Raw genomic sequence first — 56,211 nt, 5'->3', positions numbered from 1 at the left:
TCTCCAGCCGGCGCATCCAGCCCTTCATGCGGTCGATGTAGGCGGTCTCCTCGGCCGCCCTGTCGGCGCTGCCCGCGCGCAGCCGGTTCAGGTCGCCGCCCGCGAAGAAGGTCTTCTTGGCGGAGACGAGCAGGACGCCGGTGATCTCGTGGCGTTCTGCCTCCAGCCGCGGGACGCACGCCTCCAGACCGGCCATGAAGGCGTCGTTCATGGTGTTGACCGAGGAGACGGGGTCGTCCAGGACGAGGGTGACGACGCCGTCTGCGTCGCGTGCGTAGGCGATGGCGGATGCGGTCATGTCGGTGGTTCCCTTTCGTCGCGCGGGGTCAGAGGCGTTCGATGACGGTGGCGATGCCCATCCCGGCGCCGACGCAGAGCGTCGCGAGACCGCGGCGGCCGCCGGTCCGCTCCAGCTCGTCGAGAACGGTGCCGAGGATCATGGCCCCGGTGGCGCCCAGCGGGTGTCCCAGCGCGATGGCCCCGCCGTTGACGTTGACCTTCTCGTCGGGGACCTTCAGGTCGCGCTGCCACTTCATGACGACCGCCGCGAACGCCTCGTTCAGTTCGAACAGGTCGATGTCGTCGGCCTTCAGGCCCGCCGCCGCGAGGACCTTCCTGGTGGCGGGCGTCGGACCGGTGAGCATGATCGTGGGCTCGGCGCCGCTGACGGCCGTCGCCACGATCCGGGCACGCGGGACGAGCCCGAGGCGCTCGCCGATCTCCCGGTTGCCGATCAGCGTGAGCGCGGCGCCGTCGACGATGCCGGAGCTGTTGCCCGCGTGGTGGACGTGCTCGATCCTCTCCAGGTGGTGGTACTTCTGCAGCGCGACCGCGTCGAAACCGGCCGCCGCGCCGACGCCGGCGAAGGCGGCGGGCAGCGCGGAGAGGCTTTCCACCGTGGTGCCGGGCCGGCGGTGCTCGTCGTGGTCGAGCAGCAGGACCCCGTTCAGGTCGCGGACGGGCACGACCGACCTGGCGAAGCGCCCCTCGCGCCAGGCGGTCTCCGCGCGCTCCTGCGAGCGGGCCGCGTAGGCGTCGACGTCCTCGCGCCCGAAGCCCTCCAGGGTCGCGATCAGATCGGCTCCGATGCCCTGGGGCACGAAGTACGCGTCATGGGCGGTGGTGGGGTCCTGCGCGTAGGCGCCGCCGTCCGAGCCCAGGGGCACGCGCGACATCGACTCGACGCCACCCGCCAGGACGAGGGTCTCGTAGCCGGAGGCCACCTTCTGGGCGGCGAGGTTCACCGCCTCCAGACCCGAGGCGCAGAAACGGTTCACCTGAACGCCGGCCACGGTGGGCGGCAGTCCTGCCACCAGCGAGGCGGTACGGGCGATGTCACCGCCCTGCTCACCGACCGGCGACACCACACCGAGCACGATGTCGTCGATCGTCTCCGGGTCGAGCGAGGGATTGCGCTCCCGGAGGGCGTGGATCAGCCCCACGACCAGGTCGACGGGCTTGGTGCCGTGCAGCGCGCCGCCGCGGTTCCTGCCGCGAGGCGTCCGCACGGCGTCGTAGATGTAGGCGTCGGACATGACGCTCCCTTTCCTGGAACGGGAATGGTCCGGACGTGCCCGGACGGCGGGAGGCTCGACGGGGAGGGGACGCCCCGGAGCGGAAGGAGACGGCCCAGGGCCTGTCTGACCATTCCCGTCGGGTCCGGCCCGCCCGGCACGCACGTTCGTCGTACGGTTGAAACGCCCGAGTAGCTCTCCGCTACGAGGGCGCCCCGGCCGCACGCCGATCGCACGCACCGAACGACCCGGTCTGATCCGACGCCCATGGTCAGACAGGCCCTAGAGGCCCAGGTCGCGGCCGACGATCTCTTTCATGATCTCGGTGGTGCCGCCGTAGATGGTGGTGATGCGCGAATCGAGGTAGTCGTGCGCGATGCGGTACTCCAGCATGTAGCCGTAGGCGCCGTGGAGCTGCAGACAGCGTCCGACGATGTTCACGTACTGCTCGGTGGCCCAGAACTTCGCGGCGGCCGCGTCCACCGCGGTGAGCTCGCCCCGGGAGTGCCGGGCGAGCAGGTCGTCCAGGTGGGAGCGGCCCACCCGGGCCGTGGTGACCATCTCCGCGAGCTCGAAGCGGGAGTTCTGGAAGGATCCGATCGACCGGCCGAACGCCTTGCGCTCCTTCACGTACTCCAGGGTCCGCTCCAGCACGCCCTCGACGGACGCCATCGCGTTGGCGGCGATCGAGATCCGCTCCTGGGGGAGGTTGCGCATCAGCGCGGCGAAGCCCGAACCCTCCTCGCCCAGGAGGTTGGCCGCGGGCACCCGCACGTCCCGGAAGAACAACTCGCTGGTGTCCTGCGCGTGCAGACCGACCTTCTCCAGGTTGCGCCCCCGGCCGAAGCCGGGCCGGTCCGCCTCGACGACCAGCAGGCTGATCCCGCGGTGCCGGTCGGGACCGGTGCGCACGGCCGTGACGACGAGGTCGGCGTTCTGGCCGTTGGAGATGAAGACCTTGCTGCCGTTGAGCACGTACGCGTCGCCGTCGCGGACGGCGGTGGTGGAGATGCCGGCCAGGTCGCTGCCGGTTCCGGGCTCGGTCATCGCCACGGCGACGATCAGCTCGCCCGCGGCGATGCCGGGCAGCCACCGGGCCTTCTGCGCGTCGTCGGTCAGATCGGTGAAGTAGGGCACCACGATGTCGTTGGAGAGCGTCACCCCGGCGAGCCCGTCGGACGCGGGGTGACGGGAGAACTCCTCGCCTATCACGGAGTTGAAGCGGTAGTCGGTCACCCCGCCGCCGCCGTACTCCTCGGGGATGTTGAAGCCGAGGATGCCCGCGCGGGCGGCCTCCTCGAAGAGGGCGCGGTCGACCCGCCCCTCGGCGCGCCACCGTTCGGCGTGCGGGGCGGCGTGCTTGTCGGCGAAGGCGCGGGCCGTCTCCCGCAGGAGCTCGTGCTCGTCCTCGTAGAGCGCGCGCCGGGCGGAGATCACGTCGGTCATGGGAACCCCTGTCTCGGATCGTGTGGTGGGGCGGGTGCGGAGCCGCGCTCCGGAGCGGGTCCGGGCGGGGGAGGGGAAAGGGAGGGCGAAGGGGCGAGGGAGGAAGGGGAGGAGGCGGAAGGGTCAGGCCCCCGGCAGGAGGACCGCCTTCAGCGTCAGCCCCGCCCGCTGGTCCGCCACCGCGCGTTCTATGTCGCCGAGGGCGTAGGTGGTCACCAGCCGGTCGAGGGGCAGCAGCCCGGCACGATGGCGCCGGACCAGCTCGGGTATGAGCAGGGCGGGTTCCGCGTCGCCCTCGACGCAGCCGAGCAGCCGCAGCCCGCGCATCGTCAGGGACCGGACGTCGACGGGGACCTCGGCGGGGCCGAGCCCGACGAGCGCGAGCGCCCCGCGCGGCCGGAGCAGGGAGAGCGCGCGGGCGATCGCCTCGGGCCGCCCCGTGGTGTCCAGCGCATGGGTCACCGGGGGGATCGGCTCGTCCAGTGAGGCGACGGCCGCGGCGCCCTGCTCGGTGAGCAGCGCGCGACGCGCCTCCACCGGCTCCGCCACGACGACCTCGACGCCCTCGGAGAGCGCCGTGAGCGCCGCGGCGGCCCCCACGCCGCCGGCGCCGACGACCAGCAGCCGCTCGAAGGGCCGGGGCCGCAGGACGTTCAGCACCGCGCCCGCACCGGTCAGGAAACCGCAGCCCAGAGGGGCGGCGACCTCGGGCGGCAGGCCGTCGACGGGGACGCAGGACCGGGCACCGGCCAGGACCGCTGTGGCGAAGGACGACTGGCCGAAGAAGGAGCCGAACACCGGCTCGCCCTGGACCCGCAGGGTCGGTGAGCCGTCCCGCCGCCGTCCCGAGCCGTTGAGCGCACCCGAGTGGGCGCAGTACCCCGGGAAGCCGGACCGGCACGGGACGCACTTCCCGCAGGAGGCGAAGGAGATCACCACCCGGTCCCCGACCGCGAGCCCTTCCGCGCGGGGGCCCAGGCGCTCCACCGTGCCGCATCCCTCGTGCCCCAGCACGGCCGTCCGGCTCCCCAGCCGCCTCTGGGCGAGGAGGTCCGTGTGGCACACCCCGACGGCCTCGACACGGACGACGACCTCGTCGTCGCGCGGCTCGTCCAGTTCGGCCTCGACGAGTTCGCCGAGTGCGGAGCCGTGGGAGAGCAGGACGGAGACCCTCGTCCCGGTCCCGGCCTGGGCCCCGGCTCCCGCTTCGGACCCGGACCCTGACCCGGCACGGGGCGGGTGGCCGGGAGCGGACGGGGAGTCGGTCGCGTACGGGTCCGGCGGGGCGACCGGGCCGGACCCCGGGGCGTGGAACCGGGTCCGTTCCTTCTCCGTGCTCATGGGGCTCCTCAAGTGCCGACGGACGCGGGGCGAACGTGACAGGCGCCCTGTCCGTTCGCGGGGCTCCGGCAGGGGCGCGGAGTGCGTCGACAGGCCTGGACAGGGCGACGGTTTCCGGGCCGCGCAGAGGTCGCCGACGATCGAGCGCATCGCTATGTTAATCAAGAATCACATCTGAGGGCAAGGTTGCCGTCGAGGCGCATCTCCTGCCGACTCTTTGCCCGATGGGTTGTTGACCTGCTGGGGGAGGTCGGGAAGTGAAGGAGGAATCTCTTGTCGATGCGGTCCCTCCCGATCGGCTCCTCCTCGACCTCGCGAGTGCGGCGAACACCCCCGGCGCCGGGCGCGCCCCCTCGGAAGCTCTCTCGTCGCGACGGGCGCGGGCCCCCGGAGCCTTCGCGACCGATGCCCCCGAGGGGCGTGGAGCGGCCGCCCGCCGCGAGGCCGGCCGGCCCGTTCGTCTGGGGTCGGGGGCGTCCGGAGCGGCACGGGGGCCGAGACGCACCCATGTGATTTGCCGTTAACAAAAATCTTCCTGAGCCGCTACTTTTCCTGCATAGTGGCCGCAGGATCCACCTCCATCCGCTTGGAATCCGAGGAGTGGCATGTCCCCCGCTACGGCTCCCGCATGGTCCTTCCGGCACCACTGGATGGCCCAAGCGGCCACGCACGCCATGATGCGCCCCGACAAGCCCGCCCTGCGCTACGCGGGAGCCACCACGACCTGGGCCCAGCTCTCGGAGCGCTCGCTCCGGCTCGCCGCCGCACTCGCCGACCGGGGCGTACGGGCCGGTGACCGCGTGGTCATGCTCACCCTCAACCACCCCTGGTTCGTGGAGAGCGTCTTCGCGGCGAACAGCCTGGGCGCCGTGGCCGTCCCGCTCAGCTTCCGGCTCGCGCCCCCGGAACTCGGATACGTACTGAACGACTGCGCCCCCACGGCCGCCGTGGTCGACGCCCGGCTCCTCCCGCTGTTCCGGGCGACCCCGGCCGCCGCCTCCGTCACCACGGTGATCGTCATCGGCGAACCGGACGCGCCCGGGGGAGAGGAGGCGAAGGAGGCCGGGTGCGAGACCTCGTACGAGGCCGGGTACGAGGATCTCCTGGCCGCCTACGAGCCGATGGAACTCCCCGACGTCGGCGAGGAGTCCACCGCGCTCATCATGTACACCTCGGGCACCACCGGCCGCCCCAAGGGCGTGATGCTCTCCCACCGCAACATGCAGGTGCAGGCCATCACCTGCATCCGGGCGATGGACATGTCCGACGACTCCGACGTCAGCTTCCTCACGGCCCCGTTCTTCCACATCGCCGGCCTGGGCTCGATCGTCGCCGCCTTCCTCCTCGGCGGCACGGTGGTGATCCACCCGCTCGGCGCCTTCGACCCGGAGGCCGTTCTCGACGCCTACGAACGCGAGGGCGCCACCATCGTCTTCAACGTGCCCCAGCAGTGGGACCTGATCTGCGCCCAGCCCGACATCCACAAGCGGGACCTCAGACTGCGCGTCATCAGCTGGGGCGCGGCCCCGGCCGCCGACACGACCCTGAGGGCCATGGAGCGGAGCTTCCCCGCCGCACTCAACGTCGCGGTCTTCGGCCAGACGGAGACCTCGCCCATCACCTGCGTCCTGCGGGGCGAGGACTCCCTGCGCAAGCTGGGCTCGGTCGGCCGGCCGATTCCGAACGTGCAGTACCGCATCGTCGACGACTCCATGAACGACGTGCCGAACGGTGAGGTCGGAGAGATCGTCTACCGCGGACCGACGGTCACCCAGGGCTACTGGAACAAGCCCGAGGAGACCGAAGACGCCTTCCGCGGCGGCTGGTTCCACTCCGGGGACCTGGTCCGGCGCGACGAGGAGGGGTTCATCTGGGTGGTCGACCGCAAGAAGGACATGATCATCAGCGGCGGGGAGAACATCTACTGCGCCGAACTGGAGAACCTCATCGCCGAGCACCCCTCGGTGCGTGAGGTGGCGGTGGTCGGAAGGTCCGACCGGCGCTGGGGCCAGGTGCCCGTGGCGTTCGTCGCGCTCGCCCCCGGGACGGACCTCTCGCTTCCCGCGCTGCTCGGCTTCCTCGACGGGAGGCTCGCCTCCTTCAAGAGGCCCAAGGACCTCGTGACGCTCGCCCAGTTGCCCCGCAACGCCGGCGGAAAGGTCACCAAGGGAGCCCTGCGCACCCTTGCCGAAGCCCCCCGGCCGGCCGAGGCGCCCTGACGGCCTTCCCGGCCCGCCCGACGGCTGGCGGGCACGGGCGGGCCCGCGCCACGAGAACGAGCCCGTACTCGCGCCTCATCGGGACGGGGCAGGGGGTGGTGCCCTGGACGGCGGGCGATTCGGCGACGCCCGGCACGGGCTCCCCTCGGCGCCCGGCCCGTCGCAGGGGGGGCGACGGTCACCCGGCCGGGCCCCGGCAGAGGTGGATCACGACGCCTTGGGGTCCTGCTCATTCCGGTGCGGGGTGGGGGAGTCCAGGGTCGCGAGTGCTTCCCCCGACAGCCTCAGGGAGCCGGCGGCGACGTTCTGGGCGAGGTGGCCGAGGTCGCCGGTGCCGGGGATGGCCAGGACGTGGGAGCCCTGGTGCAGGGTCCAGGCGAGCCGGACCTGGGCCGCGCTCACGCCGTGGGCGCGGGCGACGGCGTGCACCTCCGGGCTGTGGCCGGTCGTCGCACCGGCGGTGCGACCGGTGCCGGCGATCGAGTAGAACGGCACGAACGCGATGCGCTGTTCACCGCAGAGGCGCAGGAACTCCTTCTGCTCGGGCGACGCGTCGACGCCGTACATGTTCTGGACGCAGACCACCGGCGCGATGGCCCGGGCCTCGGCGAGGTGGTGGGGCAGGACGTTCGACAGGCCCAGGTGACGGATGAGCCCGGCCTCCCGCAGGTCGGCGAGCGCGCCGAAGCGTTCGGCGAGGGAATCGGTGCCGACGACGCGCAGGTTCACCACGTCGAGGTGGTCGCGGCCGAGCTGGCGCAGGTTCTCCTCGACCTGGCCGCGCAGTTGCTCGGGAGTGGCGTGCGGCAGCCACTTGCCCGCGGGATCGCGGCCCGGTCCGACCTTGGTGGCGATGACGAGGTCGTCCGGGTAGGGGGCCAGTGCCCGGTTGATCAGCTCGTTGGCGGAGAGCAGGGGGGAGAAGTAGAACGCGGCGGTGTCGATGTGGTTCACGCCGAGCTCGACCGCGCGGCGCAGCACGCCGATCGCCTGGCCGCGGTCGCGCGGCACGGCGTCAGGGGTGAGGGCCTCGCCGTTCTGCGGCAGGCGCATCGCGCCGAAACCGATCCGGTGGACTGTGCGGTCGCCGAGCTTCCAGGTGCCGGACGCCGCCGCGGTGATCGTCTGGGAGGTCATGCCGGGATGATCTCCGCACGGTAGGCTGACCCGCCATTGATTCACACATCCCTGAATCCATCGAGGAGTGGTCGTCCTGGCGGAGCTGGCGTTCTCGACGAGCGACCTGGCCCAGGTGCGGTTCGCCGTCTCACCGCTGTGGGAGATCGCCCCCAGCTTCCGGCTGCTGAGATCCGCCGGCGCGCACCCGGTCCACCGGCCCTGGGCCGACCAGGCCCGGCCGCGCATGGTGGCCGCCGGGCTGGACCGCGGCTGGCTCCACGAACTGATCCCGCCCACCGGCGGCTACGTCCCCGACTTCCTCAACCCCGCCCCCGCCGGACCGGCACCCACCCCGGCGGCGGAGCGGGACGCGATCCGGGCCTCGCCTCCCGACCGGGTGCGCCGGGACCTCGACCACCTGGCCCGCCACCAGGGGAACCTCGGCCCCCGGCTGCGGGCCCTGCACAACGACCCCCGGCGCCACCTGGCCAAGGTCGCGGAAGAGCTCGAAGCGTACTGGGAGCTGGCCCTGGCCCCCTACTGGGCGCGCGTCCGGGCGGTCCTGGACGCGGACGTCCTCCACCGGGCCCGCCTGGCCGCCGAGCACGGCACGGGCCACCTCCTCGACACCCTGCACACGTCGCTGAGCTGGGACGGCAGCGCACTGCGGATGGCCCGCCGGAAACAGCCGCTGACCCGCACGACGGCAGGAGAGGGACTGCTGCTGATCCCCTCGGCCTTCACCGGACCAGGACTGCGCACGCGCACGACACCGCCCGACCCGCCCCAACTCGCCTATCCGGCGCGCGGCGTCGGCTCGCTGTGGACGGCACGCCCGGCGCACCGGGCCGATGCCCTCTCCGCCGTACTGGGCCGCTCGCGGACCCTGCTGCTGACCGAGCTGGAGTTCCCCGCCTCCACCACCCAGCTGGCCCACCGCACCGGTCTCTCCCCGGCCGCGGTGTCCCAGTGCCTCACCGCGCTCCGCGAGGCGGGCCTGGTCAGCGCCCACCGGGTGGGCCGCTCCGTCCTCTACGCCCGCACCACCGCGGCCGAAACCCTTCTCCGCGCCGCATCCGTCTGACCCCCCGACAGCCGAGAACGGGGCCGTCCCGCGTCCCTTCTAGGTCAGGACCTGTCCTCATCGGCTCCTAGGGTCGTCGTGTCGCCAGGAACCGCACGAGAGGACGAGACCGATGAGGCATACCGCGCCCGAGGGATACACCAGCGTCGCACCGTGGGTGGTCACCGATGACACCGGTGCGCTGCTCGACTTCGTCACCGCCGCCTTCGACGGCGAGGAGATCGCACGGGTCCCGGTCGAGGACGGCACCGTCGGACACGGCGAGATCCGCGTCGGCGACACGGTCGTCCTGGCCTTCGACCGGCGCCCCGACTGGCCGGCGATGCCCTCCCTGCTGCGCATCTACGTCCCGGACGCGGACGCCGCCATGGCCGCTGCCGTCGCCCACGGGGCCCAGGTGGTCACCGAGGCCGCCGACAGCGCGTGGGGCGACCGAGGCGGCCGGGTGCGCGATCCGTTCGGCAACATCTGGTGGGTGGTGAGCCGGGTCGAGGAGGTCGAGCCGGACCTGGCGTGGGAGCGCATGTTCGAGCCGAAGTACGCCGAGGCGATGCGCCTGGCCCAGGAGACGCTGGACGCCGCACTGAGCGGCCGTGCCTCAGGGGTGGCGAGCGCCCCGCGGCGCCCGTCCCCCTGAGCTCTCCGGGCCCGTGGCGCCGGCTGCGAGCGGAACCGCCTGCGAGCGGACGCGTTCGGCCCCGTCGCCTGCGGCCCGGCACCGTGGGCGCCGGCCTCCTCCGCGGAGGACGGGCCACTGGACGGCGGGGTGTTCAGGGAACATGGGGACCATGACCACTGAACACCCCGCCGATCGGGACGGCACCGGACACGACCGGTTCGCCGGCTTCTCGGATCGGGTCTCGAACCTCACCAGCTCCCCGGTCTTCCACGTCCTGTGCGTGCTCCTGGTCCTCGGCACGTTCGCCCTGCACTTCGTGCACCCGCCGCTGTCCTGGCTGATCTTCGCCGGAGACGTCATGGCGTCCCTCAACCTCCTGCTGCTCGCCCTGCTGAAGAACACCGAACAGCGTGACGGCCACGCCGTGCAGCGCAAACTGGACGCGATCGCCGCGGCGCTGCTGGAGCAGCGCGAGGGCGCGAGCCACGAGGCGGCCGACGAGCTGCGACGTGTCATCCGCATGGATGAGGAACAGTGAGACCCGGGGGCGGGAACGCGGCGCGGCACCCGGAGCCGGTCAGGCGTCGGCGATGGGGGAGACGCCCAGCCTGATGTTGTCGATCGCCCAGAACCAGTTGTTGCCCGCGTGGTGGACCCGGAAGCCCACCTTCACCGAGCGCGCGTCGGCCGGCACCGGGAAGGACGAGGTGACGAGGCGGTTCTGCTGGTCCCTGCCGCCGTTGGTGTTCCCCGACGCCGCGCTGGAGTAGTGCAGCACCCGAGAGGTGGCGCCGGTGTCGAAGACCACGGTCACCTCCGCCTCCTGCGGGCTCTCCTGCCGGTAGTGGGAGTCGAAGCCCAGGTACAGCGTCGGAGTTCCCGCCGGGATCGTGACGGCGGGCGTCGTCAGCGTCGAGTCGAAGGTGCCACGGCCGGACGGACTGCCCGTGTCGTCCCAGTCGTCCGGGTCGGCGACGGCGACGATGCCCAGGGAGCGGCCGAACGCCTGGCGTTCCTGGCCGGCCGGGAACCAGAACTGCCGGGACAGGAACGTCCAGCCGTTGAGCTCCGCCGTGCCCTGCGGCATCCCGGCCGCGTTGGTGACCGTCCACCCCTCGGGCGCGGTCCGGGTCCAGCCCAGCACCCCGGGACGGCTCAGATCGGTGGCGGGGGCCAGCCGGTCGGCGAGGGCCTCGAAGTCCTCGGCGAGCAGGTGGCCGGTCATGACGGGTCCCACGCGGCCGGTCAGAACCCCGGTCCGCTCCACCACCACGCCGCTCGCGGTGCGTCCGCCGGCCGTCGCCTTCAGGGTCGCGGAGCTGCGGGCCGCGGATGCGGGCGCGGTGACCTTCCAGACCACCTTCACCGACGTACGGGCCGGTACCGAGGCCGGGGTGCCGGCGGCCGCCTCGGCACGCCACCCGTCCGGCACCTCCAGCCGGACCGACAGGGCGGAGAGCGGAGCGCTCGCCGCGTTGGTGACGGTCGCCGTCACGGACAGCGGCTTCTCCGGGGACAGCGCGCAGCCGTCGGTGTCGGGGGAGCTCGCGGGCGCGCTCAGGGTGAGGCTCACCGCGCGGGCGACCTCCGCCCGGACCCGGGCGTCCGCGACCCGGAGCAGGCCGTCGCTTTCGGCGCGGGCGGCGACGGTGAGGGTGGCGGCGGTGGCGTCCGCCGCGGGGGTGACGGTGAACCGCAGGTACGCCGTTCCGCCGCCGGGCAGGCTGCGCGGTGCCGGCCCGGAGGGCTTCACCGTCCAGCCGGCCGGTGCGAGCAGGGACACCGCCAGGTCCCGCATGCGGTCCGTCTGTTCGTTGCGTACGCGCACCACCACATCGGCGGGGCTGTCCTGCACGAGGGGGGCGGTCAGCGGAGGCAGCGGCTCCGGCAGGGTGAGCGCTGCGCTCAGCGCCGGCGCGGTCCCGAGGGCCGGGTCGGTGCCGCCCTGCCCGTCGCCGGCGGGCCTGCCGGAGATCCGGCGCAGGAAGCGCGGGTCGTCCTCGTCGAGCACCACGATGTCGTACCAGCCGTGCCGGGCGAGCGGTACGGAGACGGTCCGCTGCCCGCCGGGCGCCAGCCGCACGGTCTGGACGCCGTCCTCGCCGCGTCGCGCGTGGGTCGACTCGCCGACCAGGAGCGTCCGGGTGCGCCTCGAAGGGTTGGTGCACACCACGTCCACGCGGCGGGTGCGGGTGTGCTCCACCACGTGCGCCTCGGCTCCGATGCCGGCGCCGCGCAGCTCCCACAGCGCCCAGCCGGGGCCGTGGACCTGGAGGTCGTAGCCGTCGGGGCCGTACGGCAGGCTGCCGGCGGCGCTGTCCCCGCCGGCGACGGTCCAGGCGCGCGGGGCGGTCCCGTCCCCCGGGTACGCGGTGATGACGGCGGTCCGCCGGCCCTCGTTGCCGAGCGCCAGCCGCACCTCGGTGCCGGTGACGGCGGCGCGCAGCGCGAGCCGGTACGGGGAGGGCCGGGTGGGGCGGACGCCGGGCTCCTGGACGGGCAGCTCCTGCGTCGCGGGCGGCACCGGGTTCCAGCGGCCGACCGGCGCCGGGACCGCGCCCGGCCGCTCCACCTCGGGCTGCCGGTGGGCGCGATCGAAGTCGAAGGCGGAGGTCAGGTCGCCGAAGACGCTGCGCCGCCAGGCGCTGATGTTCGGTTCCCGGACCCCGGTCCACTTCTCCAGGAACCTGATCACCGAGGTGTGGTCGAAGAGCTCGGAGTTCACGAAGCCGCCGACCGTCCAGGGGGACACGACGGTCATCGGGACGCGCGGTCCGGGGCCGACGGGGCGGCCGCCCACCCAGTCGTCCCCGTCGCCGCTGTCCGGCCGGGGCGCGGTGGGGGCGGGGACGTGGTCGAAGTAGCCGTCGTTCTCGTCGAAGTTGATGAACAGCGCGGTCTTCGACCACGTCTTCGGGTCCGAGGCGATGGCGTCCAGCAGGTCGTAGACGAGGCCGGCGCTGCCGACGGGCGTGGAGGAGCCGGGGTGCTCGGACAGTGCGGCCGTGGGCACCACCCAGCTGACCTTCGGGAGGGTGCCGGCCTCGATGTCGGCCTTGATCCGGGTGAGCAGGGTGCCCGGCTCGGAGCGGTGGGCGCCGCGCAGGAACAGCCGGCGCTCGTCCTCGGGGAGGGCGTCGACCGCGGTGCGGAACCGGGCCAGGTCGGCCCGCCGTTCGGCGTCGCCCTTCGCCCACAGCTTGTCGTAGAACTCCTCGGTGGTGGCGTGGGGGAACCCGGCGGAGGTGAGGATCTTCCGGCCGATCCGCTTCCACGGCTTGAAGTACTCCACCGCGTTGTCGGTGAAGTTGTCCCACTCCTGGTAGATCTGCCAGGACACCCCGGCGGCCTCCAGCCGCTCCGGATAGGTGGTCCAGTCGTAGCCGGCGTGGCCGTAGGAGTAGGCGGCGTTGGTGACGGCCCGGCCCCCGCCGTCGGGCTCGAACCCGGTGGTGCCGGTCCACAGGTAGTTGCGGTTGGGGTTCGTGGAGCCGAAGACGGAGCAGTGGTAGGCGTCGCAGATGGTGAAGCGGTCGGCGAGTTCGTACTGGAGCGGGATGTCGCGCCGGTCGTAGTGGGCCATGGTGCTCTGGCCCTTGGCCGCGATCCAGTCGTTCCACCAGCCGTTCGCGCGGGCCTGCACCCCGTCGGCGAAACCGTGCGGCAGCGAGCCGAGGTACTGGATGTCGCTCTCGGGCCGTCCGGCGTCGACGGCCGCCTGCCGCGCGGAGAACGGCAGGACGGCGGGCCCGCCGGAGCGGGGCTGCTCGAACACGCTCGTACCGTCGGGCAGGCGCAGCGCTCTGGTGTCACCGAAGCCGCGGACGCCCCGGAGAGTTCCGAAGTAGTTGTCGAAGGAACGGTTCTCCTGCATCAGCACGATGACGTGCTCGATGGCTCGGAGACCACCGCGCGGCATGGGGGCGGCCATGGCGGTCAGGAGGGAGGGAGGCAGGACGGAGAGCGCGGAACCCGCGGCGAGGGTGCCGAGGACCTTACGGCGTGAGAAGTCGGACATGGCGGGGAGGCTATGACGCTGCGCGGAGCCTCGAAAACCCGTCACGCGAGGGGTTCACCGACTGTTCACGGCCGGGACGTGTGCGAAATCCGCAGGTCAGGGCGGTGATCGCGAGGAATGGAGGGGGGTGGTGCAACGCGGACCGCCTGCCCGGCAGCGGCGTCCGGACCGTTCTGCGGCTCCCCGGCCGCGCCGGCCCCCGGAAGCGCCGGACCGACCGCACCGCCGTCTCGGCGGCGACGGCGCACGCCTCGACACCGATGATGGCGAGCGCGTTCCGGACGGGGCTGCGGAGTGAACTCTGCGGGCCGAAGCCCGCGGGCCGCGATCTGAGGGCCGAAGTCTGCGGGCCGAAGTCTGCGGGGCGAAGTCTGCGGCCGAAGGAGGAACGGCCGCCCGGCGCAGATGCCACCAGCTCCGCCAGCGGTCGCCCGCCAGCCGATCATTCGGGCCGCCACCGCGTCCGGTCACGTCGACTGCCGAGTCGTTCGCCCTCGTACCCCCCTCCGGGGGGCGGGGCGCTCGCCCTGACCGCCACCGTCCGGCCGCCGCGGCCAGGTCGCACTGCACCTCGCCCGTCACGGCCGCTCCCGCCACATCCTGGAGAACCGCGACCTCGTCACCGTGGCGGCACAGGAAGAGAACCACCGGTGAGACCCGGCGCGGGCGCGCCCTTCGCATCCCTGCCGGCCACCAGGGACGGCATCACCTCGCCCTCACCCCGATCGGCGGAAACAGACGAGATGTCACCCGGCTCACGCCGCTGGCTGATGCGATTATTCGGACGAGTCGGGGCGCGGACATGTGTCCGCGCCCCGAGAAGTCAGGACGTGGTGCAGGCCGCGCCGTCGAGGGTGAAGGCGGCCGGGGCCGGGTTCGTCGCCCCCTTGGTTCCGATGAAGCCGACGGTGACCGAACCGGACGGAGCGATCGTGGCGGTGTACGAGGCAGGTGCCACCCGGACCGCGCTGCCGGTCTGGGTGGCGGTGCCGCCCCAGGCCTGGGCGACGGTCTGCCCGGCGCCGAAGGAGAAGCCGAGCGTCCAGCCCTGGACGAGGGTGGTGCCGGTGTTCCGCAGGACGATCTCCCCCTGGAAACCGTTCGGCCATTCACCGACGACGCGGTAGCCGACGGCGCAGTTCGCGCCGGGGACGGAGGTGCCTTCGTCGGTGGTGGCATCGACAGGGGCCGAGCGAGCGGAACGGTTGCCCGCCGCGTCCCGGGCGTGGACGGCGAAGGTGTAGGTGGTACCGGCGGCAAGGCCCGTGATGGTCGCACTGAGGGCGGTGGTGGCCGCCACCGGCGTTTCGGTGGCGCCGCTGACCCGTACGACGTCGTAGGCCGTGACTCCGGTGTCGTCGTCGGCCGCCGCCCAGGTCAGGGAGACGGAGTCGGCGGTGACGCCGGTGACGGAGAGCGCGCCGGGGACGGTCGGGGCCTGAGTGTCCTGGGAGCCGCCACCGAAGACCGTCGCCTCCCGCGAGGTCTGGGCGATGCCGTTCGCGCCGTGGAAGATCCGCTTGCCCCAGTCGCTGAGGCGGCTCGGGTCGAAGCCGACGGCGAGGTCGAGGACGGGATCGGTGTTGCCACTCCAGGACCAGGCGAGGTAGCCGAGCCCGAGCTCCTCGGCGGCAGCCATCATGGTGTCCTCGTCGGGGTCGCCCCACTGGTCGGCAGGCCCTCCGAACTCCCCGATGAGAATCGGGAGCCGGGCAGCGGTGAACGCCCCCAGGTAGTTCCGGATCTCCTGCGCGGTGTCGAAGACGCTGTACATGTGGATGGAGAAGATCAGGTTGCCGGTGGTGTCGGCGGCGTACACAGACTGCGCCTCGGCTTTCATGACGCCCTGCCAGTCCTGACCCCAGTTGGGTGCGTCCACCATGATGGTGTGGGCGAAGCCGGCTGCCCGGAGCTTCTTCACGGCGGCTGTGGTGGGGGCGGTCCAGCCGGCCGGGTCTGCGTTGCCCCACGGCTCGTTGCCGATGTTGACGATGACGTAGTCCTCCTGGCCCGCGAGGACGCTCTTCAGACCGATCCAGTAGTCGGCCGCCTGGTCGAGGGTGCCTGCGGCCGCCTCCTCTCCATATCCGGTGGTGTCGTGGACCTCCAGGACGCAGATGAGGCGGTTGGCCCTGCAGTCGGACACGACCGCCTGGACGTCGGCGGGGCTGTTCGCGGACCAGCGATGGCCGTTGGACAGCACGACCCGAACCGTGTTGGCGCCGAGGTCCTTGATGTCGGCGAGCGACTGGGTCTCGCCCGGGTACCAGGTGTGGGCGTGGTTGACGCCCCGCATGATGAAGTCGTTGCCGTTGGCCTCCAGCAGCCTTCCGTCGCTGATGTGGAGTCCTGTCGCCATGGCGTCGGCGGTCTTGGCCCGCGCGTCGGTTGCGCCGAGGAGGACGTACGCGAGAAGGGTCGCCATTCCGGTCACGAGGGTGAGGACGGCATGGGGCAGGGGTGCTGCTCGGGTATTCACGGGGCCTCCGGTCGGTGAGGTTCAACAAGTGCGTGGGAGCGCTCCCATGAAGTCATCGCAGCATCGACCCGTCAAGACCTGAGTAAGTAACTCCGTTGCTCGAATGCTTATTTGATGACTCGTCAACTTCAGTGGGAAGGCATACTTCCGAAATGCCCGGTGAGGGTCCGGCGCCCGGACCATGCCGCCGCCCCGAGGCTCGGGACGAGCACCCCACCCCTTCCCGCGTGGCGGCCGAGCACCTTGCGGCAGGCGACTGCGCCCCTTCATCCGACTCTTGCGAGCTGGACCGCCTGATCGGCCCCTACGAGATCCACCCGTCAGCCGGCCGGCATCGGGTGATGCCGGCCAGTGATCGGGACTCCTTGACGCTCAAGTGCCAGGTCGTGTTCGGAGCGGGGCGGGCGCGATCGACAGGCGAGGGGCCGACGTGACCCTCCTTTGGGGGCCTGGACGTGCGACCCGTCCGTGGAGGAGTCCTCCAGGTCCAGCAGGGCCGCGCAGCACGGCCGGTCGGCGGAGCGGCCCGGATCTGCGCGCAGCGGAGGACGGCGACGAGGCGCGGCCGGCGCCTGCTCCCCGCGTCCGCGGGGACCAGGCGCCGGTGTCTCCGTCAGCCGAGGTGGGAGAAGTAACCCCAGCCACCCTTGCCCACCGTCACCGAGCCGGTTTCCGTGAAGACGGAGCCTCCCGGGTGGAAGGCGAGGTCGAACGTCGATGTGGTGTACCAGAGGTCGGAGAAGCCGTCGGCGTTGCCGTCGCCCGCGGAGAGCCCGAGTACACGGGTGCTCACCGGCAGGTTGCCGACGACCGTGGGGCCGGTGAGGGTTTTCGCGACGCTGTCGTAGCCGTACTGCCTGATGTCCCCGGCGCTGTCACGGGCCCAGATCTCCGCCTTCGTGTCCCCGGTTGTGTCACCGGGAACGAGGATCTCCCTGCTCTGCCAGTCCTCGGCGCTGATCCGGACGGCACCGTACGAGAGCCATCCGCCTTCTCCCGCCACCCGGCCGCGGTGGAGCCACAGCCCCGTGCTGCTCTTGGCCACGAGGTCGGGGCTTCCGTCGCCGTCGACGTCGCCGACCGCGACCGGCGTGGTGTGGGCCCAGCCTGTCTCGGACACCTTCATCACCACGCCGGCCTCGAGGGCGCCGTCGCCCGCGTTCTTGTGCAGGATCAGCTCGTTGCCCTTGCGGGCGACGACGTCTTCGTCGCCGTCGCCGTCCCAGTCCCCGCGGTGGCTGACCACCGCACCGTTCCACTCGGGTCCGCTGCCGATCGTGCGCGGGGAGTCGAACGCACCCCGGCCCCTGCCGGGGTACAGCCGCAGGGTGTCGTCCTTGCGCACCGCGAGCATGTCGGGGCAGAGATCGCCGGTGAGGTCGCCCGGCACAAGGGCGGTGGTCCGCTCCAGTGGCTGGGCCTCGGCCCACAGCAACTTGTGATCCTCCACGGGTGTGAGGTCGATGTCGGCCATCCTCGCCGTGAAGCCCGTGAAGTCCCTACTGCCGAAGAAGGCATGGTCGTACTTGAGCCGGTACTTGACGGGCTCCGCACTCGCCCATGCGGTCGAACGGTTCAGGGTCGCGTCCGCCTCCACGAAGGGGCCCGTGCCGCACAGTCCGGTCCGCATCGGCTTGAGCGCCGAGTGGGCCGGTATGGCGTTGAAGTCGCCGAGCACCAGCGCGGGCGCGCCCGCCGCCCATCGCTCCATGTGGTCGAGCATCACTGGCGTGCCGTTCGACGGAATGCTCGTCGCCAGGTGCGTCCCGCACGCCAGCGTGGTCCGCCCGCCGATCGGGCCCCTGACGCACGCCACCCACCGCTGCTCCGACACCAGGGGCTCATCGGGGTTCACCAGTGCCTGGTGGGTGGAGAAGTCCGCTGCCGCGCCCTTGACGAAGACCGCGTTCCCGAACTTCGTGGAAGTTCCCTCCCAGCGCGCGCACCCCGGGGGCTCCTGCTCGCCCACTCGTACCGAGGTGTAGCCGACGAGCAGCTTTTCCAGCGCCTCGTACTGGCCCGCGCACAGCTCCTGCAGCGCGATCACATCGGCGGTCCCGCCCTCGGAGACCATGCGCGACAGGAACTTCGCCGCCCATTCCTGAGCGGTGTCGACGGTGTTCTGACACGTGGACGCACCGCACGCGTTGTACGTGACCGTGCGCACCGCCTGGGGTGCGAGCGGATCGGCCGCCACCGGCTGCGAGGCTCCGGTCACGGCGCCGGCGAGCAGAGCCAGGCCGACGGCCAACCGGCCCGTGGTGCCGCCGAGTGTTCTGCGTATGTCCTTCAACGGGTCCCCACCCTCGAAATCGAAGATCATTGATTCGGGTCATCGTAAGGTCGGCCGCTGCGGAGGGCGGGTACGAAGCGGTGTGCAAGGCGGAGGTGCGGATCACGGATCCGGTGGGAAGGGCCCCGCGCCCGCGGTCCCCGGCGCACACCTCCGAGGGGGACTGTGCGCACCGCCCGTCCGTGTCCGTCGGGCCGCGGGCAGGCGTTCCGGTTCGGTGCCAGGGGGCACTCGACACGGCGCGGGGCGTTCACCGGCCGGTGAACGCCCCGCGCCGCTGGGGTGCGGTCAGCGGGCCAGGAAGGCGAGGATGCGCCGGTTGACTTCCTCCGGCTTCCCGGTGAGGAGGAAGTGGCCGGCGCCTTCGATCATCGCGCCGTCCGATCCCGGTGGCGGCATGGCGACGATCTCGGCGAGCGTCGCCTCGTCGACCACGGGGTCCTCGGTCCCGTGGAGGTACAGGGTGGGCTGCGGGGGCAGCTTGTCCAGCACGCGGGCCATTTCCCGCCGCGGGGTGCCGAAGGTGGCGGCCGGGAAGTTCTGCCGGTAGGGCTCCAGGCCGAAGGGACTCCCGCTCCGCCGTCGGGGGCTCGCGGTCTCGTCTGCCGGGCAGCCGCTCGCGGGCCGGGGTGGGCGCGACCTCTCAGGGGCACCGCCTGATCGCCGAGGTCGGGGCGGTCCGAACGCCCCTGTCACCGCCCAGCCGGGAACCGTCTGCGCGTGTGCCGAAGGGGGCCATTTGCTGCAGGGCCGCTCGTCACCCGCTGGTGAACGTGCCCCCTGGACCCCCCCTTCGTGACGTCCGGCGCGACGGCGACCCCTCGCCTCTCGGTGTGGCGCGGCGGGCTCAGGCGGCCCCGAGGGAGTCGATCCAGGCGGTCAGGCGGGCGCCCTCGCGTTCCATTACCGCCGGGTCCCGCAGGGCGTTGGCCAGCAGGGACATGCCCTGATAGGCGCCCACCAGGGTAAGGGCAAGGCTTTCGGGATCCGGCTGGTCGAGCTGGCGGAACTGCTCTTCCACCCAGGTCAGCAGCAGCCGTATGACCCTGCCCGCCTCGATGTCCAAGCCGCCCTGGTCGCGTTTTGCCAGCTCCGCGGCGAGAGTGCCGGTCGGGCAGCCGTAGCGGACGGCGAGGTCGCGCTGCCCCACCCAGCCCTCGATCAGGCCCTTGAGGCGTTCGCGGGGGTCGGGGAGCCGATTCAGGCGGCCGATGAGCAGGTTCAGGTGTCGCTCGTGCTCCGAGAGGGCGGCGGAGACGAGTTCGTCCTTGGTCTTGAAGTAGTAGTAGACATTGCCCACGGGCACCTCGGCCGCGCGCGCTATGTCGGCGATGGTGGTGCGCTCGGCGCCTTGCCGGTGGACGATGTCGGCCGCGGCTTCCACGAGTCGCTGCCGCTTCGCGCCGGCAGCTCGGGCGCGGGCAGGCTCCTTGGAGTCAGTCACCCGACTCACTATAGGGCCCCGAGCGGTGCTACTCTCGGCTCAGTTAGTTAGTCGACTGACTAAAAACTCTGACGAGGGGCCTTCTCATGATCGTTGTCACCGGTGCCACCGGAAACGTCGGCCGCACGCTCGTCCGCCTGCTGACCGAACAGGGACACCAGGTGACCGCGGCTTCACGCCACATCGTCCCGTCCGATGTCCCGCCTGGCGTGCACGCCCTCGCCACCGACCTGGCCCGGCCCGCCGCCGACCTGCCCGCCACGGCGGACGCGGTCTTCCTGCTCGTCGGGGGAGAGCTCATGATGACCGGCGACCCCACCGCGGTCGTCGCCCCATTCGCCCGCTACGGCAAGATCGTCCTGCTGTCCTCCCAGGGCGTCGTCACGCGTCCCGACTCCCTGTCCCACGGACGGGCCTTCGCTGCCTACGAGCAGGCCGTCATGGACTCCGGCACCGACTGGACCATCCTGCGGCCTGGTGGTTTCGCCTCCAACGCCTACGCCTGGGCGCCTTCGGTCAAGGCGAGCCGAACCGTCTCCGCCCCCTTCGGCGACGTCGGCCTCCCGGCCGTCGACCCCGACGACATCGCCGCCGTGGCCGCCACCGTCCTGACCCGGCCCGGCCACACCGGAGCCGGCTACGAACTCACCGGCCCCGCCCCCACCAGCCCGCTCCAGCGTGTCGCCGCCATCGCCGCCGCCATCGGCGAGCAGGTCACCTTCGTCGACCAGACCCGGGAAGAAGCCCGCACGCAGATGCTCACCTTCATGCCCGCCCCGGTCGCCGACACCACCCTCGACATCATCGGCACCCCCACCCCGCGCGAGCGGGCCGTCAGCCCCGACGTCGAGAAGATCCTCGGCCGCCCCGCCACCTCGTTCTCCGACTGGGCCAGGCGCAACGCCGCCGCCTTCGCGTGACCGACGGCGCCGGCACGCACCGGCGTCCGCGAGGACGGCCAGGGCGTTCGCGGACACGGGTACGCATCCCAGGTCGAGCAGGCGGCCCGTCGAGCATCGCTCCGATGAGGCATCAGACCGTTCCAGGCGCGGAACGACCTGCGGGGCGCGGCCTGGCCGGCGAGGGCGGCCGCAGCCCCGGAGGCCTCAGCCGAGCGCGGTGATGACGGTGTTCCAGCCGCCGGTTCCCACTTCGGTGGAGGGCCCGTCGGTGGGGTTTCCGGCGGCATCGGTGCTGCCCTGGTAGTAGAGGAGCCGGCCGGTTCCGTCGCCGGTCGTGGCCCACAGGTCGGCGACGCCGTCGCCGTCGGCGTCCGCCGCGGCGCTGAGCAGCGGGCGGGAGCCGGCGGTGTAGCCGTAGCCGTACTGGGTGGGGGCGGCGAACGTGCCGTCGGCAAGTCCGGGGCGAAGCCAGAGTTTGCCGACGTCGGGGCCGTCGTGCTGACGGGTGAGAAGGTCGGGACGCCCATCGTGATCGGCGTCCCCCAGACCGGTGATGTCCTGGTCGGCCCATCCCTCGGAACCGATCTTCACCGGTGGTGCCACGGAGGGGGAGGTGCCGCGGATGCCGTCGTAGCGGTAGAGCCTGTCGTCGTAGGAGACCACCGCGTCGGGTGCGCCGTCGAGGTCGAGGTCTCCCACGGCGGCGACCTGGGCGGTGGCGGGCAGGGGGAGGTGCAGGGTGGTCCATCGGGTGAGGGTGCCGTCGCCCTGGTTCGGGTAGACGCGGAGCTCGTTGCCGACACGGGCGAGGAGGTCTTCGGTGCCGTCGCCGTTCCAGTCGCCCCTGTGGGCGAGGGAGGCGCCGGTCCAACCGCTGTTGCCGATGGTGAGGGGAGCGGCGAGCGCGCCGGTGCCGGTGCCGGGGTAGAGGCGCAGCTTGCCGTCCTTGTCGACGGCGACGAGGTCGGGCTTGCCGTCGCCGGTCATGTCGCCGGGAACAGGGGTCTGGCGCAGTGTGGCGACGACCGGCGCGTGGTCGGACCAGCCGTCGGGCTCTGTACCGGCCAGGTTCTTGGTCTTGTCCATGGCTTCGTGGTCGGCGAGGCAGGAGGTCCACCGGGTGCCGGCGCTCAGCTTGCTCGCGAAGAGGTGGTCCATGTTCCAGGTCTGGGGCGTGGTGTTGTCGGCGGCCCAGGTCTGGTGGGTGAAGGTGTTCGTCTCGCAGGCGTCGAGTTCTTCCTGGACGTCCGTCAGGTCCGGGTCGCCGAGGTCGCCGTTGAAGTCTCCGCCGATCAGCGTGCCCTGGGTCCACGACGTACCGAGCTGCTTCTTGATCTCGGCCGTCTGGGCTCGCTGGACCGTGTTGTTGCCCGCGATGAGGTGGGTGGTGCACAGCTGGTCGGGCCAGCCGACGAGCCGGCCGCAGAGCGCGGGGATCGAGCGCTCGAGGGAGGTACCGGTCGTCGTCTCGATGGTGCGGACGTCGTGCATCGTCCCCTTCACGGCGAGCAGCACGCCGATGCTGCCGCCGATCTCACCGTAGCCTTCGAGGGTGGAATTGCGGCAGTAGGATTCGCCGTCGGCACGGCTGCCGACTGCGTGCCGTACCGTCCATTCGTTTTCGGGGTCTTCTTGCAGATCTTTTTTGAGGTCTTCTTGCAGAAAGGCCATGTGGCTCTTGGAGTTCGCTCCGGGGAACAGGTTGGGGACGGGTGTCGCATGGGGTCGTGGTGTTGCGTCGATGTCGCCTTCGTAGCCGCATACCTCCTGGAGCATGATGACGTCGGCCTGGTACTTCCGTGCCAGCTCGGCCACCTTCAGCGCCTTGCCCTTCACGTCGGCCCGGTGCGGGCAGTACCCGGTTCTGCCGCGCAGGACCAGCGTCTCACCGCATATGTTCCACGTCAGCACCGTCAGTTGCCGTTTGACCGGCACGGGATCACCTGCCGCGGCCTGTGCGTGTGCGGGTATCACGGCGGTGAGGGCCGCGGCTGCCAGCAGGGCGGCGAGCACCCTGATGCCTCTTCTCAACATCCCGTTGTACCTTTCTGTCCGGCTGCGCAGAGGTTTTTCAGGCCGCCGGTTCACGGACTTGCGATTGATCCTCGGAGTTGTGGTCGAGAGCTTATACATGTTCCAACCTGGCCTGATGGCTTAGACCGTGTCTCACGTGGTGACCTTGGCGAGCTTCTTGTAGTAGGTCATGGCTGCAGCAAGGCCGAGGAAGTGACTGCCCTTTCGTTCATGGCGGACGGCCAGGCGGCGGTATCCGAAGAGCCGTGAGATCGATCTTTGGATCTTCCATCGGTGTCTCCTGAAACGTTCGGAGTGCTCCACGCCCGGCCGGGCGATCCGCGGAGTGATGTTGCGTTCTCGCAGCCACGTCAGGTTGCCGGCCGAGTGGTAAGCCTTGTCGGCCCGAACCTTTTCGGGGCGTCGCCGGCGAGGGTCGCGGCGTGAGCGGATGGCCGGGATCCCGGGGACGAGCGGGCCAAGCGCTTGGACGTCGTTGACGTTCGCGGCGGACACCCCGACGCCAGGGGCAGCCTCTGCGCTTCCGTCAGAGCGTGTAGTTTGCTGACTGCTTTGCCCCGGTCGACCGGATTCGGCCCCGCCGGCGCTTCCCTTCGCGCGCACCGAGACCGCGTCGACGATCACAGAGCTCCAGTCGAGTCCGCTGTGGGCTCCGATCTCGTCCAGAATCACGCGGTGCAGGCGACGCCGTACTCCGGATGCGGTCCAGATGGAGAATCTCCGGTGAGCCGTCGCCGACGACAATCCGAATGTCGGTGGCAGATACCGCCACGCGCACCCGCTGGTCGGCACGTACACGACGGCCGTGAACACGGCACGTTGGCCGACCGGCGCGGTGCCACCGCCCTGCGGGCGCGAACGGAAGGACGGCAGCACCGGCTCGACCCATGCCCATGGATCATCCGGCACGAGCCGCTGCGGCAGATCCCCACCCATGAACGATCATGATGCCGCTGCCAGGCACCCGGCGACGGCTGGTGGAGTTGTTGGGCCGGTTGCCCTCGCCACCTCAGAATGGGCGCATGGCTCCTCTCTCCATCGACCCGCGCTCGTTGAACGCCGATGAGCGCGCAGTGCTTGAGCACGTCCTGTCGGCGGATTTCGATGGCGCGTCGCAACTGCGGAACCAGCTGGACCGCACCGAGGTGACCGCTGTCTGGGGGCCCGACTCCGTGAGCGTCGATCTACAGGTCCGGGAACCGTGCGAGCATGCGACACTGCCGACCGGGCTCGTTCCCGTGGACGCGCACGTCCATGACCCGTCCGGCGTCTACGTCGGCGAGATCCTCGTATGGACGGACCGGGGAGCCACGCTCGCGGCCCTGGAGTTCGCCTGGATCACCGACGAGATGCCTACGTCTCTCCCGACCGTCGTGCACGGCCGGTTCAGCTGGCCATCCTGACGGGTCCACCCGCCCTCGGCCCCTATGCCCCGCAGGGGACGAGATCACCACGTGAGACACCGTCTTAGCTGCGCAATGAGCCTCTTTCATCCTGAATAGCCGCAGTTCAGCAGGGTGTGGACGGCTTGGACGATGGTGCCGATGCGTCGGGTGGAGCATCGGGCCCGGCGGAGGATCCGCCAGGACTTCAGCTGTGCGAAAGCCCGTTCCCCGGGAGCTCTCGGACGGGCGTGGTCGCGGTTGAACTGCTGGTTGCGTAGGGGAATCTCCAGAAGGGCTTGCCGTCGCCGACGATGAGGAGGACGAGCGCCACCGGTCCCGACACTTCCGCGTCGGGGTCACCGCTGCGGACGGCCTCGATCTTTATGCGCTTCCGGTACGGGCTGTAGCGGTGGACGTACGTCTTCCCTTCCTCGAAGAAGGGGTCGGGTGTGGGCCGCAGGTTGCCGATGCCGCCGGAGAAGTTCGGGTAGTCGGTTTCCGGACTTCGTGTGCCTTTGACGCGGAAGATCCAGCCGAGGTCCCCAGGGTCGGGGCCGACGTGGATGAAGGTTTGGCCAGCCGAAGAGAGATGCTCCTTGTAGACGTACTTCGCACCGGGGAGGAGGTTCTCGGGGTTCGTGCGGCGAGCCTCCAGGTCGGGATGCCCGCGTTCTCGGCGAGCAGGGCGGTGCCCGCCGCTCCGTGCGACGGGTGGGGGTCGGTTCGGCGGCACTTCGGGCTGGAGCAGGGCATCAGGAAGGCGATGCAGGCGTCGGCGCCGAGCCCGACCATGAAGGCGTTGCGGCGGGGGCCGGCCCCGGGCCACGGGCCGAAGTCCTGCGCCGGATGACCGCGAGCCGGATGCGGCTCGACGGTGAAGCCGTTGGCGCGCGTCCAGGCGTCGGCGAGAGCGTCGACGCCGTCCGGGCAGTGGCCGTGGACGGCGGTGAGGGCGCGGCGGTGCTGCTGCCACGCCCAGAGCAGGTAGTCGTTGAGGGCTTCGCGGACGGTGATGATGTCTGTTCAGTCCCCGCTGCCGGTGACGAGCAGGCGGAACGGGTCAGGCATCCGCCGTCTCCCAGGGGTGGGCGCCGTTGATGCTGAGGATGTCGCTGTCGCAGTGGATGTGCAGCTCGACGGTGTCGGCTTCCTGGGCGCGGGAGATGCGGTGGTAGGCGCCGATCCAGCGGGAGATGTCGCCGCCGACGGCTGCTCCGACGTGCCAGGCGGCGACGTACTAGGACACGTCCACTCCGCCGAGGATGATCTTCGATGCTGTGTGTACGCGCTTGGCCATGAAGGCCCCCTTGTCACTGGCCTCGGAGTATGCCGCGCTGGAGCGACATCGACAGGTTGATTTTGACGAGTTCGAGGGCCTCGCGGCGGCTGAAGCCGGCATCGCGGTAGGCCTTGAAGACCTTGAAGGTGGCCTCGGCTGCCACCTCGGTGGCGATGGCGTTGGCCCGGTCGGGATCGATCACAACTTCCCCTTCGATTGGGCATGATGGGGCGGTGGATGGGTTCAGAAAGTTCATGGAGGAGCACGCGGCCTTCTTCGGGGTCGTCGTGCCGATCCTCGCGATCCTCGGTTCCTTCGCCGGAAGCTGGGCGGCGGGGTGGGTCCAGGCCCGCGGTGGCAGGGACCAGGCGGCAGCAGCACGCGAGGTGGCGACGGCTACGAACGAGGCGCAGCGGGTGGCTGCCTTGTGGAACGTTCGCCAGGTTATGACCGTCGACTACATCGCCTACGCGCGTGAGCACGTGGAGTTGTCGGTCAGGATGTACAGGGAGAACGACGAAGACGGAGCACTGAAGCGTGAGGCTGACGCTTCCAGAATCACTCTCGTGCAGAAGAAGGTCGGCCTTGAGTTGGTCGCTACTGCGCCAGTTGTTGCTGCGGTCAAGGAGGTGCAAGAAGCCGTCAGGGGTCTCGCGGAACATGCCTTGACGTATGGCCAGGAGGCATACGCCGACAAGCTTCTGCGCACGATGGGGCCTCGACCTGCCGTGCTGAATGCGCGAGCGGCTCTGCATGAGCTTCGTGAGTGTGAGCTAGACGCGGCTCGTACTGAAGGGGCTAGAAGCGAAGCTCGTGTTAATGCGCTTCGAAAGTTGACGGAACTGGAATCGGAAATTTCCAGGGAGCAGCGTTTTGCGCTGATTAGGTATTACATGCGTGCTGATGGAGTTACGCTCGACCAGTTCAAAGAAGCGCGCGCACTTTTCCAGAGCAAAATGGAGGAATTGATCGAGGAAACTCGTATCATGCTGCGCTCCGAGGGCGACGTCGCCTCGGTGGTACCGCCGCAGCGTCGCTGGTGGCGTCGCAACTCTGCGGCGACGCCGACCGGTTCGGCATGATGTGCACGTGATCGCATTCAGGCGGTACTTCGAGGACAACCCCGAGATCTTCGCCGCTCTGGTCGCTGCCATCGCCATCGTCGGCGGCATCGTCGGGAGCATCATCGGTGCCAAGATCCAGGCCAACGGAGGCCGGGATCAGGCTGCGGCTGCTCGGGAGGCGGCGAAGATCGCTGCCGAGGCCCAGCGAGTGGCTGCCCTGTGGACGGTCCGACAAGTTCAGGTCGCCGAGTTAATTCAGGCAGTCCGTGAAGTCCGGCGCGTATCCGAACTGTTCTACGAACAGAACGCTGCTACTGAAGGCATCGAAGGACAGCTACGCGAGGCGCAGCAGGCAGTTTCGCGGAAGCTAGCCGAGATCGAACTGATCGTCCCTTTTGCCGTTGTGTGCGCGGCAGAGAAATCGATCAACGCCCTTGGGCGGTTGGCGGAGATCGCTAAAATTTCAGGCCCGCAGCGGTACTTCCTGGGACTCCTGGTCGATCGGGCATACGGTCGAGATCCGGCCCAATCAGCACTCGCCCACCAGGCACTCGATGCCTTTGAGGAATTGAACACTGCCGCCCGCGCCGACAATCCAGGGTCAACGGACGACGAACGAGCGACCATGTTCCAAAATGCGGTGCGCACTCTTCGCGCTGCCACAGGCGCCACTACCGAGCAGGCTGTCGCGGCAGCGGGCTATGTAAACGCTCCTGGCATGTCCACAAGAGAGATCGAAATCAGAGATGAGTTTTCCGAGAGGATGAAAGAACTCGTAGGCGCCGCGCGCGAGATGCTGCGGTCCGAGGACGACGTCGCCCCGGCGGCGCCCGAGCAGCGCCGCCGGTGGTGGCGGGCGGCGTAGGTCAGCCGCCCCCGTCCGCCTTCCAGCCGCCCTTCTCCCAGTGGTACTTCTGCATCAGGTACCAGAGGTCGATGCCGAGACCGCGCGTTCCGCCCTTGGCGGTGGTGAACCGGCCGAACGCGACCGGGTTGCCGTCGCCGTCCTTCTCGACGACCGTGCACTCGAACCCTTCGATGAGGTCACCCACCTGGGCGGCGATGCTCCAGTCGACGGACCGCGTGTACGTCTTCCCCGCCTCGAAGAAGACCGGCTTCGGCACCGTCCGCGCTTCGAAGGTCCGGACACGGATCGACGGATCCCAGGTGACGTGGACGCTGCCCGGGTCCAGCTCGTGCACCACACCGTTGATGACGATGTGGGCGCCGGCCGCGGGGATCGCGACCGCGCCGAGCGGCATCATCATGGCCATGGTCAGACCTCCGTCCAGTCGAGCTCGTCCCAGTCGGCCTTGTTCCGGACTGCCCAGCGGTCCCCGCACTCCTCGCCAGTCAGGTAGCCGAAGGCGGTGTCATCGCGGATGATTTCGACCTTGAAGGTCCGGCCGCGGGGCCCGTACGTCTTCCCCTCCTCGAAGAAGGGCGTCAGCGGCTCTTCCGCTTCGAGCGTCCACTTCCAGACTCGGCCGCCCGGCCACAGCCGCTCCTTCACGTACCGGGGCGCCGCCTCGTGCACGACGCCGTCGGCGACGATGTAGGCGCCGGTGTCGGGGACGCCGACCTTGCCTCGGACGACGTTGAGGACGCCGTTCCTGGTGATGGTCATGCCGAGGTTGGTGGTGCCGAGCTTGCGGATGCGGCTTCGAGGTCGGTCACGGGCTTCTCCTTGACGGGGTCGCACGGTCAGTGCCGGTCGCAGTCCCACTGCTCGTCGTGTTCGACGGTGTGGGCGTGGGACGCTTCTTCGTTGACCTGCATGCGTCGGGGCCGGGGCATGACGGTGTTTTTCGAGGGTTGCTGGGACGGTTCGGGGCAGCCGTATCGACCGCGCATGAGGCGGCGCGCCAGAGCACACCGGGGGCGCACTCAGGAGCGGTGGTGAGAACCCGGGAAGTATGGAGCCGGAGGGCGCCTGGGCCCTCGAAACCACGAGGGAGATCCGCCCGATTACCCGGCTGCCGACCTGAACAAACAGGTGTGACCGGCATTCCTTCCCCTAACGGGCTGAACTTTTGTGATCAACGAACAGTTGATCGCTTCCGGCTCGTAGGCTTCAAGCAGCAAATCCACCCCACCCGAGAGAGGGCACTCCCATGCCCAAGAGCACCGTCATGCCCGAGAACGGTAAGCAGCAGCCGTTCCTCGAACTCCGCATAGGCGGGGTCCACTTGATTATTCAGCGGGTGCCGGGCTGGCTCATCGGTCTCGTCGCCACCCTCCTCGGAGGGGTCCTCACCTGGTGGATGCAGCAGTAGACCGCCGGCACTCCTGCCGGTGCTCGTCGAAGACGGGGAAGACGCGGTCGAAGAACTCGGCCGGGACGTCGCCGGACCACCCGCAGGGGCAGTCCGGCCGGTACCGCCACGGGATGAACCAGAGGGCGAACAACCGGCCCGGCCGGTAGCCGCGCACCCGCGGCTTCACTGGACCCCCTTCAGGTAGGTGTGGGCGCTGGCGATGGAGACGGCGAACTCCCATTCCACGCCCAGACGCTGGTACTGCCACCCGCACTGGCAGGCGGCATGCCAGTGCCAGGTGTAGCCGATCTTGACGGCACGCACGATCGCCTTCGCCTTGTCGCCCATGACAGGCCTCCTACGAGATCGATTCGACTGCGCACGCGACCAGGTCGCGTGCCATGTTGCAGGGCACCGCGTTCCCGGCCATCCGGACGCGGTCCCGCTTCGAGCCCTGCCATCGGTACGTTTCCGGGAACGCCATCGCGGCGGCGTACTCCTCGGCCTGGAGCATGCGGAAGCCGCAGTCCTCCACCGGCAGCGCCGGCTCGACGAGCGCCCCGCGGTCCCGGGTCGTCACCGTCATCAGAGGCTCGTCCGTGCCCGCGCCACCCCCGTCGAGTGGTACGGGACGACCAGGCCGTGATGGTTCCCCGACGCGCACACCGTGGCGGGCGGGTCCGAGACCGGCCGGTGCTTCGAGCCGCCGCCCCGCAGCTCGGCGACGAACGGCGGCACGACGACCCCGGTCGTCTCCCGGGTGGTCACCGTGCGGCACGGCTGGTCGGTCAGGTAGGCGGTGTCGTTCCAGGTACCGCCGGCCGGAACCAGCAGCCCGGTCTCGTTCCTGCCGGTACAGGTACGCATCGGCCGGTCGACGCCGAACGGCTGCTGCCGTCGCGGCCCTCCACCGGCACCAGGGCCGTGCCGTACTTCTCCAGGCCCGAGCGGATCCGTGCCACGGTCTTCTCGGCGAGCGGTCGGACGCGGTCCCCGATCCTCGGGGCCGGGATCATCCAGTCGATGATGTCGGCGGCGGCCCCGACCGGCGGCTTCACCTCGACCCCGCACCGCGGGCAGGCGTACGCGTACTGCCGTCCGTACTTTCCTGCGATGTTGCCGTTCTTCCACGTCTGCCGGGCGTCGACCGGGCCGCAGTCCGCGCAGACGGCCTGCGGCGACGTCCACCGCTCGATGTCCGGGCAGCGCGTCCCCTTCGGGTGGAACAGGCAGAACCACCGGTCGCGCCACTGCGGGGTCGCCGCACCGAGCTGGCCGGCAAAGGCGGCGTTGAGGAAGACCTCGTGCAGGCAGTAGCCGAGATCCTCCAGGCTGATCTTCCACGCCCGGAAGCCGGGCCACTTCCGCACCTCGCAGACGTTCTCGACGAACCCGAAACCGAACCCGAACCCGAAACCGAACCCGAACCGGTACCGGTGCTGCTCCGCGAACCGCTGGACGTCCCACATCGTGGCCCGCGACCGCTCTGCTGCGATGTTTTCCGGGTCCGCCTTCATGCCCCGGGCGGCGGAGTGCTTCGTGCAGCTCGGGCTCGCCCAGGGGAGGTCGGTCTTCGCGTACCTCCGCGGGTCGACCTGGGAGATGTCCGCGCAGTCGTGGTCGGCGTCGGGGCGGTTCAGGTTGTGGGTTTCGACGGCGAGCGGCCAGTGGTTAGCCGCCATCTTCACGGCGACGCCTTCGACGAGCCCGGCGCCCGACGAGGAACCGCCGCCGCAGAACAGGTCGGTGAGGGTATGGCTCACGCTGATGCCTCTATTCAGTTGTGTCGATCCGGTCCGAGCTGCACTCGGACGGTAGAAGCGCGGATCCCTGCGGTTCCTTCATGCTCAACTCATGATCAAGAAAGCATTCGCTCTCCTGGCGCTCGCGGCGGCGGCGAGCATCCTCGGCTCTGGTGTTGCGTCCGCGTCGTCTATGCACAGTGGGGACCTTGGCTTCGATCCGTTCGTGCCCATCCAGTTGGTCGAGGAGCTGCTCGGCGAGTGGAGGCGTGACTGACCTCGTCAGTCCCAGAAGCTGCCGAACTTGTCGGTGAAGCAGTGAGCCCCTTCCAACCTGATGGAGCTGAAAGAGCGTTTTATCCCTGAAGAGGTGTTTCATTACAGTTTAGGTAGCGGACCGCTTCGGGTCGGCTGGGGCAGTAGATATGTTTTGTGACAGGTGAGGCGGATGACGGCCTTCGAGGGCCCGTTTCGATCCCTTCGCTCCTGTCTGATCCCAACGCGCCCCCGGTTGCGCCGGTTTGCGCCCTGTGGCAGGGCGGCAGTCATCGGTACTACAGAAACATGCCTCGTAAGCAGCGGCCCTATCCGAGTGGCCTGTCCGATGCCCGTTGGCAACTGCTGGAACCAACTCTGACAGCCTGGCGGGCCGAGCGGAGAGGGAAGGGCCTGGACATCGGCCGCCCGCCCGAACACGACCTGCGCCGGATCATGGACGCCATCCTCTACGTCGACCGGACCGGGATTCCATGGAAATATCTGCCGCACGACTTCGCTCCGTGGGAAACCGTCTACGGATACTTCGCCGCCTGGCAGAAGGACGAGGTCTTCGGCCAGCTCAACGGCCTCCTGCGACGCCTGGTCCGGAAGGCCGAAGGCCGCGATGTCGAGCCCAGCGCCTGCGTTCTCGACGCCCAGAGCATCAAGACCTCTGCCAACGTGCCCGCGGCCGGCCAGGGCATCGACGCGGGCAAGGAAATCGCGGGCCGCAAACGCCACATCGGCGTCGACACACTCGGCCTCCTCCTGACCGTGCTGGTCACCGCCGCCAGCGTCTCCGACAACGCCGGCGGCATCCGTCTGCTCTCGGACATCGCCGCAAGCCACCCCCGCATCACGAAGGCACGGGCCGACACCGGCTATCGCACCACGGTCATCGACCACGGCGCCCGCCTGGGCATCGATGTCGAAGTCACTCGTCGCGACCCGGGACAGAAGGGCTTCAAGGTGATCCCGCGACGGTGGGTCGTCGAGCGGACCTTCGGCTGGCTCATGCATCACCGCCGCCTCGCCCGCGACTATAAAACCCACCCCCACCACTCCGAGGCCATGATCCGCCTCGCGATGATCGACCTGATGAGCCGCAGGCTCACCCGAGAGTCGACTCCGAACTGGAAGTACTCATAGCCGCCGGGCCACGCTGACGCGCGCGTTCTCTCCCCTCGTCGCCTGCGGCCAGCGGTCATCAAGGACATCCGCCGCTTCCCGGCAGGCGCCACAGGCGTCTTCCCGTTCCGGGAGCCACCAGTGGTCGGACGGTGACATGCCGGTTTCCTGGATGCCGCACAGTGTCCTGTCGAAGATGCCGAAGGCATGGGAGACGCCAGCGGTGAGGCCATCCGCGACGGCCTCCTCCCAGCGCATCCCCAAGGGCAGATACGGCGGTCGCGAAATCTCGAACCACTCGCCGCCCACATGGGTGGCGGCGTGACACCACAAGCAGGACCAGATCTCCTCTTCCCAGACCGTCGACGCCATCGGCCACCGCCACATCGACCGCCCGCACACATCACACTCCACAGGCGGATCCTCACATGCCAGCCCGGGCCCCAAACGGCTGGCATCGTGCCAGTTACCAAACACCTTTGCCAGGCCAAAACGCTCTTTTAGGCGATCACGGCCGCCTAGCCCGCGTCTGTGCCCGTGCCGTCGCCGAAGGGACCTGCCCCCTGGGTATCCATGCTGCGCTCCCTGTGTCCGTGCGTTCGTGCGGATCCTGGCATGAGGGTCCGACAACGCGACCACGGCGGCGAGACGCGGTCAACCCGACCCAAAGCATGATCCTTTCGGCGGTGAATCCGCCACCCGGATGACGGACGGACCTGTGGTCCACCGGCATGTCGCGGCGGCAGGTTCGGCAATTGCCGGCAGCCCCCTGTCATTCCCGCCGACTGGTGCGCAGAGCCACGCCCCACATGACGAGTGAGAGGATGCCCAGGCCGCCGAGGACGAGCGGAACGACCCTGCCCGGTCCTTCCATCATCAGGCCCTGGGCAAGGGCCAAAACGGTCGCTGCCACGGTCACCATCATGAAGAGCTGGATCTTGGTTTTCGGGCTCACCGCTCGCACTCCCACTCAGGCGTCGGTCGGGCAGTAGAACTTTCCCCGTGCCCCCACGTTGCGAGATGAATCCGCCATACTGCCGATCAGCGCTGGGGCGAGGGTAAGACAGAAGCCGGGACGACGAGGCGTCAACGAGGCCCACTGCGTGATCGTTTCGGCGGTGAATCCGCCACCCGGATGACGGACGGACCTGTGGTCCACCGGCATGTCGCGGCGGCGAGTTCGGCTGGCTCTGCGTTCGTGATCAAGAACATGCTCCGCGCTTCCACCGCGCTCCTGCTCGCCCTCGCCCCCCTCACCCTGCCCACCCCGGCCGGCGCCGTGCCGCTCGCTGACGCCGTCGAGCGGATCCCGCTCGCCGACGAATCCCGCACCGGCTACACCCGCGACTCCTTCAGGCACTGGAACACCGGCCTCAACCCCGCCGACGGCTGCAACACCCGCAAGGAAGCCATCCTGGCCAAAGCCGTCGAAGCACCCCAGGTCGCGGACCATTGCGCGCTGACGGGCGGATCGTGGCTCGGCGAGTACGACAACATGGTAGTTACCAGCGCCGCCCGCCTCGACGTGGATCACTTCGTGCCGCTCGCCGAGGTATTCGACTCGAAGTAAGCGGAGTTGGGCTCGATACATCGTTCTGCCCCCGCTTATTGACAGCTTGGCGCAGGTAGGGAACGGGGTTGTCGCTCTTTGAGGTGACGGTCGGATAGTGCTGGCCTGGGCTGGGGCGTTCAGTGCCACGATGTTGCATCTGATGCAACTCTCGGAGGTGGTGTTGAGCGGGGCGAGTTTGCCGGGGGCGATCCGGCTCGTGCGGGCGGCGAATGTGGCCGCGTTGGATCCGGAGGCGGCGATGTTCACCGCGATGCTGACCGAGTGGGAACAGCAGCAGCGCAGTCGGCTGCTCACGAAGAAGACGATCACCGACCGGCTCAGTCTGGTGTGCCGGTTCGCCGAGTTCACCGGCACCTCCTACCCCTGGGACCGGACCCCCGAGGACGTCGAGGCGTACTTTGCCACTCGGCTTTCGCGCGGCGAGCTGGTGTGGTCCACGGTGCGGGGGCAGCAGGGCGACTTGGAGATGTTCTGCGCGTTCATGACCGGCTCGCGGTACGGCTGGGCGGCGGCCTGCTCGGATGAGTTCGGCCGGTTCCCAGTTCAGGTGTGCCACGACTGGAACACCGCAGCTCACGTCGCCGAGTACGAGGGCCGGCCCGGGCGTCGGGCGCTCACGTTCGACGAGCTCCAGACGTTCTTCGACGCAGCCGACGATCGGGTTGAGGAGACCCGCCGGAAGCGACGCAAGGGGGTGCTCGCGGCCTGGCGGGACGCGATCCCGCTCAAGCAGGTCTACGCCTACGGGACACGGCGTCGGGAGACGGCGATGCTGGATCTGGCCGACCTGCGGCGGAATCCGCGGGCACCGCAGTACGGGCGGGTGGGTGGGTGGGTGGGTGCGGTGGAGGTGTGGTACGGGAAGGCGTCCAGGGGGAGCCCACCGAAACGGCGGACGGTATCGACGGTCCCGGAGATCGAGTGGATCGTCCCCCTCATAGAGAAATGGGCGGCTGAGGTGAGGCCCGGCTTCTCTCCGGGGCGGCATCCAGCGTGGTGAGTCACGGAGCGGTGCGGCCGGATCGGGATGCGGCGCCTGACGAGGTGTTCGCGACGGCGCGCGAACACGCCGGGCTGCCGGTCGAGCTGGACCTGCACTGCCTGCGGCGCACCTACATCACGCACCTCATCGAATTCGGGTATCCGGAGCGGTTCGTGCAGCAGGTCGGACACGCCTACGCCTCGAAGACAGCCTTGTACACGTGGGTGTCTGACGAGTACCGCAACCGGCTCATCGAGAGTGCGCTGTGGCGACGGCTGGCGCCCGCCACGAAGAAGGAGGCGACACTGTCGTGGTGAAGTGCATGGGGATCGTGTGGAATCTGCGTCGGCTGATGGCCGAGCGGGACATGTTCCAGACCGCCGATTTGATCCCGGCTCTGGCCGAACACGGGGTCCATCTCTCCCGCGAGCAGGTCTACCGCCTTGCCTCCCTCGCCCTCCTCGACATCATCCTCATCACCACCCCGGCCATCCTCACCCGCGCCCACCGACGCCTGACCACCTCGCTGAAGGCCGCCGCCACACGCTGAAGAACACGACCGCAGATCCCGGAACACCGCACGATCCGCATGACGCGCCCTGCCAACCGGTGCCAGCGGTCGCTGATCTGGATCGCGTCGGGCAGGGCTCGGCGGATCGCCTCGGCGTAGGTGGCCGATCCGTCCCGGCACACGGCCTCGATGCCCTGACGCTCGCGCAGCCAGGCTTCCAGGGCGGCGGCCTCGCGGCCGGGCAGTACCTCGATCCGCCGACCGGTCTCGGCGTTGATGATGATCGTGGCGTAGCTGTGCCGGCGTCGCAGGGCGAAGTCGTCGACCCCGATCACCCGCGGGATCCGCACCACCGGCAAGGGCACCCGCCGCAGCAGCCGCAGGGCGGAGGCGTACGACACGGGCATGGCCAGTGACCGGGTGAGCCGTGCGGACGCCCGGCCGCATGCCTACCTGACCAGCTCGGAGAGCTGGTCGGTCAGACGCGTGGTGCGGCGCTGGTGGCATTCCAGGAGCCCGGGGACCTGCTCTCGGAAGGTCTGCCGACGGCAGTCCCGGACCGGGCAGACCAGCCGCCGTATCCTCACCCGGACCACGACCTGTCGGCGGTCGACCGGCACATCCCGCACCGTCCGGCCGTGATGCCCGTGGGCCCTTCCCGTCAGCACCCCGCACAGCGGACAGGGAACGGGAACATGCCGGGTCCGAGCCGAAACCCGGACTGCCTCGCCACCGTCCGCCACATCCTCGATGACCAACGCCGACAACCCCGAAAACACCGTCTCCACAAGCGCGTTCGCATCATGCACGCTCGATGATCACAGGTGAGCACTCACCGTCACCACCGACTGCGGAACAGACCCGAACGATGTACAGTCCCTCTGCGCACCACGAACCCGATCGAGTCGACCTTCAGCACGGTGAGACTCCGGACCAGGGTCACGCGCGGTGCCGGCGGCCCGGCCGCGGCCTCACCGATGGCCTTCAGGCTCGTGAAATCCGCCCAGGCCCGCTGGCGGGCGGTCGCCGCACCCCGCCTCGTCGCGCTCGTCCGAACCGGAGCCCGTTTCGAACAGGGCGTCCGGGGCGAACGGGCCGAGGCCCGAGCGGCATGAGCACCACCACCTGCCCCGGCTCGGGAAATCGGTGGCAGGTCCGGCCGTCCCATGGTGAAGATCGCAGCATGGCCCACTTCCTGGAAACCGACCGGCTCGCCCTGCGCGCGTTCACCGCGGCCGACGCCGACCACCTGTTCGCCCTGGACGGCGACTCCGAGGTCATGCGCTTCATCAGCGGAGGCCGCCCCACCAGCCGCGAGGCCATCGAGACGCGGGTCCTGCCGCGACTCGTGCGTGACTACCCGTGCTGGGGGACCCACGGGTACTGGGCCGCGCAGGAGAAGGCGACCGGCACGTTCCTGGGCTGGTTCGAGTTCCGGCCCCTGGAGGAGCACGGCTCGGCCGTGGTCGAACTCGGCTACCGCCTGAACCGGGCGGCATGGGGGCGCGGCTACGCCACCGAGGGGGCCCGGGCCCTGATCCGCAAGGGGTTCACGGACCTGGGTGTCGAGCGGGTCACCGCGAACACGATGGCCGTCAACACCCGTTCCCGTCGCGTCATGGAGAAGTCGGGCCTGTCCTTCGTCCGGAACTTCACCGGGGACTGGCCGGACGCGATCGAGGGCTCCGAACACGGCGAAGTCGAGTACGAACTCACCCGGACCGAGTGGGAACGGTCTCGATAGACGTCGACGGCCCGATCCGCTGCGGCTGAGCCCCGCCTTCCGACCCACTGATCTCCCAAGAGGGGACCGCCCGCCGTGCACGGACCGCGGAAAGCGAGCCAGAGCCGGATCGGGTGCGAAGCCTTCCCGCAGGGGACCCGGGTGGTCGTGGCCGATCCGTCCCGTACCTCCCCGGTCCGTTCCGGCTGCCGCAGCCGGCGTACGGCGGGACGCACCGGGTGGCACCGGCCGGCAGGTCCCGGAGACGCCCGTCTGCCACCGGTGGCCGGCGCGACGGTCCCGCAGCCGACCGTCGAGAGCTCCGGGGCGGCCGCGCAGGTCCCTGCTCGCGAGGGCGGTGGTGCAAGGGGCCGGCGCCGGCCGGTGGAGGGGCGGCGGTCCCGCACTCCGCCCCGCCGTCACCGGACCGGGAGGAGCGCCCCCGTCCCTGCGGCGAGACGTAGCCCGGCGCGCGGCGGGGGCGTGCCGTCCGGGCCTGGACGGGCGTCAATCGGGTCCTCGTCGTGTTCGGGTGCTGGTGGGAGGGGGTGGGGCGCTCGGGGCGGACCGGGACGGGCTTCCGGCACTCAACAACCTCTTGGTCCAGACCACTTGACGATTGGTCTAGTCCTTCCTAGGGTCACCACAACACTGCGGTGGGTGCGAGGAAGGGACACCACGCACCCAGGGACCCGCAGGGTCGACAGGCCAGGGACCACCCCTGTCCGCCGAACCCCTCCCGAGGAGCATCCTTGAGCACTCGAACGCGACGGCGCAGTACCGGATCGCCATGGAGCATCGTCCCGAACACGCGGTCCAAGGCCCTTGCGGGCGCCACCGCGCTGCTCCTCCCGCTGGCCGCCATGGTCGGCCTCGCGGCGCCCGCGGAGGCGGCGACCTCGGCCACCGCCACGTACGCCAAGGCCTCCGACTGGGGTTCCGGCTTCGAGGGCAGGTGGACGGTGAAGAACACCGGCACCACCACCCTCACCTCCTGGACCGTCGAGTGGGACTTCCCCGCCGGCACCAAGGTCAACTCCGCCTGGGACGCCACCGTCACCAACTCCGCGGACCACTGGACCGCCAAGAACCTCGGCTGGAACGGGACCCTCGCCCCCGGCGCCTCGGTCTCCTTCGGCTTCAACGGCAGCGGAACCGGCGCCCCCACCGGCTGCAAGCTCAACGGCGCCTCCTGCGACGGCGGCACCACCAACCCCGGTGACAACGCCCCCTCCGCCCCCGGCACCCCGGTCGCCTCCGACATCACCGACACCTCGGTGAAGCTCACCTGGGCCGCCGCCACCGACGACAAGGGCGTCAAGAACTACGACGTCAAGCGCGGCGGCACCACCGTCGCCACCGTCACCGGCACCACCTACACCAACACCGGGCTCGCCGCCGGCACCGACTACAGCTACACCGTCGTCGCCCGCGACACCGCCGACCAGACCGGCCCCGCCTCCGGCGCCACCCCGGTCCGCACCACCGGTGGCGGTGGCGGCGGCGAGAACCCCGGCGGCAACGGCAAGATCAACCTGGGCTACTTCACCAACTGGGGCTCCTACACGGTGAAGAACCTCGTGACCTCGGGCTCCGCCCCGAAGATCACGCACATCAACTACGCCTTCGGCAACGTGCAGAACGGCAAGTGCACCATCGGCGACCCCTACGAGGACTACCAGAAGTCCTACACCGCCGCCCAGTCCGTCGACGGCGTCGCCGACACCTGGGACCAGCCGCTGAGCGGCCACTTCAACCAGCTGCGCAAGCTCAAGGCCCAGTACCCGCACATCAAGGTCCTGTGGTCCTTCGGCGGCTGGACCTGGTCCGGCGGCTTCGGCCAGGCCGTGCAGAACCCGACCGCCTTCGCCCAGTCCTGCTACGACCTGGTCGAGGACCCGCGCTGGGCCGACGTCTTCGACGGCATCGACCTCGACTGGGAGTACCCCAACTCCTGCGGTCTCACCTGTGACACCAGCGGCCCGGCCGCCTTCAAGAACATGATGCAGGCCATGCGCGCCAAGTTCGGCCCGAACAACCTGCTCACCGCCGCCATCACCGCGGACGGCTCCACCGGCGGCAAGATCGACGCCGCCGACTACGGCGGCGCCGCCCCGTACATCAACTGGTACGACGTGATGACGTACGACTACTTCGGCACGTGGGCCGCGCAGGGCCCGACCGCCCCGCACTCCCCGCTGACCTCGTACCCCGGCATCCCCGCGCAGGGCTTCAACTCGGCCGACGCGATCGCCAAGCTGAAGGCCAAGGGCGTTCCGGCCTCCAAGCTGCTGCTCGGCATCGGCTTCTACGGCCGCGGCTGGACCGGCGTCACCCAGTCCGCCCCCGGCGGCAGCGCCACCGGCCCCGCCGCCGGCGTCGAGCCCGGCAACCAGTACTACAAGGTCCTCAAGACCACCTGCCCCGCCACCGGCACCATCGCCGGCACCGCCTACGCCCACTGCGGCACCAACTGGTGGAGCTACGACACCCCCGCCACCGTCGGCACCAAGATGACGTGGGCCAAGAGCCAGGGCCTGGGCGGCGCGTTCTTCTGGGAGTTCAACGGCGACACCACCGACGGCGAACTCGTCAACGCGATCAGCAACGGCCTGAAGTAACCCCCCGAGCGAGCAACCGGCCCGCCCGCCCCGACCGAGGGGCGGGCGGGCCGTCGCGCATCCGCGCCCGGACGGGGGCGATCCCCGTCCACACCGCCACCGGTCCACCGGTTCCCGTCGCGGGCGGGCACCCCGCCGGCGCCGACGGCCGGACTCAGGGAGCGGGGTCCGGGGAGAGGTCGATCCGGGCCGCCACCGGAAGGTGGTCGCTGGCCGTCGCGGGGAGGGTCCACGCCGAGGTGGCCCGGACGCCTCCGAGGAGGATCTGGTCGATCCGGACGACCGGCAGGCGCGCCGGCCAGGTGAAGCCGAAGCCCGCGCCCGCCGCCTGCGCGGACACCAGACGGTCGGTGAGGGGCCGCAGCGCACGGTCGTCGGTGGAACCGTTGAGGTCGCCCATGACGACGACGCGCCGGACGGGCTCGGCCCGCACCTGCGCCGCCAGCAGCCCCAGCGCCTCGTCGCGCGCGCCGGCGGTGAAACCGGTCGGACCCACGCGGACGGACGGCAGGTGGGCGACGTACACGGCCAGCCGGCCGCCGGGCGCGTCCACCGTGGCCCGCATCGCCCGGGTCCACGGCATGATCGGCACGGCCCGTGCCCCGCGGAGCGGATGGACGCTCCACAGGCCCACCGTGCCCTGGTAGAAGTGGTACGGGTAGGCCTCGGCCAGGGCCCGCTCGTAGGCGGGCGCCGTGGCCGGGCTCAGTTCCTCCAGCGCCAGGACGTCCGCTCCGGCGGCGAGCAGGCTCCGCACGGTCCCGCCGGGGTCGGGGTTCGCCTGGTGGACGTTGTGGCTGACCACGGTGAGCTCCCCGCCGGGGGACGACTTGTCGGCCGGCACCCCGCCGAAGACCGCCAGCCAGGCCGCCGCCGGCACCAGCAGGGCCACCGCCGCCGCCACCGGCGCCCGCCGCAGCAGCGCGACGGCCACCAGGACGGGCACGGCCGACGCGCTCCAGGGCAGCAGGGTCTCCGCCAGACTGCTCAGCCGTCCGGGCAGCCGGGGCAGCCGCTCGTGGCCCGCGACGCTCACCGCGAGGAGGACGGAACAGCCCGAGACCGCCGCCCCGCGCCGTCTCCACCAGCGGCGGCGCGACCCGGCGCCCGCCGTGCGGTCCGTGGCCCCGGGGGCGCGGTCCGGGGGGCCCGCCGCGCCGCCGGCCCCGGCGGAGGGAACGGGCCGTGCCACCGTGCCGCCGGACCCCCCGGCCGTCGGATCCGGTCTCACCGTCGCCGTCATCGCCCCGGACCCTCCGTCCCGGCGGAGGCCAGCCGGTCGCGGACGGCGGTGAGCAGGCCGCGGCCGGCGTCGACGGCGGCCCGGAGCCCCTCGGCGGGCGTCGTGCCCGCCCGCTGGTGCAGGACGGCGCCCACCAGCAGCCGGGGCGTGCCGCCGACGCGCACCTCGCAGGCCCACAGGAGGTTTCCGCCCGCCGGGGTGCTGGAGCCGGTCTTGACGCCCAGGACGCCCGGGGTGTCCAGCAGGGGATTGGTGTTGGTGATCGTCCCCAGGCCGGGGACGGTGATCCTCCGGGTGGCCACGATCGCCCGGAAGACGGGGTCCTCCATCGCCGCCCGGGTCAGCCGCACCTGGTCGGCGGCGGTGCTCACGGTCGTCGGCTCGATGCCGCTCGCCCCCGTGTAGACGGTGTCCTCCATGCCGAGCCGCCCGGCGGCGCGCCGCATCTTCGCCACGAAGGCCTCCTGGCTGCCGGAGTCCCAGCGGGCCAGCAGACGGGCGACGTTGTTCCCGGAGGGGACCAGGAGCAGTTCCAGGAGCCGGCGCTGCGAGTGCCGCTCGCCGGCCCGCACGGGGACGGTGGACTCGCCGCCGACCCCCACCTCGTGCGCGGCCTGCCGGTCCACCTCGATGAGGGGGCCCTGCTCGCCCGGCCGCAGCGGGTGCTCCTTCAGGACGACGTAGGCGGTCATCACCTTCGTCAGGCTCGCGATCGGCACGGGCCGCCGCCCGCCCCGCTCGCCCAGCGACCCCGTCCCTTCGAGGTCGACGGCGCTCTGGCCGTCCTGCGGCCAGGGGAGCGGACCGATGCCGGACACCGGCGGCCGCTCGCCGCCCGGCGCCGAGGAGGAGCCCGAGGGGGCGACGACGGCGATGCCCAGGGCCGTCAGCAGGGCCAGGGACAGCGCACCGCCGACGAGACGGCGACGAGGTGTACGGGGAAGGGGCACGGGCTGCCTCCAGGGGCTGCGGTACGGGATCGGTACGGCAGCAAGACTCCGGGGCCGGGATCTCCGGCCCACGGGCGCCGGACAGCGGCCCGCGCTCGGGAACCCATCGGTCGTGTATCAACGGCCCACTCGCCGCAGCGGCCCGCCCACCAGCACCCCCTCGCAGCGGCCCGCTCACCAGAGCTCCCGCGGCGGCCCGCCCACCGGTGCCCCTCCGCAGCGGCCCACCCGCCGGCGCGCGGGGTCACGCGTCGGCGGGCGGGCCGTCCCGGGGCAGGCGGAGGGTCGCCACCGCCCCGCCGTCCGGTGCGTTGGCGAACTCCAGGACCGCCCCGATCACCCGCGCCTGCCCGGACGCGATCGTCAGGCCCAGGCCGTGCCCCCGCCCCCGCTCGGCCGCGCCCGTGCGGAACCGCTGGGGGCCGTGGGCCAGCAGGTCGTCCGGGAAGCCGGGGCCGTGGTCCCGGACGGTCACCGTCCCGCCTCCGACGGCGACCTCCACCGGGCCCGCGCCGTGCCGGTGGGCGTTGACGACGAGGTTGGAGACGATCCGGTCCAGGCGCCGGGGATCCGACTCGACCACCGTCGCCCCCCGCCCGGTCACCCGCGCCGCGAGGCCCGTCCGCGCCACCGAGTCCCGGACCAGGTCGGCCAGGTCGACCGGGCCCGGCCGGGACCGCTCGGCGCCCGCGTCGAGCCGGGAGATCTCCAGGAGGTCCTCCACCAGGTCGCGCAGCACCCGCACCCGGCCCTGGACCAGGTCGGTCACCTCGCCCTCGGGCAGCAGCTCCGCCGAGGTGACCAGGCCCATCAGCGGGGTGCGCAGCTCGTGCGCGACGTCGGCGGTGAAGCGCTGCTCGGTGTCGATCCGCCGCTGGAGGCTGTCGGCCATGGAGTCGACCACCGCCGAGATCTCGGCGACCTCGTCACCTCCGCGCACCGGCCCCGTCCGGGCGTCGAGGTCGCCCGCCGTGATGCGGCGGGCCGTGCGGGCGACCCGGCGCAGCCGCCGGGCGGGGAGCTCGGTCGCCAGGGCCGTGGCCGGGACGACGACGCCCAGGGTGAGCAGGGAGTACTTCCACATGTGACGGTCCAGGGCCTGCCGGGTCAGCAGGTCGGCGGTCATGTCGGTCTCGACCGCGTACAGCTTCCCGCCCTCCTTCCGGGCCGCCCAGAACACGGGGGCCGGGGGCCCGTCCTCGTAGAACGTGGCCGCGCCGCCGTGCTCGATCTGCCGCAGCAGGGCGTCGGGCAGCTCCGCGGGGGAGACCAGGGGCCCGTCCCCACCGGCGGCAGCGGCCTCCTCCATGGCCTTCGCCAGGGCCTCGTCGGCCCTGCCCGCGCCCTCGTGCAGGGATCTCCGCAGCACGGAGTCGTGGACCAGGACGCCGACCGTCAGCGCCATCGAGGCACAGGCCAGGGCCACCAGGAGGACGATCTTCCAGCGGAGCGAGCCGGAGTGCGGCACCAGGCCCGCGACCGCTCCCCGGGAGCCGCCGTTCACCGCGTCCACTTGTAGCCGAAGCCCCGGACCGTCTCGACGCGCTCGGCGCCGATCTTCTTGCGCAGCCGCTGCACGCACAGGTCGACGACCCGGGTGTCGCCGTCCCAGCCGTAGTCCCACACCTCGCGCAGCAGGGTCTGGCGGTCCCGCACGATCCCGGGGTGGGCGGCGAACTCGAGCAGGAGGCGCAGCTCGGTCGGCGCGAGCGCGATCCGCTCGCCGCCCCGGCGGACCTCCAGCGCGGCGGGGTCGATCGAGAGGTCGCCGAAGACCAGCGGACCGGCCTGCTCCGGGGGACCGGCCGGTTCGGCGGCCGACGGCGTGAAGGAGGCCCGGCGCAGCAGCGAACGGATCCGCGCCACCAGGACGGCGGTGTCGACGGGCTTCACCACGTAGTCGTCGGCCCCGGCCTCCAGGCCGGACACCACGTCGAGGGCGTCGCCGCGCGCGGACATCATCAGGACCGGGTCCGTGGACGTCTCCCGGATGCGCCGGCACAGCCCGATGCCGTCCAGGCCCGGCAGCATCACGTCGAGCAGCAGCAGGTCGTGCCGCCCCTCCCGGAAGAGTTCGAGCCCGGTCAGGCCGTCGGCCGCGACGAGCACGCGGTAGCCGTAGCGTTCCAGGGCCATCGCGACGGACCGCCGGATCACCTCGTCGTCCTCGACGAGCAGGACCGTCACGGGCGCGGGCGCGGTCGCCCCCACGGAATCAGACATGCGCATCCCTCAGCCACGGGACCGGACAGGTCCTCCATCATGCCCCACCCCGGCCCCGTCCCCGACGGCCCCAGAGCCGTCGGCACGCCTCCGACCTGGACCGATACCTGACGGATACGTCATCGCGCGCCAGCCGACACCTACGTGATCCGGTACGGAGACGGAGCCGGCGGACCGACGGCCGAGGGGCCGGGGCCGACGGGCGGGAGGACCGGTCCCCGCAGGGGTGGATCAGTGCCGTTCGAACGCCAGGTCGCGGGGTCGCAGGTGCTCGCGCGGCCCCGCCGCCCGCAGGACCACGTCCAGTACCCGTGCCGGGTCGGCCGCGTAGGCGTGCGAGAACCACGCCATGTTGGCTTCCACCACGGCCCAGCGGTGGCCGGGGCGGTACGGGTCCAGCAGCTGCCCGACGTCCACGACGACGGCGCTCGGCAGCGTGTGGCCGGCCGCGGCGGCCAGCCGGTCGGCGAACTCCGTGATCTGCGCGGTGACGGTCCGGTCCGCGCGGTCCGTGCCGAGCGGTCGGGGGTCCAGCCGGCCGAACACCGCGTACCGGCTCGCCGCGGCGATCCGGCCGTCCAGCAGGAACAGCCGGTACTCGGCCGCGAAGGTCACCACGTCGGACAGCAGCACCGGTGCCGCCGGGTCCAGGGCGCCGGACAGCCGGGAGCCGTCGGTGTGGACATCGGGCGGGAAGGACTTGTCGCGGGGCGGCTTGACGAACGTCGGCCGGTCGATCGCCCACGCGTCCGCGACGGTCCCCATCCGTACCCGGCGGCCGGTGAACTCCTCCGGCAGCTCGGCCAGCCAGCTATCCGCCGGCTCCAGCAACGCGAACCCGAGCCGCCCGGCCAGCCGCGCACCCGCGACCGGTCCGCCGTACCAGTACGCGGGCCCGGCCAGGCCGGGCTCCTCCGCCGCCCTCACCGGCATCCCCCGGCCCGCGGCCTCGACGGCCAGCAGTTCCATCGTCGACGTCCGCCGCCCCGGCATCACCAACACCGCGCGCCCCTCTTCCGCTCCGCGAAACCGTCACGCTAGCCCCACCGCGCCCACCACCGCAGCCGGGAATCCCCGCTGCCGGCCCCGCCGGCGCCCGGCACCGCTCCGGGGGGAGAGACGGCGGGGCGAGCCGGCCGGCGCGGCCGCGGCGGCGCCGGGGGCGGTGCCCGGGCGCGAGCCCGCCGCTCCGGGCCACGGCCTGCCGGCTGCTGCGGCGTCGTGGTTTTTCCCGTCGCTCCACAGCGCGGCGATGAGTTCGCGGCTCCCGGCCGGTCCAAGCTCGTGACACCCCAGGAAAGGACACCGCCATGTCAGAGCTTCTCGTCGACTTCATCACCTCCCTCGACGGCTACGCGTCGGGAGAGGGGTGGCCGGGGTTCTGGGGCCTGGAGGGTCCGGAGTACCTCGCATGGCTCGGTGAGCAGCCCGAGCCCACCTACCTGATGGGGGCGAACACCTACCGCCTGATGTCGGGCTTCGCGGCGGGCGAGGTCCCGAGCGGCCAGGACGAGTTCAGGCCCGAGGAGGAGGCGTCCGTCGACCAGCTCACGCAAGCCTCCAAGGTGGTGTTCTCCTCCTCGCTGGAGGCGCCGCTGACGTGGGCCAACTCCACGCTCGTCCGCGACGACGCCGTCGGGGCGGTCCGCGCCATGAAGGCGAGCGGCTCGGGGCTCCTCAGCACGATCGGCAGCCTCAGCCTGTCCCGGTCCCTGCTGCGGGCCGGCCTCGTCGACCGCTTCCGCGTCGTGATGTTCCCGGTGATCACCGGGGCCACGGGCGCGGAGCGCATCTACGACGGCTATCCGGACGTCGCCCTCGAGATGACCGGGCACCGCACCTTCGACGGCGGCATCCAGCTGGTCGAGTACACGCCCCGCGTGCTCGACCACCCGCCGCTCGGCACCCCCGCGTGACGCCGCGCCGTCCGCCGCGCCGATCCGCGGGGTGAGGCCCCGGGCCGCGTCGCCGGGCCCGGCGACGCGGCCCGGGGACGGCCTGGACGGCACGGCCCCGTTCCCCAGGATCTCAGCGGTCGCTGCGGGGATCGTCGGGCCGGGCCGTGTGGTCGGGGTGGCCGATGGTGCGGCGGGCCTCTTTCATCTCGGCCTCGTACACGTGGTCCCTGCCGTCGAGCAGGTCGGCCAGGGCCTGCCGCTCCAGGTGTCTGAACGGCTCGTAGTAGCTGGTGTCGTACGCCTCGACGATCTGGAAGGTCCAGTGCCCGGGGATGACGTTGCGGCCGACGATCTCCCTCTGCACGCGGTCGGCCCAGTCGTCGTGGCCGGCCCGGCGCAGCAGGCCCACCGCCCGGTCGAGTTCCAGGTCGGCGCTTCCGGTGAGCTGGTGGAAGGAGTAGAGGTGGCCGCGGGCCCGCTCGGTCGTCTCCAGGGCCTTGGACAGGGAGCCGAGCGCTTCCACCGTGGTGTCGTCGACCCCTTCGGGGCGCTGGTGGTCGCGATCCGGTCCGTCACCGTGTACCGCCATGGGGCATCGTCCTTCCCGAGGTCGTCCTCATCCGTCGCCAAGCCTCTGCGCAGGGGGCCTGCTCCCCTCGTATCCGCGGGCCGCGCGCCGACACCACCGGCGACCGCACACCGAGGCGCGGGGCACGGCGACACCACCCGTACCCATCCCTGCCACCCGCAGGGCGGCCGTCACCGCGGCGGGCCTTCCCTCACCCGCCCGGTCCACGCTTCCTCGGGCGGGTCGCCACGGTGCCCGCACAGCGCGACGTCCCGGCCGCAGAACGCACCGCCGTCCCGGCACGGCCGGGCGGCGTCCGCCGCTTCGGCGGCGTGCGGGTGTCACGGCGAGGCGGGCCACCCGGCGGTGAGGTCGGTGGCGTCCGGCAGTTCGGTGAGGGGCTGCCGGACGGCGCGGGGGATCCCGAGCCGTGCCCGGGCGTGGTGGACGGCGGCGAGCTGGTCGGCCGCGGGGGAGCCCCAGTCGAAGAGCTCCACGGCCTGTTCGGGGGTGGCCAGGACCCGGACGTGGGCGCGGCCGGTGGCCGGATCGACGGGCGGCGGGCCGAGACGGGTCAGGGGAGCGGCGTAGCGGAGGCGGGCGCACGGCTCGTCGGGGTCGGAGAGGTGCCCGAGGAACAGCGGCTCCCCGAACTCGGCCGCGGCTTCCTCGTGCACCGCCCGGCGCAGGGTGACGAGCGGGTCGTCGCGATCCTGCGGCGCGGGGGCTCCGCCGGGCAGGCAGGCGGCGCCGGTGTCCGGGTCCAGAAGCACCAGGACGCGGCCGTCGGGGCCGAGGAACCAGCCCCAGGCCTGAACGGTCGACAGCGACGCGGGAGCCGGGCCGGGGTGGAACGGGAGGTGATGACGGGCGCGCGCGGTGCTCAGGGCGCCGACCCGGTCCAGGACGGTGGGGGCGAGGGGGAGGCCGTTCTCCAGCAGGGCGGGGCCGGCGGCGTCGATGCGGGCGCGCAGGGCGGACAGGGCCCGGCGGGCGTCGACGGGGGACATGAGGCCGGGGAGACGGGCGGGTTCGACGAACTCGACGGATTCGATCTCGCCTTCGGGCAGCCGGATGGAGGCGATCCGCTCGTCGTCCCACGTGCCGCCGTCGTAGACGTGCACGATCTCGCCGGGGAAACGCATCTCGGCGGGCGCGCCGAAGCCGTCGGCACCGACCCAGTCCACGGCGAGGCCGCGGGCGACGGCCATGGTGACGCCCAGTTCCTCCCCGAGCTCTCGTGAGGCCGCCCGGGCCGGGGCCTCGCCCCGGTCGACGGCGCCGCCCGGCAGGAGGCAGGTGGGACGGTAGTCGACGTGCTGGATCAGGACCCGGCCGCGCTCGTCGGTGACCAGCACGGACGTTCCGGCCCACAGCGCGGCCGAGGCGCGCAGGACCCCGTACTCCTCGTCGGTCATCACCCTGTTCTCCGCCTCGTCGGGGGAGGGTGTGGCGGTCATCTCTGTCTCCGATCGTGGGCGTTCCCGATCAGGCGGGCACGGTGGGGATGGTGGGGGTGAAGGACTCGAAGCGGATGATCCCGTCGCGCTCCGCACGGCGAGGAGGGTGATCTGGTGGGCGCGCCGGTGGTCCGGATGTCCGGTGAGCCGCCCCGGGGCGTCGTGGCCGACGACGATGTCGGGCCGGACCTCCCGGAGGTGCGCGACCGGACGGCCGACGGCCTCGTCCAGGGGCGCGGCGACGAGGCGTACGGCATCGCCGACTGCCGAGGCGGGGTTGCGGGCATCGGCGTAGCCGGGCAGCCGGGGGGCGCCGGCGCCCAGGATCTCCAGGGTCCGGGCGAATTCGGCGGCCCGGTGGCCGCCGGCCGTCCAGGTGGAGGGGACGACCGCGGTGCGGGCACCGGCGGAGGCATGCCGGGCGAGCACGGCGAGTCCGTCGCTACGGCCCGTGTGCCCGGGCCCGTGTCCGTGCACTGGTCGAGGGCGGGAGCTCCGCCGGTGACCGGGGGACGGGGACGTACCCGGCGAGCTCTGCCGGGGGTGATGCCGGCCGAGGCCCGGCCGAGGACGCCACGAAGCGGCGGCCCGGGTACCGGCCATGGCACGTGCGCGTCCGCAGTCGCCGTGTCCTCCCACAGCCGTCCTCCCCTCCCTCCCACGATGTCGGCCCCGGGTGCTCAACGGGGCGGGACCGAGGCACGTCACGCCCCCGCCACCGGAACACCAGGCGGCAGCACTCCTCGAAGGGACGGATGCCCCGCCCCCCTCCTCGTCCTGCGGGCGGTCACCGTCCTTGCTCCGGACGCGGATCAGGTGGGCGAGCGAGGCCTCGGGCGGCCGGACCCCCTTCCCGCCGCCGTGGCGCCGCTTCCCCCGACCGTGGGCGGTGTGCGTCGACGTGGTGCTCCTCGTGTCCGGCGGCGCGGTCGCCAGGGGCGTTGCGCGGTGGCCTCGGGGCGCCGGCCTCCGGGGATGGTCTCGGGGTGGCGTCGCGAGGCCCGGTCGGGGTGATCACGGGGACCGGCCTGGGACGGCGGCGAGCGGCGGCAGCGTCCAGGTCAGGGCACGCGGTCCCGGACCGGACGTCACGGTCTGCGGACCGGTGGCATCGGCGACGTCGACCGCGTACCGGACGGGGCGGCCCGCCCGGACCCAGCGGGCGCGGGCGTCCTCGACTTCGCCCCAGACGTCGCGCGGCCCGTGCACGCGGACCGTGCCGTCGCCGGGGCCGGATACGGCCCAGGAGTCGTCCTCGGGGGAGACGAGGGTCATGGTCCCGGCCCGGAAGTCCCGCACCACGCCGCCGACCAGGGACGCCGCCGCGAGCCAGAAGCCGTGGGCGTCGTCCGGCGGCGGCGCGAGCCGCGTGGGGCGTGCGATGCCCGGGTCCTCCTCAACGCGGGCGCGGTGGCCGACCGCGCTCGGCCACCGGTGGCCGAGCATGGAGCGGTATCCGCGCGGCCGGCCCGTGAGGACCGCCCGGAGCCGACCGGCCCCGGTGCGGGTGACGAGGAGCTGCCCGGGCCGGCTCGGGGTGCGGGTCACGAGCGTCGTCAGCAGCCGGCCGCCCGGCGCGAGCTGTGCCACCCGGGCCGACGGGACGCGGGGAACGCCGATGCCGGAGCGGATCCGGTCGAACGTGCCGTCGTCCGGATGCCCTTCGAGCGGGTCGCCTCGGACCACGGCCGCGTCCAGGCCGAGCCGGCCGAGGGTGCGCTGCGCGGAGGCGGCCATGGGGCCGTCGCGTTCGACGCCGGCGGCGAGCCCGGGGCCGGTGACGGCGGCGGCGAGCGCGAGGGAGACCCCCGGGCCCGGGCCGAGCTCCGGGTACCGCTGTCCCGGCTCCAGCAGCATGTCCTGGAGGGCTTCGACGGTGGCCGGGCCGTAGGTCGACATCGAGGTCATGTTCCGGCCGGTCACCGGACCGCGGACGAGCGCGTCGAGGCGTTCCCCGTCGCGCCGCAGCAGGACCGACTCGTCGCTGTGGATCAGCTCCAGCCACTCCTCGCGGTCGTCGGGATGGGAGCCGTCGAGGAGGCGCCGGCCGATCGGATCGGCGCCCGGCCCGCTGACGCGGACGTACGCGTGGGGCAGGAGCACCTCCCGGCGCACGGACAGGTACGCCTCCCGCAGGCGGGGATCGGTCAGACCGCCGCCGGTCTCCAGGCGGCGGACCATCGCGGCGCGCCGGACGGCGGTCGGGGTGCGGGTCTCAGGAGGCATCGGGGCGGCCCTTCCTCGGGGTCGGCACCGTGGTGAGGCGACGGACGGGCGAGGCCCACAGCAGCGAGGCCGGGGCGAGGTGGGCGACGGTTCCGGCCGGCAACGCGGCGCGGACCCCGAAGGCGGCCGCGATCCCGTCGGCGGTCATCGCCCCGGAGGGCCGTGTGCCCGCCACCAGCCACACCGAGCTCTGCTGCGCGTGGGACTGCAGCTCGTCCGGACAGGTCAGCTGCCGGACCGGCCGCTGGGTCGTGCCGGCCGCCGCCGCGGCCGCCGTACGGGCGGCGCCGGCGAGCGCGGTCACGCCGAGCCACACCGGCCCCGGCCGGGCGACCGCGGTCGCCGGTCCCTCCAGGTGCATCAGCACCCCGTGGCAGCGCACCAGGCCGAACCTCTCGCCGCCGACGTCCAGGACCCCGGCGGCGGAGCCGAGGAAGCGGAGGCGCGCGGCGAGTCCGGGAGGGGAGGACGGCCGGTCCCGCCGGTCCCGCCGGAGACGGCCGGGTACCGGAGTGCGCAGCCCGCTGCTCGCACGCGCGTCGTACCCGGCGCCGACCGCGGCGGAGCCGCTCATCGACGCCACCCGAGCTCGGTGTAGGTCCGGTCGGCCCGGACGCCTTCGATCGCCGCCCGCGTGTACGGCACGATCCGCTCGGGCAGGTCCTCGACCCCGAACCACTCCCAGGCCACGCACTTGTCCCGCTCGCGGACCTCCGGCTCGCCCTCCCCGTACCGGGCGCGGAAGAACAGATTGACGCGCGGACGGCCTCCCGGCCTGTCGACCATGTGCACGGTGTGGACGAGGTCCAGATCGGCCGGGTCGAGGACCAGGCCGGCCTCCTCGCGGGCCTCGCGCACCAGGCAGTCGGTCGCCGCCTCGTACTCGCAATGGCCCGCGAGGGCGTGCCAGGTGTTCCCCGCGTACGCCGAGTCCGGATGGCGAAGCCCCAGCAGGACCTTGCCGTCGCGTTCGAGGTGGAGGTGGACACCGACGATGTGCGGCTCGGTCCCCGCCGGCGCGCCCACCGCGGCGGCCGCGGTTCCCGCCGGCCGTCCGGCGGCAGGGGCGGGGTGCTCGGCCGCGTGGGCCGCGAGCAGGCTCCGGGTGGACGGCAGCATGGTCAGGCGGGGCAGCTGATCGGGCCGGAACCAGGAGAGCATGACGCCTTCGGTCAGCGGCAGCTTCGACGGGTCGCCGCGCCACACGCCGCTGAACAGCTCGACCGGGACGCGCGTGCCGTCGGTGCCGGTGACGGAGCCGACGCGGTACGACTCCAGGCCGGACAGGACGAGACCGGCCTCCTCGCGGAGCTCGCGGACGACCGTGTCGAGCGCGGTGGCGTCGTGCGGCTCGCGGCCCCCGCCGAGCAGGTCCCAGCATCCCGGCGCCCAGATGCCCGGCTTGTTCGCGTCCCGAAGATGCAGCAGGTACCGGCCCCGGCCGTCGTGGATCACCGCCGACGCGTTCACCGGGGTGATCGTGCCGTCCAGGCCGGCGGCGCTCAGTTTCGCGCGCAGAGTCGGCGATCGGACCTCGTCCTGTGCCAGCCACCCGGCCCCTGTGGCCCCCTCGTTCCGGAGGACCGGTTCCGGGGCGTCCGGCGCCAGGCGGAAGACGAACCGGACGTCGTAGTGCCGGTGGGCGGGTTCGCCCTTCGAAGGGCGCGCCGCGATGTCGTGGACGTCGATGTCGTGGACGTCGATGTCGATCGGCGCGCTCCCGAACTCCGGCGTGAGCACGAGACAGGACGCCGGGATGCCCGTCTCCTCCCGGACCTCCCGCAGCACGGCGCCGAGCAGCGTGTCGTCACCGCCCTCGACGTGGCCGCCCGGGGCGGGCAGTGCACCGCAGGCCCGATGGGGGATGTGCAGGACGCGCCCGGCGGCGTCGATCACGCAGGCGCTGCACGTGACGTGCCCGGGCAGCGCGGCCCGGTCGGCAGGGTCGCCGCAGGCGCCGGGAGCGGAAAGAAGTCCGCTCAGAGCGCCCCGCTCGGCGGGGTGCCGGTCGAGGTACTCGGCGACCAGGTCGCGGATGTGGTCAGCGGACGGCGGCATGTCGCACCTCACCGGGTCGAGACGACGGAGCGGAGACAGAGGACGGGGCGGAATCAGTGGACGGAGCGGAAGCGGAGGACGGAGAAGGCATCGCGGTCTCCGGAGGTCGAGTGGGGGTGTCGGACGGCTCAACGACCCGGAGACGGGCGGCGAGAGCAGGTGAATCGGACGGCATTCGAACCCCGGAAACAAGCGAAAGCATGTTCGTGCGGTGTGCATCGACCCGTACGGGACAGGGGGCGTCCTCGATGCAGGAAGTGGCCGAAACGCCGATGCCGAAGAGGCCTTGCCCGCAGGAGGGTTCAGACCGGACGGAGGCCACCTTTCCGCTGTGCGGGGCGGTCGCGCGTCACCGTGCGCGATGCGGACGGGGGCGTGGGTGCCCCGGCTCGGGGCGTGTCGGTGGCTGGTGACAGGATCCGGGGGTGCTGATCGAGGGATACGACGCCGACCCGGTGGTGCCGGGCGAGCCGCTGCTGCTCCGGCCCGGTTTCTGGTCGAACCACCTCCTGGCGGTGTGCGGCGAGGGGGAGTGCGCCGGGCGGCCGGTTCCGGAGTGGTTCGGTGAGGACGGCGCCGACGCCGACGTGCTGTCCGAGGTCCTCTTCGATCCTGGGCGGTGGCCGGTGTTCAGGGTGCCGGCAGCGGACGGCCCCGGGGCCGTGGTGGTCTACCGCAACCTGGACGGCGAATACGGCACCGACTACCTCCTCACCCACCCGGACGGAAGCCGCGTCGAGCGGATCGCCGACCGGGACGGGTACTCCTCGGGCCGCGGGCTGACGTGGCACGAACTGATCCGGATCGCGGACGGCCCGCCCCTCGTGGACGAAGGCCTCCAGGACGGGGACGTGCGGGACGAGGACATCCAGGACGAGGGCGTTCAGCACGAGGCCGCCCGCTTCCTGCTGCTGCTTCCCGCCCTCGTCGACCCGGATCCGCCGGAAGCGGCATCGGCGCGGCTCGTCGACGCCCTGGTCGCGGTCGGCGCGCCGCACGACGGCGCCCGCCCGGCGGCGGAGCACCTGCTGGCCCACCTCGCGGGAAGGTCCCGGCACGACCCCGCGTGGGCCTCTCCGCTGAGCGGCGGCTGAAAGGACCGGGCTGGGTGCGAAGGGCACGGCACGCTGTGCCGCGGAGCACGTATGGCCGGGCACGTAAAGCGGAGCTGGTAGAGCGCAGCACGTAAAGCGGGGTTGGTAGAGCGGAGCTGGTGGAGCGGGGCACGTAAATGCGTCGACAGCGCCCCGCGACACCCGGCAGGGTGGCCGTCCGTGACGAGCAGTGAACTGTGGACACGCGCGACCGCCGACCGCTACGACGCCGAGGAGACGGAGATGTCCTCGGCCGCCGTCCTCGGACCGACCCTCGACTTCCTCGCCGAGCTCGCCGGGGACGGCCGGGCACTGGAGTTCGCCATCGGAACCGGACGGGTGGGAGTACCGCTGCGGGAACGCGGCGTCCCGGTCGTCGGCATCGAACTGTCCGAGCACATGGCGGCGGTGCTGCGGCGCAAGACCGACGAGGAGACGCTCCCGGTCGTCATCGGGGACATGGCCACCACCGTCGTTCCCGGCCGGTTCACCCTGGTCTACCTGGTCTACAACACCCTCACCAACCTGCTCACCCAGGACGAGCAGGTCGAGTGCTTCCGCAACGCCGCGCGGCATCTGGAGCCCGGCGGCCGCTTCGTCGTCGAGCTGGGCGTGCCGCCGCTGCGGTTCCTGCCGCCCGGCCAGGTCGCGGTGGCCTTCGACGTCTCCGAGCGGCACCTCGGCTTCGACACCTTCGACCTGGTCGAGCAGGTCCTCGTCTCGCACCACCTCACCCGCGACGGCGACGACGGCCGCTACCGCCGCGGGAACTCCCGACACCGGTACGCCTGGCCGGCGGAGCTCGACCTGATGGCGCGGATCGCCGGGCTCGAACCGGAACGCCGCGTCGCGGACTGGGGCGGGGCTCCGTTCACCCAGGACTCCGCCAAGCACGTCTCCGTCTGGCGCAAGCCGGTCTGAGACCGGGCGAGGGAAGACCTCGGACTTTCGGCGGAAGGCGGGTGCGGTGGACATCACGGTGCAGTGGATCAGGACGTCCTGGACGAAGCGGTCCCGGGGCGGGGAGGCCGCTGTCCGCAGGAACGCGGCACCGGTCGGCTTCCTGCTGCCCGAGCTGTCCTCCGGGTCCGCGCACTGCGTGCGGATGTCCGAGGAGGACGGGTTCGAGCCGCGTGCGGACCGGCAGGACCCCCGCCGGGTCGGTGCCGACCTGCGGGACGAAGGCGACCGGCTCCGCGTGCACGTTCCCGTGGAGCCGCTCTTCGGGTTGCCGCCTCGGCCGCGCAGACCGCCGGCGGTCCGGCTGCTCCCCGGGCAGTGGGTCCGCTGGCAGCTGAACTACCGGTTCAGCAGCGCCCTGGGGATCCGCGGCTGGTCGTACTGGCTCGACACGTTCAACGTCGCTTACGGCCCCGTCGGTCCGGACGTCTTCCTGTCCGGACCGACCCTGCTCGTCGACGAACGCGGACCGGTCCGGTGACGCCCGCCGGAGTGCCGGGAGCCGCCGGACCGACCGGAGCCGCCGGGTGGTGGTGGCCGTGTCCTGCGGGGTGACCGGTGCTCACGCGGGGGCCGGTCCCGGCCGGCGGTCACCTCGCGTGCGATGCGGCGCCACCGGTCCTCCCCGCCGGGCAGGGGCCAGGACCAGGTGGGCCGCCGCGCCGCGTCCAGGTCGTGGAGGAGGCGGGCGAGCCGCGGGCCGAGGACGGCGGCGCCGTCCGGGACGGCGGGGCCGTGCACGGCGCGGAGCGCCGCGAAGCGCGCCGGCTCGTCCTCGTAGAGGCCCACGGCCTCCTCCGTACCCGCGGCCAGGTCGTCGCGCGGCACCGTGCGGTGCAGCTCCAGCAGCGCGGGCTCGGCGGATTCGGCGATCGCCGCGGCGAGCCGCGCGTGACCGCCCAGGACCAGACGGCAGTCGAGGCCGCTGACCCACCACAGCAGGACGGGCGGGAGCGTTCCTTCACGCGCCTGCTTCCGGTACGCCCTGACCCGGCCGTCGTCGGCGTCGGGCATCGGACGCAGCGGAAGGACCTCCCACGATCCTGAGTGCGCGAACCAGTCGACGTGCCCGTCCGGATGCCCTTCGACGAGCATCGCGTCCCCGTACTCGGCGTGCGACATGCCGGCGGGGCGCCACCGGGGGAGCGGAACGTCGCACGAGAGCAGCCACCGGCCCGTGTGCCTCGGGCTGTCGGGCGCTTCGTCGAGGTACCGCGCGAACCGGTGTGCCCACCGCTGCGGACTGCCCGCCAGCGCGCGTGCCGTGTCGGCTCGCGGGGGCGGGACGCACGAGCGGTAGCCGCCGGTGCGCCGGAAGTCCACGCCCTGGAGCTGCCCGCCGACGACCGCGAGCAGGACGGGCCGCGACAGCTGGGAGAGCAGGAGCCGCGCCCCCGCGACGCACACGCGGAGTCCCGGCGGGGACCGCCCCCGCACGGAAGCCCGTACCTGTATCCGGGCCGGTGACGGAAGCCCATACCTGTATCCGCACCCGTATCCGGGCCTGCGCCGGTGTTCGGAGGTCCGCATAGAGTCCTGTACCGAGTGCCGCGGCCCGGCCGGAGGATCCGGCCCGTCCCGGACCGGGCCGAGGTGTTTGCCGGGTGGGCCGGGCATGCTCGGTAGCGTGATCGTGTGCCGCATGGAACGTCCATGCGTGCCGGCCGGCTCCCACGCGGATTCCCGGCGGACGACGACGAGAGCGACGAGGCCATGATGAGCGAACCGACCAAGCCCGAGGTGGAGGTCCCCGAGGGCGAGGCCCCCACCGAGCTGACCATCCGGGACCTGATCGTCGGGGACGGACCCGAGGCGAAGCCGGGCGCGGTCGTCAGGGTCCACTACGTCGGCGTCACCTTCGCCTCCGGCAAGGAGTTCGACGCCTCCTGGGACCGGCAGGAGCCCTTCAAGTTCGCCGTCGGCGGCGGCAGGGTCATCAAGGGCTGGGACCGCGGCGTGCGGGGCATGAAGGTCGGCGGCCGCCGCGAGATCGTCATCCCGCCGCGCCTGGGCTACGGCAAGCAGTCGCCCTCGCCCCTGATTCCGGCCGGCTCCACCCTGGTCTTCGTGGTGGACCTGCTCTCCGTCGTGACCTGACGCCACCTCACCCATCACCCCCGGCCCCGCCTGTCCCGTCCCGCCCCGTCAGTTCTCCTGTTGTGGGCCGGGGCCGGGCGGGGCGGGGCTGGGTCCCGGAAGGAAGAATTCGATCGGCCTGTGGCCGGATGCCGCTGACGAGGGCCGCGCCTTCCCGTTCTTCAACAGCGTCGGCCCGGCCGATGCCGCGGGCGAAGAGCCCTGCCTGCCCTGTGTTCTCGCGTCCCGTCCCGGACCGTCCTGCCCCGTGCTCTCGCGTACGGTCCTGCCCGGCCCGGCCCGGTCCCGTACCTCCCCGGGCCGTTCTGCCCCCGGGGGGCGCGCCGGGTGTGGTCTCACACGTACGTGTGACCTTTGCCGGGGGGTGTGTTCGAGGCCGTGGGCCTTTGTGGGGTCGG

General features: G+C 71.8%; 54 protein-coding genes and 3 pseudogenes (1 of these 57 only partly in view). 22 read left to right on the top strand and 35 right to left on the bottom strand.

Features of this window, described 5'->3' with window-relative positions:
* The 4 genes from IE287_RS24575 to IE287_RS24560 all read right to left on the bottom strand — a co-directional run.
* Positions 1–298, bottom strand: the start of a protein-coding gene (locus IE287_RS24575) for a 3-hydroxyacyl-CoA dehydrogenase NAD-binding domain-containing protein (protein ID WP_189851342.1). Its footprint begins 1,865 nt before the window's first position; the window shows 298 of its 2,163 coding nt (coding positions 1–298); its start codon is at positions 296–298; its stop codon lies beyond the left edge, outside the window.
* A gap of 28 nt (positions 299–326) precedes the next feature.
* Complete coding sequence (locus IE287_RS24570; RefSeq protein ID WP_189851341.1) at positions 327–1,535, bottom strand: acetyl-CoA C-acetyltransferase; 1,209 nt, start codon at positions 1,533–1,535, stop codon at positions 327–329.
* A 261-nt stretch (positions 1,536–1,796) separates the two neighbouring features.
* Positions 1,797–2,960, bottom strand: coding sequence for an acyl-CoA dehydrogenase family protein (locus IE287_RS24565; protein ID WP_189851340.1), 1,164 nt, complete (start codon positions 2,958–2,960; stop codon positions 1,797–1,799).
* Between the two features lie 123 nt (positions 2,961–3,083).
* Positions 3,084–4,301: an alcohol dehydrogenase catalytic domain-containing protein gene (locus IE287_RS24560; protein ID WP_189851339.1), complete on the bottom strand. Its 1,218-nt coding sequence runs from the start codon at positions 4,299–4,301 to the stop codon at positions 3,084–3,086.
* A gap of 605 nt (positions 4,302–4,906) precedes the next feature.
* Here IE287_RS24560 and IE287_RS24555 point away from each other — a divergent pair.
* Positions 4,907–6,520, top strand: coding sequence for a long-chain-fatty-acid--CoA ligase (locus IE287_RS24555; RefSeq protein ID WP_189851338.1), 1,614 nt, complete (start codon positions 4,907–4,909; stop codon positions 6,518–6,520).
* A 207-nt stretch (positions 6,521–6,727) separates the two neighbouring features.
* On the opposite strand, the gene IE287_RS24550 is transcribed toward IE287_RS24555, so the two are convergent.
* Complete coding sequence (locus IE287_RS24550) at positions 6,728–7,657, bottom strand: aldo/keto reductase (protein ID WP_189851337.1); 930 nt, start codon at positions 7,655–7,657, stop codon at positions 6,728–6,730.
* A 67-nt stretch (positions 7,658–7,724) separates the two neighbouring features.
* Between IE287_RS24550 and IE287_RS24545 the strand changes: the two genes are divergently transcribed.
* The 3 genes from IE287_RS24545 to IE287_RS24535 all read left to right on the top strand — a co-directional run bounded on the left by IE287_RS24545 (position 7,725) and on the right by IE287_RS24535 (position 9,880).
* Entirely contained in the window at positions 7,725–8,723 is a 999-nt protein-coding gene (locus tag IE287_RS24545; protein ID WP_229883700.1) for an ArsR/SmtB family transcription factor, read from the top strand.
* Positions 8,724–8,835: 112 nt separating this feature from the next.
* Positions 8,836–9,360, top strand: coding sequence for a VOC family protein (locus tag IE287_RS24540; RefSeq protein WP_189851336.1), 525 nt, complete (start codon positions 8,836–8,838; stop codon positions 9,358–9,360).
* 151 nt (positions 9,361–9,511) lie between these two features.
* The gene (locus tag IE287_RS24535) at positions 9,512–9,880 is read left to right on the top strand and encodes a hypothetical protein (protein ID WP_189851335.1); all 369 of its coding nucleotides are present in this window, start codon (positions 9,512–9,514) and stop codon (positions 9,878–9,880) included.
* 39 nt (positions 9,881–9,919) lie between these two features.
* Here IE287_RS24535 and IE287_RS39315 read toward each other — a convergent pair whose 3' ends face one another.
* The 5 genes from IE287_RS39315 to IE287_RS24510 all read right to left on the bottom strand — a co-directional run bounded on the left by IE287_RS39315 (position 9,920) and on the right by IE287_RS24510 (position 19,576).
* On the bottom strand, positions 9,920–13,360 hold the full coding sequence (locus IE287_RS39315) for a phosphocholine-specific phospholipase C (RefSeq protein ID WP_189851334.1): 3,441 nt from the start codon (positions 13,358–13,360) through the stop codon (positions 9,920–9,922).
* An 823-nt stretch (positions 13,361–14,183) separates the two neighbouring features.
* Positions 14,184–15,785, bottom strand: coding sequence for a cellulase family glycosylhydrolase (locus IE287_RS24525; protein ID WP_189851333.1), 1,602 nt, complete (start codon positions 15,783–15,785; stop codon positions 14,184–14,186).
* A 667-nt stretch (positions 15,786–16,452) separates the two neighbouring features.
* On the bottom strand, positions 16,453–18,132 hold the full coding sequence (locus IE287_RS24520) for an FG-GAP-like repeat-containing protein (protein ID WP_189851332.1): 1,680 nt from the start codon (positions 18,130–18,132) through the stop codon (positions 16,453–16,455).
* A gap of 288 nt (positions 18,133–18,420) precedes the next feature.
* Positions 18,421–18,624, bottom strand: coding sequence for an alpha/beta fold hydrolase (locus IE287_RS24515; protein WP_189851331.1), 204 nt, complete (start codon positions 18,622–18,624; stop codon positions 18,421–18,423).
* Positions 18,625–18,979: 355 nt separating this feature from the next.
* Positions 18,980–19,576 carry a TetR/AcrR family transcriptional regulator gene (locus IE287_RS24510; RefSeq protein WP_189851330.1) on the bottom strand — a complete coding sequence of 199 codons (597 nt, stop codon included), beginning with the start codon at positions 19,574–19,576 and terminating at the stop codon, positions 18,980–18,982.
* An 86-nt stretch (positions 19,577–19,662) separates the two neighbouring features.
* Between IE287_RS24510 and IE287_RS24505 the strand changes: the two genes are divergently transcribed.
* Positions 19,663–20,496: an NAD(P)H-binding protein gene (locus tag IE287_RS24505; protein WP_189851329.1), complete on the top strand. Its 834-nt coding sequence runs from the start codon at positions 19,663–19,665 to the stop codon at positions 20,494–20,496.
* 186 nt (positions 20,497–20,682) lie between these two features.
* Here IE287_RS24505 and IE287_RS24500 read toward each other — a convergent pair whose 3' ends face one another.
* Both IE287_RS24500 and IE287_RS24495 read right to left on the bottom strand, forming a co-directional pair.
* The gene (locus IE287_RS24500) at positions 20,683–22,512 is read right to left on the bottom strand and encodes an FG-GAP-like repeat-containing protein (protein WP_189851328.1); all 1,830 of its coding nucleotides are present in this window, start codon (positions 22,510–22,512) and stop codon (positions 20,683–20,685) included.
* Between the two features lie 132 nt (positions 22,513–22,644).
* On the bottom strand, positions 22,645–23,448 hold the full coding sequence (locus IE287_RS24495; protein WP_229883699.1) for an IS5 family transposase: 804 nt from the start codon (positions 23,446–23,448) through the stop codon (positions 22,645–22,647).
* Positions 23,449–23,534: 86 nt separating this feature from the next.
* Here IE287_RS24495 and IE287_RS24490 point away from each other — a divergent pair, with 86 nt between their 5' ends.
* Positions 23,535–23,915: a hypothetical protein gene (locus tag IE287_RS24490; RefSeq protein ID WP_189851327.1), complete on the top strand. Its 381-nt coding sequence runs from the start codon at positions 23,535–23,537 to the stop codon at positions 23,913–23,915.
* An 86-nt stretch (positions 23,916–24,001) separates the two neighbouring features.
* Here IE287_RS24490 and IE287_RS39495 read toward each other — a convergent pair.
* Both IE287_RS39495 and IE287_RS24475 read right to left on the bottom strand, forming a co-directional pair.
* Positions 24,002–24,247 (bottom strand): annotated as a pseudogene (locus tag IE287_RS39495) (transposase family protein); the annotation flags it as partial.
* 960 nt (positions 24,248–25,207) lie between these two features.
* Positions 25,208–25,378 carry a hypothetical protein gene (locus IE287_RS24475; protein WP_189851325.1) on the bottom strand — a complete coding sequence of 57 codons (171 nt, stop codon included), beginning with the start codon at positions 25,376–25,378 and terminating at the stop codon, positions 25,208–25,210.
* Between the two features lie 31 nt (positions 25,379–25,409).
* Between IE287_RS24475 and IE287_RS24470 the strand changes: the two genes are divergently transcribed.
* The gene (locus IE287_RS24470; RefSeq protein WP_189851324.1) at positions 25,410–26,258 is read left to right on the top strand and encodes a hypothetical protein; all 849 of its coding nucleotides are present in this window, start codon (positions 25,410–25,412) and stop codon (positions 26,256–26,258) included.
* Positions 26,259–26,265: 7 nt separating this feature from the next.
* On the top strand, positions 26,266–27,105 hold the full coding sequence (locus tag IE287_RS24465) for a hypothetical protein (protein WP_189851323.1): 840 nt from the start codon (positions 26,266–26,268) through the stop codon (positions 27,103–27,105).
* A gap of 1 nt (position 27,106) precedes the next feature.
* Here IE287_RS24465 and IE287_RS24460 read toward each other — a convergent pair whose 3' ends face one another.
* Both IE287_RS24460 and IE287_RS24455 read right to left on the bottom strand, forming a co-directional pair.
* Entirely contained in the window at positions 27,107–27,514 is a 408-nt protein-coding gene (locus IE287_RS24460; RefSeq protein ID WP_189851322.1) for a hypothetical protein, read from the bottom strand.
* Between the two features lie 2 nt (positions 27,515–27,516).
* A complete protein-coding gene (locus tag IE287_RS24455; protein WP_189851321.1) occupies positions 27,517–27,867 on the bottom strand; it encodes a hypothetical protein in 351 nt (116 codons plus the stop codon).
* Positions 27,868–28,354: 487 nt separating this feature from the next.
* On the opposite strand from IE287_RS24455, the gene IE287_RS24450 reads away from it, so the two are divergent.
* On the top strand, positions 28,355–28,516 hold the full coding sequence (locus IE287_RS24450) for a hypothetical protein (RefSeq protein ID WP_189851320.1): 162 nt from the start codon (positions 28,355–28,357) through the stop codon (positions 28,514–28,516).
* Here IE287_RS24450 and IE287_RS24445 read toward each other — a convergent pair.
* The 5 genes from IE287_RS24445 to IE287_RS24435 are packed head-to-tail and all read right to left on the bottom strand — an operon-like array spanning position 28,494 to position 30,261.
* The gene (locus tag IE287_RS24445) at positions 28,494–28,685 is read right to left on the bottom strand and encodes a hypothetical protein (protein WP_189851319.1); all 192 of its coding nucleotides are present in this window, start codon (positions 28,683–28,685) and stop codon (positions 28,494–28,496) included. The two genes, IE287_RS24450 and IE287_RS24445, sit on opposite strands and share 23 nt — an antisense overlap.
* Complete coding sequence (locus IE287_RS24440) at positions 28,682–28,822, bottom strand: hypothetical protein (RefSeq protein WP_189851318.1); 141 nt, start codon at positions 28,820–28,822, stop codon at positions 28,682–28,684. Before IE287_RS24440 ends, IE287_RS24445 begins: the two co-directional genes overlap by 4 nt.
* A gap of 34 nt (positions 28,823–28,856) precedes the next feature.
* Complete coding sequence (locus tag IE287_RS38705; protein ID WP_229883698.1) at positions 28,857–29,084, bottom strand: DNA cytosine methyltransferase; 228 nt, start codon at positions 29,082–29,084, stop codon at positions 28,857–28,859.
* Positions 29,084–29,266, bottom strand: coding sequence for a hypothetical protein (locus IE287_RS38700; protein WP_229883697.1), 183 nt, complete (start codon positions 29,264–29,266; stop codon positions 29,084–29,086). The genes IE287_RS38705 and IE287_RS38700 overlap by 1 nt, the downstream gene beginning before the upstream one ends.
* A 20-nt stretch (positions 29,267–29,286) precedes the next feature.
* A complete protein-coding gene (locus tag IE287_RS24435; RefSeq protein WP_229883696.1) occupies positions 29,287–30,261 on the bottom strand; it encodes a DNA cytosine methyltransferase in 975 nt (324 codons plus the stop codon).
* A gap of 91 nt (positions 30,262–30,352) precedes the next feature.
* On the opposite strand from IE287_RS24435, the gene IE287_RS24430 reads away from it, so the two are divergent.
* Together IE287_RS24430 and IE287_RS24425 are read left to right on the top strand one after the other, a co-directional pair.
* Positions 30,353–30,517 carry a hypothetical protein gene (locus IE287_RS24430; protein WP_189851317.1) on the top strand — a complete coding sequence of 55 codons (165 nt, stop codon included), beginning with the start codon at positions 30,353–30,355 and terminating at the stop codon, positions 30,515–30,517.
* Between the two features lie 287 nt (positions 30,518–30,804).
* The gene (locus IE287_RS24425; protein WP_189851316.1) at positions 30,805–31,647 is read left to right on the top strand and encodes an IS5 family transposase; all 843 of its coding nucleotides are present in this window, start codon (positions 30,805–30,807) and stop codon (positions 31,645–31,647) included.
* Here IE287_RS24425 and IE287_RS24420 read toward each other — a convergent pair.
* A complete protein-coding gene (locus IE287_RS24420; RefSeq protein WP_189851315.1) occupies positions 31,642–31,998 on the bottom strand; it encodes a hypothetical protein in 357 nt (118 codons plus the stop codon). The two genes, IE287_RS24425 and IE287_RS24420, sit on opposite strands and share 6 nt — an antisense overlap.
* Before the next feature lie 400 nt (positions 31,999–32,398).
* Positions 32,399–32,581, bottom strand: coding sequence for a hypothetical protein (locus IE287_RS24415; protein WP_189851314.1), 183 nt, complete (start codon positions 32,579–32,581; stop codon positions 32,399–32,401).
* Between the two features lie 255 nt (positions 32,582–32,836).
* Between IE287_RS24415 and IE287_RS24410 the strand changes: the two genes are divergently transcribed.
* The 3 genes from IE287_RS24410 to IE287_RS39310 all read left to right on the top strand — a co-directional run bounded on the left by IE287_RS24410 (position 32,837) and on the right by IE287_RS39310 (position 34,498).
* The gene (locus tag IE287_RS24410; protein WP_189851313.1) at positions 32,837–33,196 is read left to right on the top strand and encodes a hypothetical protein; all 360 of its coding nucleotides are present in this window, start codon (positions 32,837–32,839) and stop codon (positions 33,194–33,196) included.
* 130 nt (positions 33,197–33,326) lie between these two features.
* Positions 33,327–34,199, top strand: coding sequence for a site-specific integrase (locus tag IE287_RS24405; RefSeq protein WP_308436881.1), 873 nt, complete (start codon positions 33,327–33,329; stop codon positions 34,197–34,199).
* 11 nt (positions 34,200–34,210) lie between these two features.
* Complete coding sequence (locus IE287_RS39310; protein ID WP_308436880.1) at positions 34,211–34,498, top strand: tyrosine-type recombinase/integrase; 288 nt, start codon at positions 34,211–34,213, stop codon at positions 34,496–34,498.
* A 292-nt stretch (positions 34,499–34,790) separates the two neighbouring features.
* On the opposite strand, the pseudogene IE287_RS24400 reads toward IE287_RS39310, so the two are convergent.
* A pseudogene (locus IE287_RS24400) lies at positions 34,791–35,501 on the bottom strand (ISL3 family transposase); the annotation flags it as partial.
* Between the two features lie 51 nt (positions 35,502–35,552).
* On the opposite strand from IE287_RS24400, the pseudogene IE287_RS24395 reads away from it, so the two are divergent.
* From IE287_RS24395 to IE287_RS24385, 3 genes and pseudogenes are all read left to right on the top strand, one after another.
* Positions 35,553–35,807: pseudogene (locus tag IE287_RS24395) on the top strand (IS256 family transposase); the annotation flags it as partial.
* 68 nt (positions 35,808–35,875) lie between these two features.
* A complete protein-coding gene (locus IE287_RS24390; protein ID WP_189851312.1) occupies positions 35,876–36,436 on the top strand; it encodes a GNAT family N-acetyltransferase in 561 nt (186 codons plus the stop codon).
* Positions 36,437–37,167: 731 nt separating this feature from the next.
* Complete coding sequence (locus IE287_RS24385; protein WP_189851311.1) at positions 37,168–39,036, top strand: glycoside hydrolase family 18 chitinase; 1,869 nt, start codon at positions 37,168–37,170, stop codon at positions 39,034–39,036.
* Between the two features lie 154 nt (positions 39,037–39,190).
* Here the strand turns inward: IE287_RS24385 and IE287_RS24380 are convergent, their stop codons facing one another.
* The 5 genes from IE287_RS24380 to IE287_RS24360 all read right to left on the bottom strand — a co-directional run bounded on the left by IE287_RS24380 (position 39,191) and on the right by IE287_RS24360 (position 44,421).
* Positions 39,191–40,279 (bottom strand): endonuclease/exonuclease/phosphatase family protein, encoded by a 1,089-nt coding sequence (locus IE287_RS24380; RefSeq protein ID WP_373307889.1) that lies wholly within the window; start codon positions 40,277–40,279, stop codon positions 39,191–39,193.
* The gene (locus IE287_RS24375) at positions 40,276–41,229 is read right to left on the bottom strand and encodes a D-alanyl-D-alanine carboxypeptidase family protein (RefSeq protein ID WP_189851310.1); all 954 of its coding nucleotides are present in this window, start codon (positions 41,227–41,229) and stop codon (positions 40,276–40,278) included. Before IE287_RS24375 ends, IE287_RS24380 begins: the two co-directional genes overlap by 4 nt.
* Before the next feature lie 244 nt (positions 41,230–41,473).
* Positions 41,474–42,733, bottom strand: coding sequence for an ATP-binding protein (locus IE287_RS24370; RefSeq protein WP_229883694.1), 1,260 nt, complete (start codon positions 42,731–42,733; stop codon positions 41,474–41,476).
* Entirely contained in the window at positions 42,730–43,452 is a 723-nt protein-coding gene (gene cseB / locus IE287_RS24365) for a two-component system response regulator CseB (RefSeq protein WP_373307888.1), read from the bottom strand. The genes IE287_RS24370 and cseB overlap by 4 nt, the downstream gene beginning before the upstream one ends.
* Positions 43,453–43,683: 231 nt before the next feature.
* On the bottom strand, positions 43,684–44,421 hold the full coding sequence (locus IE287_RS24360; RefSeq protein ID WP_189851430.1) for an ATP-grasp domain-containing protein: 738 nt from the start codon (positions 44,419–44,421) through the stop codon (positions 43,684–43,686).
* A 341-nt stretch (positions 44,422–44,762) separates the two neighbouring features.
* Between IE287_RS24360 and IE287_RS24355 the strand changes: the two genes are divergently transcribed.
* Positions 44,763–45,368, top strand: coding sequence for a dihydrofolate reductase family protein (locus tag IE287_RS24355; protein WP_189851308.1), 606 nt, complete (start codon positions 44,763–44,765; stop codon positions 45,366–45,368).
* A gap of 112 nt (positions 45,369–45,480) precedes the next feature.
* On the opposite strand, the gene IE287_RS24350 is transcribed toward IE287_RS24355, so the two are convergent.
* The 5 genes from IE287_RS24350 to IE287_RS24325 all read right to left on the bottom strand — a co-directional run bounded on the left by IE287_RS24350 (position 45,481) and on the right by IE287_RS24325 (position 51,662).
* Positions 45,481–45,939, bottom strand: a complete 459-nt coding sequence (locus tag IE287_RS24350) for a hypothetical protein (RefSeq protein WP_189851307.1) — start codon at positions 45,937–45,939, stop codon at positions 45,481–45,483.
* 320 nt (positions 45,940–46,259) lie between these two features.
* Positions 46,260–47,807 (bottom strand): NUDIX domain-containing protein, encoded by a 1,548-nt coding sequence (locus IE287_RS24345; protein ID WP_373307887.1) that lies wholly within the window; start codon positions 47,805–47,807, stop codon positions 46,260–46,262.
* Between the two features lie 585 nt (positions 47,808–48,392).
* On the bottom strand, positions 48,393–49,604 hold the full coding sequence (locus IE287_RS24335) for a protein-L-isoaspartate O-methyltransferase family protein (RefSeq protein ID WP_229883693.1): 1,212 nt from the start codon (positions 49,602–49,604) through the stop codon (positions 48,393–48,395).
* On the bottom strand, positions 49,594–50,178 hold the full coding sequence (locus IE287_RS24330) for a hypothetical protein (protein WP_189851306.1): 585 nt from the start codon (positions 50,176–50,178) through the stop codon (positions 49,594–49,596). Before IE287_RS24330 ends, IE287_RS24335 begins: the two co-directional genes overlap by 11 nt.
* Positions 50,175–51,662 (bottom strand): NUDIX domain-containing protein, encoded by a 1,488-nt coding sequence (locus IE287_RS24325; protein ID WP_189851305.1) that lies wholly within the window; start codon positions 51,660–51,662, stop codon positions 50,175–50,177. The genes IE287_RS24330 and IE287_RS24325 overlap by 4 nt, the downstream gene beginning before the upstream one ends.
* 425 nt (positions 51,663–52,087) lie before the next feature.
* Here IE287_RS24325 and IE287_RS24320 point away from each other — a divergent pair, with 425 nt between their 5' ends.
* The 3 genes from IE287_RS24320 (at position 52,088) to IE287_RS24310 (ending at position 54,197) form a co-directional block, all read left to right on the top strand.
* Positions 52,088–52,756 carry a hypothetical protein gene (locus IE287_RS24320; RefSeq protein ID WP_189851304.1) on the top strand — a complete coding sequence of 223 codons (669 nt, stop codon included), beginning with the start codon at positions 52,088–52,090 and terminating at the stop codon, positions 52,754–52,756.
* 180 nt (positions 52,757–52,936) lie between these two features.
* Positions 52,937–53,677: a class I SAM-dependent DNA methyltransferase gene (locus tag IE287_RS24315; RefSeq protein ID WP_189851303.1), complete on the top strand. Its 741-nt coding sequence runs from the start codon at positions 52,937–52,939 to the stop codon at positions 53,675–53,677.
* A gap of 46 nt (positions 53,678–53,723) precedes the next feature.
* Positions 53,724–54,197, top strand: a complete 474-nt coding sequence (locus tag IE287_RS24310; protein ID WP_189851302.1) for a hypothetical protein — start codon at positions 53,724–53,726, stop codon at positions 54,195–54,197.
* On the opposite strand, the gene IE287_RS24305 is transcribed toward IE287_RS24310, so the two are convergent.
* Positions 54,122–55,123 (bottom strand): hypothetical protein, encoded by a 1,002-nt coding sequence (locus IE287_RS24305; protein WP_229883692.1) that lies wholly within the window; start codon positions 55,121–55,123, stop codon positions 54,122–54,124. The genes IE287_RS24310 and IE287_RS24305 overlap by 76 nt on opposite strands.
* A gap of 309 nt (positions 55,124–55,432) precedes the next feature.
* On the opposite strand from IE287_RS24305, the gene IE287_RS24300 reads away from it, so the two are divergent.
* Positions 55,433–55,813: an FKBP-type peptidyl-prolyl cis-trans isomerase gene (locus tag IE287_RS24300; protein ID WP_189851427.1), complete on the top strand. Its 381-nt coding sequence runs from the start codon at positions 55,433–55,435 to the stop codon at positions 55,811–55,813.
* Positions 55,814–56,211: the final 398 nt, after the last annotated feature.

The sequence above is a fragment of the Streptomyces omiyaensis genome, from assembly GCF_014650895.1.
In the GTDB taxonomy this organism is placed as follows: Bacteria; Actinomycetota; Actinomycetes; order Streptomycetales; family Streptomycetaceae; genus Streptomyces; species Streptomyces omiyaensis.
This window is presented reverse-complemented; position numbering and strand designations above follow the sequence as displayed.

Coding starts and splice junctions, on each gene's coding strand:
- IE287_RS24570 (WP_189851341.1), bottom strand. CDS start 1,535: ATGTCCGACGCCTACATCTACGACGCCGTGCGGACGCCTCGCGGCAGG.
- IE287_RS24565 (WP_189851340.1), bottom strand. CDS start 2,960: ATGACCGACGTGATCTCCGCCCGGCGCGCGCTCTACGAGGACGAGCAC.
- IE287_RS24560 (WP_189851339.1), bottom strand. CDS start 4,301: ATGAGCACGGAGAAGGAACGGACCCGGTTCCACGCCCCGGGGTCCGGC.
- IE287_RS24555 (WP_189851338.1), top strand. CDS start 4,907: ATGTCCCCCGCTACGGCTCCCGCATGGTCCTTCCGGCACCACTGGATG.
- IE287_RS24550 (WP_189851337.1), bottom strand. CDS start 7,657: ATGACCTCCCAGACGATCACCGCGGCGGCGTCCGGCACCTGGAAGCTC.
- IE287_RS24540 (WP_189851336.1), top strand. CDS start 8,836: ATGAGGCATACCGCGCCCGAGGGATACACCAGCGTCGCACCGTGGGTG.
- IE287_RS24535 (WP_189851335.1), top strand. CDS start 9,512: ATGACCACTGAACACCCCGCCGATCGGGACGGCACCGGACACGACCGG.
- IE287_RS39315 (WP_189851334.1), bottom strand. CDS start 13,360: ATGTCCGACTTCTCACGCCGTAAGGTCCTCGGCACCCTCGCCGCGGGT.
- IE287_RS24525 (WP_189851333.1), bottom strand. CDS start 15,785: ATGGCGACCCTTCTCGCGTACGTCCTCCTCGGCGCAACCGACGCGCGG.
- IE287_RS24505 (WP_189851329.1), top strand. CDS start 19,663: ATGATCGTTGTCACCGGTGCCACCGGAAACGTCGGCCGCACGCTCGTC.
- IE287_RS24500 (WP_189851328.1), bottom strand. CDS start 22,512: ATGTTGAGAAGAGGCATCAGGGTGCTCGCCGCCCTGCTGGCAGCCGCG.
- IE287_RS24495 (WP_229883699.1), bottom strand. CDS start 23,448: ATGGGTGGGGATCTGCCGCAGCGGCTCGTGCCGGATGATCCATGGGCA.
- IE287_RS24490 (WP_189851327.1), top strand. CDS start 23,535: ATGGCTCCTCTCTCCATCGACCCGCGCTCGTTGAACGCCGATGAGCGC.
- IE287_RS24460 (WP_189851322.1), bottom strand. CDS start 27,514: ATGGCCATGATGATGCCGCTCGGCGCGGTCGCGATCCCCGCGGCCGGC.
- IE287_RS24455 (WP_189851321.1), bottom strand. CDS start 27,867: ATGACCATCACCAGGAACGGCGTCCTCAACGTCGTCCGAGGCAAGGTC.
- IE287_RS24450 (WP_189851320.1), top strand. CDS start 28,355: ATGCCCAAGAGCACCGTCATGCCCGAGAACGGTAAGCAGCAGCCGTTC.
- IE287_RS38705 (WP_229883698.1), bottom strand. CDS start 29,084: ATGACGGTGACGACCCGGGACCGCGGGGCGCTCGTCGAGCCGGCGCTG.
- IE287_RS24430 (WP_189851317.1), top strand. CDS start 30,353: ATGATCAAGAAAGCATTCGCTCTCCTGGCGCTCGCGGCGGCGGCGAGC.
- IE287_RS24425 (WP_189851316.1), top strand. CDS start 30,805: ATGCCTCGTAAGCAGCGGCCCTATCCGAGTGGCCTGTCCGATGCCCGT.
- IE287_RS24420 (WP_189851315.1), bottom strand. CDS start 31,998: ATGGCGTCGACGGTCTGGGAAGAGGAGATCTGGTCCTGCTTGTGGTGT.
- IE287_RS24410 (WP_189851313.1), top strand. CDS start 32,837: ATGCTCCGCGCTTCCACCGCGCTCCTGCTCGCCCTCGCCCCCCTCACC.
- IE287_RS24405 (WP_308436881.1), top strand. CDS start 33,327: ATGTTGCATCTGATGCAACTCTCGGAGGTGGTGTTGAGCGGGGCGAGT.
- IE287_RS24390 (WP_189851312.1), top strand. CDS start 35,876: ATGGCCCACTTCCTGGAAACCGACCGGCTCGCCCTGCGCGCGTTCACC.
- IE287_RS24380 (WP_373307889.1), bottom strand. CDS start 40,279: ATGACGGCGACGGTGAGACCGGATCCGACGGCCGGGGGGTCCGGCGGC.
- cseB (WP_373307888.1), bottom strand. CDS start 43,452: ATGTCTGATTCCGTGGGGGCGACCGCGCCCGCGCCCGTGACGGTCCTG.
- IE287_RS24360 (WP_189851430.1), bottom strand. CDS start 44,421: ATGGAACTGCTGGCCGTCGAGGCCGCGGGCCGGGGGATGCCGGTGAGG.
- IE287_RS24355 (WP_189851308.1), top strand. CDS start 44,763: ATGTCAGAGCTTCTCGTCGACTTCATCACCTCCCTCGACGGCTACGCG.
- IE287_RS24350 (WP_189851307.1), bottom strand. CDS start 45,939: ATGGCGGTACACGGTGACGGACCGGATCGCGACCACCAGCGCCCCGAA.
- IE287_RS24335 (WP_229883693.1), bottom strand. CDS start 49,604: ATGCCTCCTGAGACCCGCACCCCGACCGCCGTCCGGCGCGCCGCGATG.
- IE287_RS24330 (WP_189851306.1), bottom strand. CDS start 50,178: ATGAGCGGCTCCGCCGCGGTCGGCGCCGGGTACGACGCGCGTGCGAGC.
- IE287_RS24325 (WP_189851305.1), bottom strand. CDS start 51,662: ATGCCGCCGTCCGCTGACCACATCCGCGACCTGGTCGCCGAGTACCTC.
- IE287_RS24300 (WP_189851427.1), top strand. CDS start 55,433: ATGAGCGAACCGACCAAGCCCGAGGTGGAGGTCCCCGAGGGCGAGGCC.